The sequence below is a fragment of the Candidatus Ancaeobacter aquaticus genome (assembly GCA_030765405.1).
Classification (GTDB): Bacteria; Auribacterota; Ancaeobacteria; order Ancaeobacterales; family Ancaeobacteraceae; genus Ancaeobacter; species Ancaeobacter aquaticus.
The window spans coordinates 1-57671 of sequence record JAVCCP010000056.1 but is presented as its reverse complement, the minus strand read 5'-3'; the positions used below and the strand labels follow the sequence as shown (position 1 = coordinate 57671).

The window sequence follows — 57671 nt, the reverse complement described above, 5'->3', positions numbered from 1 at the left end:
CATATACCTCCAATACATATCACTTATGTTCGCATTATTCATGCCAAAAGACCAAATAAGGTGCAAATTATATATAAGCTTCTTATTATAAATATGTAGTGCTCTTTATATTTTTCCATACATTCTTTTTTATTTTGAACATATTTGTCAAAAATAAGAAATTTTCGTATATTTTTCTCATTTTTGAGAAAATACCAATAAAAAAAGCGCCCCAATCCATCGGGACGCTTTTCACCTTTTCCGTTTCCGTATACACACTTTGCTTACTTCTTGCTTGATATACCTAGCTCATCAATCTTCCTGTATAGCGACGCTAAACTTATCCCCAATAATTCAACAGCTAGTTTCTTGTTCCAGCTTACTTCTATCAAGATACTCTCAATATGTTTTTTTTCGGCTGTTGATAAATATTCATTCAGTGAAGGATCTGCTTCATGGTCAGCATCTGTAAACTCTTTTGCTGCACGAATAGTATCGGGAAGATCACTTAACTCAATACTTGTTGTATCACACAAAGACATTGCCCGTTCCAAAACATTTTCAAGCTCCCGTACATTCCCCGGCCAAATATAGCGCTTTAAAGCCTGCAACGTCTCGTCAGGAATAGATAGATTGGTTTTCCTGGCACTATTGATTTTATCCATGATATGTTTTACCAAAAGCTCTATATCATCTCTGCGCTCTCGTAACGGAGGAATATTAATAGGAATAACGCTCAAACGATAAAACAAATCTTCTCTAAACGTACCAGCCTTTACTTTTTCTGAAAGATCCTCATTCGTTGCGGCTATAATACGTACGTTTACTTTAACGCTTTTTGAGTCTCCTACCGGTCTTATTTCTTTGTCTTGCAGCACTCTCAGCAAACTGACCTGTATTGCTTGACTCATTCCCCCAATTTCATCTAAGAAAAGTGTTCCTTCGCTTGCTTCCTGGAAAAGACCGTGTTTTGTGCTCACCGCACCGGTATAGGCGCCCTTAACATGTCCAAACAACTCGCTTTCAAGGATGCCTTCCGGTATTGCCCCGCAATTTATTGCAACAAAAGGTTTATCACTTCTGACACTATTGTAATGTATTTCTCGCGCGACCAACTCTTTTCCCGTGCCGCTTTCACCTTCAACCAGTACCGTTGTATCAAGATCAGAGACCTTCTTTATCATATCAAAAAGATCCATAATCTCAGGACTCTTTCCAACAATATTTTTAAAACTGTAGCGTTCTCTGAGCTCTTTCTTTAAATAAATATTTTCTTCTTTAATTTTTTTAACATCAAATCCCCTTTTTACCACAAGGCGTAATTCATCAAGCTTAAATGGTTTTACTACGTAATCGTGAGCACCCTCCTTCATTGCGTCTAACGCTGTCTGTACTGAAGCAAATGCTGTTACAATAACGACAACGATTTCCGGATCAATTTTTTTTACTTCTTTTAAGACTTCAATGCCGCTCATATCGGTCATCTTAAGATCAGTGACAACCAGCTCAGGTCGTTCCTTTTTTACTTTATCAATGGCATCATGACCGCTATATGCCGTACATATTTCATATGCTTCTGTCTCAAGGGTTGCCGATATCACTTCAACCATGCTTTTATCATTATCAACTACCAGTATTTTACTTCCAGACATAACTCCTCCATAAAATCTCTCTGTGCTACTCATATTAACCGCATAATAACTATACTAAGGGGTTGTGACAAAATAATATCCACACAATTTGGAGACTCATCTTTGGCCGTCTGCTTCGTTGCTCCTCCTTAACGTACCGCAGAGGGTACGCCAGCGTCGTCACGCCTTGCATACGACTCAAATCTAAGCCCCCCAATTAGGGACATTATTATTTCACAACCCCTAAGAACCTTATTTTGCAACAGGTAAAAGTATTGTAAATATTGTCCCTTGCCCTAACAAACTCTCCACTTCGATTTTTCCGTTATGGCGTTCTATAATAGACTGACAAATCGCAAGACCTATTCCGTACCCGTTCTTCTTTGTACTGTAAAAAGGATCAAAAATCCTTCCGGCAACATCTTTTGATATTCCCGGACCATTATCTTCTACTTTTATCTGCGCAAAGACTTTACCTTCTTTTGGAATCAGTGCTGTACGGATAGTAACTACCCCGGAATCAACGAACACATCAACGGCATTATTGATCAAATTAATGAGCACCTGTTTAATCTGATCTGCATCTACAAACACGGTAATAGTATCGTCTTGTGTTTCAATCTCAACACGGATATTAGTTGGCAACTGTAAAGACATTCTTATAAGATTAATCGTATCAAATACGATACTGTTTAAATTCCAGTTTCGTTCGTTCTCAGGTTTCCCTTTAGAATAATACAGAAATTCTTCGATCAACTTATTTAAATGTCCTGATTCTTTAAGTATGACATTTGCTAAATTGACATTTTTATTATCGAACGCATCCTGTTCTTTGAGAAGCTCTATAGAACCACAAATTGAGGCTAATGGATTTCTGATCTCATGAGCCATACCGCTTGCTAGTTCACCCATAATTACCAATTTCTCACTTTGCTTTACTTTTCTTTTTAATTCTAATACTTCCGTAACATCTGAAAACAGTATCACTTTGCCCGTATGCTGTTTGTTTTCATCATAGAGATAGGATATATGTATTTTGAAAACTTTTAATTCCGTATCACCGACGGTTACCGGTACATTCATTTGGAATAATGATTCATGCTCATCTAGTGACATTTTCTCGTCACTAATTTTAAATATATCTCTCCAATCCTTACCAATTATTGATTCTATCGTTACCTGTAAAATCTCTGCCGCGGAACTATTCGCATATTGAATAGTGTCATTCTTATCAACAGTAATGACTCCTCCAAACATCGCCTCGAAAACCCGTTCGCTGAGATTTTTTACCTGATAGAGTTCTTTTGTTCTATCGCTCAACAGTTTGTTAAGGTGAATACTCAGATAACCGGCAAAACCAAGAATGACCATACGAAACGAGACAACATAGAGAACAACAAGCCCGCCTTGCGTATACGAGCTCCACGGGGAAAACTTTGTAGGAATAACATGATAATATTCCCCGGTAACCAAAAAGCTATAGCACAGTATTACAATACCGGTGATAATTCCCGCGCCCCGTTCAGACATCATAAAACTCGCACACACGATCGTCGGAATGTACAGGAAAGCAAAAAAACTGTCTACTCCACCGGTAAAATGTATAAGTGCTGTCTCAATAATCACGTCAACGACTAACTGAAGATATACCGCAAAAGAAGTCCACTTTTTCTTAACAAACAGAAAAAGATAGAAAAAAGAAAGGACATAGACTATTGCTATAACATAGTAAAAAGGTGCGGGTTGGATTTTTAAAAGAAAAACAGCAAGTAATAACGCTACCGTAATAAAAAGCAGCCGTACCGCTATAAGTATTTTTATATTCCTAAGCTTTTTATCAATAGATGTATTTATACAGCCCCCTAAAAACATCACCTTTCAGTAACACTTATCAGTGAATCATTGTGGAGATCTTAAATATTGGCAAGAACATACAGATCACAATACCACCGATAACAACGCCAAGAACAACCATGAGAAGCGGCTCAATAATCGAGGTAAGCCCCATTACCGCCGCGTCAACTTCATCATCATAGTATTCAGACATTTTTTCTAACATCTCTTCAAGGTTACCTGTCTTCTCACCGACTTCTATCATCTTAACAACCATTATGGGAAACACCGGACACGTTGAAAGGGGCACGGCTATGCTTTCTCCTTCACGCACAGCTTTTGTTGTCTTATCAACCGCAGCCTCAACAACTTTATTTCCAACAACGCCTTTAATAATATCTAATGCCTGTAAAATTGGTATGCCGCTCTCAACCAAAACCGACAGCGTCTTTGCAAAACGCGATATGACTACTTTCTTTATCAAAAGACCGAATACCGGCACCTTTAATTTAAACGTGTCAAACACCACTTGTCCCATTTCTGTCCGCAGCAATTTCCTCATTATAAAAAAAATGGCCACTACCCCGATGATAAACAGAATAGACCATTCTCTTAAGAAATTACTGAATGCGATCAGTACTTGTGTCGGAGCCGGCAGCGTCCCCCCAAAATCCGCATACATCTCCTCAAATACCGGAATAACTTTTATTATAAGAAACAATGTAATACAAAGACATGCCCCGGTAACGATCGTTGGATACATCATCGCTGATTTTATCTTACGGTTCATTTTATCAACAGATTCCATATAGCTTGCAACTCTCTTTAATATCGTCGGTAATTTCCCGCTCGATTCACCGGCATTAACCATATTAACAAAAAGTGACCCGAACACTTTCTCATGCATTCTAAACGCTTCCGACAAACTGTATCCAGACTCTACTTTACGCGTAATCGCCTGCAACATATCCTGCATACCCTGATTCTCTGATTGGTTATGCAGGATATTAAGTGATTCAAGAATGGGAAGTCCGGCATTTGCCATTGTGGAAAGCTGACGAGAAAAAGTTACAATATCTGCGCGCTTAACTTTTTTTCCTCTTTTAACAGGCCTCTTTTTGTCCCCTGACGAGATAGTAACGACAAATATATTCTTGTCCCGGAGAATATCTATCGCTGTTTTTTCTGATTGAGATTCAATGGTGCCTGTAATCTCATTTCCTATCTTATCTTTTGCTTTATAATCATATAATGGCATATATACACCTTACATTAGTCCTTTGATGTTTCTCTTAAGACTTCTTCAACCGTTGTTAACCCTTTTCGTACCGCATCAAGCCCTACCATTCGTAACGTTTTCATTCCATCTTTACACGCTTGATCTTTAATCGCTTTTGCGGATGTTTTTTCTGCAATTAACTCACGGATAGGATCGGTCACTTTAAGTGTCTCAATGAGTGACATTCTTCCGGCATATCCTGACCCCCCACAATTTCTACATCCTTTGCCTTTAAAAAATTGCTGTTTTTTCCCGCCCTCATGTGAAATCTGTGCGACATCCAACACAGCGGCTGCAATCTCTATTTCCTTTTTGCACGCGGGACATATTTTTCTCACCAACCGTTGTGCCGCTACAAGCAGTACCGACGAAGATATCAAAAATGGCTCAAGTCCCATATCGCTGAGCCGTGTGATTGTACTTGCGGCATCATTGGTGTGTAAAGTTGATAATACAAGGTGCCCGGTGAGCGCCGCTCTTATCGCAATATCAGCCGTTTCCTGGTCTCGAATTTCACCTATCATCACAATATTGGGATCCTGTCGCAATATTGATCGCAAGGCACTCGCAAAAGTAAATCCAATATCTGGTTTGACTTGCACCTGATTAACGCCGGGAAGCTGATACTCAACGGGATCTTCAACGGTAATAATATTCACTTCCGGCTTATTAATCTCATTTAAGGCAGAATACAACGTCGTTGTTTTACCGCTTCCTGTTGGACCGGTTACCAGTATCATCCCATAAGGATTTACCAGCGCTTCCTTGAAATCTTCCAGTCCTTCGTCGTGGAACCCCAGTTTATCAAGCGCCATTTTTTGCGAGCCCTTATCTAAAACTCGTATAACAATTTTCTCTCCAAAAATTGACGGAAGCGTTGATACACGAAAGTCAATATATCTTCCCTGCGCTTTGATACGAAACCGTCCATCTTGCGGCAAACGCTTCTCGGTAATATCTAAGTTTGCCATGATCTTTACCCTAGATATCATCGCGGCTTGAATTTTTTTCGGTAAAATTGCTTTTTCATACAGTATCCCGTCAATGCGTGATCGCAAACGAACAAGATCCCTAAACGGCTCCAGATGAATGTCACTTGCCTTATCCTTGAGCGCCTGTATAACCATATAGTTTACTGCCTTAATGACCGGAGCTTCCTCAACCGCTTCCATCATCTTGTCGACGTTAATATCTTCTTCTTCCTTAATATCTACTTTTGAGATCTCCGTATCGGTATCCTCTAATATAGATTCCATTTTGGGTGATACGAGATAGTAATTGGTAAGCGCTTCATTAATGTCTTTTGACCCTGCAATAACCGGATTCACTTTAAAGCCGGTCATGATTTTAATATCGTCTATAGCAAATACATTAAGCGGATCAGCCATAGCAACGGTCAAATTTTCCCCTACTTTTGAGATGGGAATAAGCTGATAGAAAAAAGCAATATCTTTGGGGATAATATCGAGTACGGCCTGATCTATTTGTACTCGTGAAAGATCAATTGGAGGAATAATAAGATGCTCCGAAAGAGAAGCAATGAGATCTTTTTCTTTTACAAAACCATTTTCAACAAGTACCTGGCGTAATTTACCACCTTGTTTCTTCTGAATCGCATACGCTTCTTCTAGCTTTTCATTAGTAATGAGATTACTGTCCAGTAGTATCTCTACGAGGCGTTCTTTCAAAGATTTCATAGACGACGTGTACCCTTATCTTTTCATATAGCGGGTAGCGGATAGTTAAAGAATAAAACAAAATCTAAACGCTTCCGCTACGCACCCCCGACTCCCACCGCGTAGGAGTCACCTTGTGCCACCTACGCGGTGTCGAATCACGATTCACCAATCATTACACGCTATAGTTTATGGCGCTCGGGGCTCGGTATTTGGTTCTAAAAAAACTATCCGCTATACGCTAAACGCCATGCGCTACACAAATGATTACTTCTTTATTCTCACTATTTTCTTAAACGCAACTTTTGTATCCGAAACACTCGTTAAAAAACATCTGACTTTACCTTCATAAATGCTCTCGAGTTCTTTTTCCTGTTCCGGTGATAATATATCGCAGATCGCTACTGTTACTATATGTCCGATTTTATCAAGAGGAATGATGTGATGTTTTTCAATAAAGGCCTGTGGAACACGAGCAATTAATTCTGAGTCAAAATGATAATTATTCAGACTGATATAAGGCATACCGTATTGTATAGCAAGAACTTGAGCGAACTTCTCTTCATCTATAAAACCGAGATCTATAAGAGATTCCCCGATCATTTTTCCGGACTCTTTTTGATGTTTCAGCCCTTTATTAAGCTGCTCTTCATCAATGAGTTTTCGATCAAGTAATATTTCACCCATTCTTTTATTATGGATTGTCATGGCAGATATTTTACACCATAACGCTTATTTTGCCCAGTAAAATTTCATTATTGAAGAATATACCGTTTGGGAAGGACGAGGTTGTGCGCTATTTTTTTTTATGTGTAGATTGAATCGTTTTTTGTACTTCGGCAATGTCGTTTGTGAACACTTCATCTAGCATAAATACATCTTTAAACTCTTCTAATGTATCCGTATCAGACTTCGATAACACCCTTACCTCAATAAGCTTAAATACAATAACACCAAAATCACCTGAAGCATTGATTCCCCAATGTTCGATAACATCTTTCGCCATAGGGCCATACTCTTTAATACCGTAGTCGCAAATGCCATCAAGAAGTTCTTTCCCCGAAACATGTCGCCTTTGGGAAAGCTCTTTCTGGCAATATTCTAATGCCGCCATCACAAAAGAAAATGCTTCCGGCGCATACGGTTTGCAAAATTCAATAAAATCTTTCCTGTCTTTAAAAATTGTATCAACTGCACTCATTTTCTATCCCATCATATAAAACAGTATTTGCCAGCCACCGGCTTATTGGTAACTGGCAAATATGTTTTTTTGTTACATCATAAACTGTTCTTCATCATTGAAAGAACATGCACGATCATAGGTTTAATACATACCGCCCATGCCGCCCATACCACCCATGCCGCCCATACCACCACCAGGCATTGCAGGAGCTGCTTGTTCCTTCTCTGGAAGATCAGTAATACATGCTTCTGTTGTTAAAAGAAGTGAAGCAATGCTTGTCGCATTCTGAAGTGCTGAACGTGTTACCTTCGTCGGGTCAATAACTCCTGCTTTCATAAGGTCTTCAAAAACACCTGTATCAGCATTGTACCCAACCGCATCTTTTTCGCCCAGTACCCTTTGAACAATGACAGAACCTTCTTCACCAGCGTTTGACGCTAACTGTCTTAAAGGTTCCTGCAACGCTCTTCTTACAATATCCACACCTATTTGCTCATCACCTTCGAGCTTTAATGAACTAATAGCTGAAATTGATCGAATAAGAGCTACACCTCCGCCAGGAACGATGCCTTCTTCAACAGCTGCCCGTGTCGCATGCAAAGCATCTTCTACACGTGCTTTCTTTTCCTTCATCTCTGTCTCCGTAGCAGCACCAACTTTAATGACCGCAACACCACCAGCTAACTTAGCAAGTCTCTCTTGAAGCTTTTCCTTGTCATAGTCTGACGTTGAGTCTTCTATCTCTTTCTTGATTTGAGCAACGCGTGCTTGAATGTCAGCTGTTTTACCAGCGCCTTCAATGATCGTTGTATTCTCCTTATCAATCGTTACCTTCTTAGCACTACCAAGATCAGCAACATCAATATTCTCAAGTTTCAATCCGAGATCTTCTGTAATTGATTTTCCGCCAGTTAAGATAGCGATATCTTCAAGCATGGCTTTTCTTCTGTCACCAAAACCAGGGGCCTTCACGGCACATATCTGCAGTGTTCCTCTGATCTTATTAACAACAAGTGTTGCAAGCGCTTCGCCTTCAACATCTTCAGCCATAACTAAAAACGGTTGCCCTAATTTTGCAACTTTTTCCAGAACCGGTAGCAAATCTTTGATATTGCTGATCTTCTTCTCATAAATGAGAATAAGACAATTCTCAAGAATAACTTCCATTGAATCCGGGCTAGTCACGAAATAAGGTGAAAGGTACCCTTTGTCAAACTGCATACCTTCAACAACATCAAGTGTTGTTTCAATAGTTTTTGCTTCTTCAACGGTAATGGTTCCATCTTTGCCAACCTTATCCATTGCATCAGCAATAATCTCGCCTATTGCAACATCACTGTTTGCAGAAATTGTAGCAACCTGACAAATCTCTAATCTATCTTTTACCTTTTTGCTCATCTTTACGAGGTTTGCGACAATAGCTTCAACAGCTTTTTCAATACCACGTTTCAGTGCCATTGGATTTGATCCTGCGGTAACATTCTTCAAACCTTCGCGATAAATTGATTCTGTGAGAACGGTGGCTGTTGTTGTACCGTCACCAGCAATATCACTTGTCTTTGAAGCAACTTCTTTTACCATCTGAGCGCCCATATTTTCGAACGGATTCTCAAGATCAATTTCTTTAGCGACTGTTACACCATCTTTTGTAATCGTTGGTGAACCGAATTTCTTATCAAGTACAACATTTCTCCCTTTCGGACCAAGCGTTACCTTAACAGCTTTTGCGAGCCGCTCAACGCCACGCAAAATCGAACGGCGAGCATCATCACTATATTTAATATCCTTTCCACTCATACCAACATCCTCCTTTTATTAGTCTTCAATAACGCCTAATACGTCTTCTTCTCTCATGATCAAATATTCTTCACCATCAATCTTTACCTCGGTACCAGCATACGAGCTGAAAAGAATTCGATCATTACCCTTGATTGAAAGAGGGATCTTTTTTCCACTTTCATCAGTTTTACCTTCACCAATACTCACTACTTTACCTTCGCGTGGTTTTTCTTTCGCTGTATCAGGAATGATAATCCCACCTTTTGTTTGAGACTCAGCTTCAAGCCTCTTCACCAATACACGATCTCCTAGCGGTCTAATTTTCATAAAACCTCCTTTCACTATACAATTCATGAAAATCCGCATTACAATAAAACAGGGTTACTTATGAATGCAATTTGTATACCAGATTGATATAACTTAAGAAAATATCACTCTATACTACTTATATAAAGAGTCTTATGCATCATTTCACCCGGATTTTATTTCTCTCCTGCCGGGCATACTACTGGGCTAACTGTGTAATAATGTCACAGTTTGAGACAGAAAAAAAAGTGCCAGACATACAATGCCTGGCACAGTAAATGGCGAGACACAGAATTGAACTGTGGACGCAGGGATTTTCAGTCCCTCGCTCTACCGACTGAGCTATCTCGCCAGAAATTCCTTAGGAGTTGAATAATATAATCGACTAATAATAAAGTCAACGAAATTCTAGCCCTTTTGGGAAGCAACATATCCCGCTCTTCCCTCAATAATCTTTTTGCATATTTTTCCTGAAGAAATATTACCCGCTTCATTCAATTTCTGCGCAGCATATTCTCCTAGTGACAACACTTGAATTTTTTCTTTTTGCAGCATTGTCATAAAAGAACTAAACCACTCACTATAGACCATACCCTCTAATTCTGCGTGAATAGTTAAAACAGATTCTCCCTGGTCATGTATAAGATTCAAATAATACCGCGATAGTTCACTGATATCTTTAACTGATTCTCCCATAATCTCATCGAGAGTGGGAAGTGTTGTTGGTATTTCAAGGGCTTTATATTTCTTATCCCCATACACAGGAAAAAAGGGATATCGCCCTCTTGTATTGCTTGTATAGGTAATACCCAGCTTATCAATTTCGCTTTGTGCTTTTTCATTCCAGCTCCATCCGGGAGCAGCAAATGTCAAAGCCGCTTGTCCGGTACAGTCTTGGAACGTTTGTGATGCCTTTTCAAGCTCTTCAGCAATCTCTTCTTCTGTCATGCAGTCTAACTTATCATGCCACTTTACATGATCATATCCATGAATACCGATCTCCTGCCCACTCTCTCTCAAGAGGCTAAAGATCTCCTTATTCTTTTCTGCAATAAGCGGGGCGGGAAGTATGGTGCCATACAATATCGTAGGAAACCCGTATACTGACGCTGCACGGGTTCGTAACATCTTCTTCAAGAAACCTTTTCTGGTAAACACACGGCGAATTGCTTTTCCGGAATTATCCGGACCAAGTGCAATATAAAAAGTAGCTTTACATGAGAGCCTTCCAAAAATATCGATCAGTACGGGAACGCCACGGGCCATGCCTTTTGCGGTGTCGACATCAACCTTTATACACAGTGTTTTCATTACTTAAGATTCTCGTAAAACCACTGAACAGTTTTGGTTAATCCATCCTCTAAACTGACTTTAGGGGTAACTCCCAGGATTTCTTTTTGTAATGTAATATTTGGAACACGTCGCGGAACATCTTCATAACTTGTCCCATATATCTTTTCTTGTGGAACAAATTCAATTTTATTGTCCACGTTACAGACTTTTTTCATAGTTTCAGCAAGATGCAAAATAGTATATTCCTTGTCGTTGCCGATATTAATAATATTTCCAACTGCTTCATCTTTTATGCCTGCATTAAATGTTGCATCAGTAGCATCTGAGACGTAGCTAAAGCACCGTGTTTGCATGCCATCACCTACAACCGTTATCGGTTCTTTTCTAATTATCTGGCCCAAAAAGATGGTTATAACTCGTCCAACATCAAGCTTGTCAAGCCGCGGGCCGTAGGCATTAAAATACCTGAGTACTACAACTGGAAGTCCCATCTTTTGAAACGCAAAACAAAAATGTTCACCACATGCTTTAGATGTTGAATAGCACCATCTGTCAATACGTGTAGACCCCAATACCCTGTCATCATCTTCCTTAAACGGAATATCAGGATTTCTGCCATATACCTCAGAAGTAGATGTAAATACCACTTTTTTGCCGTACTTGAACGCAGCTTCAAGAACACGCTGAGTCCCATTAACGTTTACATTCAACACTTTATAGGGGTCTTCAACATAATGCTCAACCCCAACAACAGCAGCCATATGATATATCAGATCAACTTTCATAATCAGTGAATCCAAGATAACCGTATTAAAAATGCTTTCATGAATATAATGAAGATTTGGGTTATCTATTGCATGGCGAATTTTAAAATCTGAACCTGTATCAATAATATATACTTCATCGCCTCTTTCTAAGAAACGATCCATTAAATGTGACCCTAAAAACCCTGTCCCGCCGGTAATAAGTACTTTCATTCCTCACTCCTTTTTTTATTGTGTCATTATAGTGTCTACTCTATCAGCTATTCTAAGCTATCTCCAGTGCCTATCTGCTCTTTACTGAAAACAGTAAATGCATCGCCCTCTTTTCCATTACCGATCTGGGCCCTTTTAATAATAAACAGGCCTTTACCAGTCCAAACGCGAACACCTTTTGCATCTATTTTTGCGATCGTGCCAGGAACTCCACTACGCGATGAATACACCGATTTACCCCACCAAACATAGATTCTTTTACCCTTATATGATGTATACGCACCTGGATACGGATGAGTAACAGCCCGAACAAGATTATATACATCTCGCGATGTTTGTGTCCACAAAATCTTACCATCATCCGGTTTTCTCCCGCCAAAGTAACTTGCGTGCGCTTTGTCTTGAGGGATACCCGCTAATTCGTTCCTGCTTACCAGCGCAAAGAACTGAGACAAAACTTGTGGTATTACTTTAAGCATCCTATTATGCAGATTTAACGCAATATCTGATGATTTTATAGGGACAGATTTCTGCACAACGATATTACCGCTATCAGGAGTCTTCAGCATGTGATGAATTGTAAGTCCTGTTTTCTTTTGACCATGAATAAGCACCCAATTTATTGGACAGCGCCCTCTATACTGCGGAAGCAGTGACCCATGAAGATTAAATGCGCCTAAGCGTGGTATGGAGATAATCTCGCTCGACAACATATTGCGATAGTAACACGAAAAAATAATATCCGGATTAGCCTTTTTTATGATATTTACAAAAGATTTTGTATTTGGATCTGAAGGTGTATAGACAGGAATATTATTCTTTTTCGCTAGATCATATACCGATTTAAACCATATTTGCTCTTTGTTACTATCTTTGTGCGTAACGACCATTGCTACATCAACGTTTTTTCTGAGCAGGAAATTGAGACATATGTATCCAATATTGCTATATCCAAAAATCACTACTTTTACTTTTTTACTCGCCACGTACTTCTCCAAAACTATCTTCAAACATGACCGCTTATCATCATCGATCAAACAGTCATATTTCCATATCACTCATGATCACTCGATGAATAAACTTTTTTAATGATAAACCGGGGGCGGTGCCTTACCTCAAGATATATTCTTCCTATATATTCACCAATAAGGCCGAGTGCCAGAAACAAAATTCCTACAAATACAAATAAAACTGCAAACAATGTAAATACACCTTCTACTTCAGGACCAACAAACAACCTTCTTATTAAAAGGAATACGCCAAACAACACACCGCATAATGATGTCAGGACACCCAATATGGTGAGGAGTTGGATAGGAAGCAAAGAAAAACCGGTCAATAAATCAAAATTCAGAGTTAATAATTTAAAAAAGTTATATTTTGATTTACCTTTTGTTCTCGCAGAATGTTCAACTACTATTTCAGTAGACTGACTCGCAATTGACGCTGCAAGGGCGGGAATAAATACTGATAGATCTTCATATTGGAGCATATCTTTAACCAGGCTTCTTTTATATGCCCTTAACATGCATCCATAATCCTTCACGCTCACACCGACAACACGTGATGCAACACGGTTGACCATAAACGATAATGTTTTTCGCACAGGAGAATCATTTCTCACGCCACGTATGCCACCGACTACTTCATATCCTTCTTCAATTTTTTGTACAAGTTTTGTTATCTCTTCCGGAGGATTTTGCAAATCAGCGTCTAGCGTAACAATAATCTCTCCCCGGGAATGTGCAAATCCCGCGTATACGGCCGCATGCTGGCCAAAATTTCTTGATAAATCTACAACAACAACTGTCGGATCCGATTTGGAGTATCCTCTGAGCATACTAATTGAAGCATCCTTACTCCCATCGTTAATAAAGATTATTTCATATATTTTCGCTGTTGATTCAAGTGTTTTTTTTAAGCGATCATAAAGCTCTTGTAAGTTACTGCTTTCATTATACACCGGAATCACTATTGAAATATATGGTATAGATGTCATGCATATCCTCGTTTATTCTTTTACATTTGAAATAAGTAGTCTTTTGCGCATATCTTTTATTATATGAAAATCAGGCAAAGAATCTTTGACCCAATCATTGTAACTCGATTTTTTTAGAACACAATAAACTTTTTCATTAGGATCAAGGCTTTTCAGGAAATCTTCGATACTTAAAAAATATTTTTCCGACGTATCATACGACTTACCAAAGTTTAATTCTCCCCAATCATCACCAACAAGAACTATTCGTTTTTTTAGGTAAAATCCAAGATCGCTGAAATGTTCATTGCGCCCAATAATAACAACACGACTGCGATTCTCAGGGTCTCTTTTGGCGATTTCTTCAACAAATACGTAACTACTCTGGGTCGTGTCTAGTTTTTCCATTGCGCTGATTATAAAAATGTAACTTACCAAAAGTGGTATGAGTATACCACAAAAAGCAATTTTTTTTGTTACAAGAGACGTCTGAACCCCCTGTTTCTTTATAACAATCACGACACCGGTAAGTACCGCCACAATTATCATAAAAAGCGATATCCCAGGGACAATATAGGGCAAGATGATAGGAGCATCAACATCTGTTTTCAAACTAGTAAATACTTCCCATAGAACATACACTATCAAACCAAGTAACGCGCATATCGCTACTATAAAAGCATTCTTCATCCCGTTAACATATTTTTCTCTCCATAAAAAATCACCCCAAATATTGCCCACCACTAAAGCAAGCGCTGGTACCATCGGAAGAATGTATGGGGGTAATTTCGATTGTGAAAGTGAGAAAAAAACCAGTATGGCGACCCACCATATATTTAAAAATATTAATGTGCTCTTTACGTTCTCATCTTTAATCTGAAATAGTTTTTTTATTGCAACAGGCACAAAAACTGTCCACGGAGCAAAGAAAATGCTCCCAATAATGAGAAAAAAGTAAAAGGGTTCTTGCCTGCCGGCCGCATCCGTTAAGTACCTTAAGAAATGTTCCTGAATAAAGAAGAAGTTGAAGAATTCCGGGTGAGCGCGTGTGACCATATAGAACCATGGAACGGTAACCGCACAAAAAACAAGCACACCACGCACAATACAGAGCTTTTTTACCACGTTCCATTTACGGGTAACAAGGATATAGCTCCCTACAATTAGAACAGGGAGAACAACCCCAATGAGTCCTTTTGTCAGTACCGCGCACCCCATCGAGGCATATGCCAAAAGGCAGTAACTTAAACGATTTTTACGGTAGCCAGCCCAGATAAGGCACATCGATACGGTAAAAAAACAGGTAAAAGGGCCATCAAGCACAACATATCTATTTACTAAGTAAAAACCTATTGTTGCAAGGAGTATGAGTGTCGATAAAAACCCCTCACGCTCACCAAAGAATTCTTTACCAAATAAATAGACCGCGCATATTGTAATGAGCCCCAAAAGCGCCATCGGAAAGCGGGCGGCAAATTCATTTACCCCAAATGCTTTGTAACTCAGAGCAGTCATCCAGTAACACAGCACGGGTTTTTCAAAATACTTCACGTAATTAAGGTGAGGAGCAATATAATCCCCTGTGGCAACCATCTCGCGCGGTATTTCAGCGTACCGTCCCTCGTCTTTATACCATAGATGGCGATCACCAATCTTAAAGAAAAGCAGTATGGAGCTTAAAACAACAACTACGATGAGAAATCTTAATTTGTAAATTATGTCGGAAATGGTACTAAATGTCATGAGAATAGTTCTCTACTAATCAGGTGGCAGTGCTACTTACGAAGAGTTTTACTTCCCTCATTGATAAAGAGATAAATCTCCGGGGTTTCTTTCAAAAGGGTAAGTCCCTCTACTTTATTTTCAAGTAACTCGCCATATTTATCTTTTTTAATTAAACAATACACTCGCCTGTTACTATTACATATATTTTTAAACTCCTCAAGAGATATAAAATAATCTTGGTTATCACCAATGGCTTTCCCAAAACGTAATTCTCCAACAATATCGCCTACCAATATAATTCTTTTCTTTAGATTAAAACCAACATCACTATATTTTTCATACCCGTCAAATACCGCAACATCAGTTGTATCATCCATGTTCTTTTTTATTTCCTCAATGAATGAATATCTACTTTGCGTTAAACTTAATTTTTCCATAGCGCCGATAACAAATATATATCCGATTAAAACAGGCACCGCTATTGCTATAAGACAGTGTATTTTGCGCTTAACTTCATTTCCCGCAGACATAAAAGATCGAAGGAACCATGCCAGATAACCGGACGCAATAATAAACATTATTCCGATAGGGATAACATAGGGAAGTATTGTCCGCGCTTCAATATCTTTTGAGTAATTCACCCCCAGAACCGTAATGGAAGAAATAGCAATGAGAACAAAACCAACCAAAGTAAAATATAACCCAAACTGTATATATTTTTTCCATTGCCCATCCCATATAAATTCTTTCCAGACATTTCCCACAACAAGTGCCAAAGGCGGTACAATAGGTATTATATACGGAGGCAACTTTGACTGAGAAAAAGAAAAAAACACTAACACAACTATCCACCATAAGTTTAAAAAGATAAAACTGTTTCTTTCCATTGTATTGCCCTTTGAAAAACATTTTCTCAGGGCACATGGAACAAATGATGTCCACGGGAAAAAAAACATAGCTCCAATTATAACAAAATAAAAAATTGATCCATGTCTACCGGCAGATTTCGTTAAAAAACGTTGAAAATGTTCGTGAATAAAAAAGAAGTCAAAGAATTCCGGATTCTTCAGCGACACGGCTAGAAACCATGGAACACTCACGATCAAAAACACCAGTATTCCCCACAAAATACGTGAACGTTTGATAAGGGAGAAATCCCGGGCAACAAGTATATAACTCCCAATAATTAACCCAGGAAGAACAAGGCCAATAAGCCCTTTTGTCAGTACAGCAAGCGCCATACATGCATATGAGAGAAGAAAAATACTTCCTTTATTGCGAATGTTCGCGATCCAAAACAAACACAGTGACGCGGTATTAAAAAATGTAAACGGACCGTCAATTATAAGATATCTACTCACCAGAAAAAAACCTGTTGTTGCGGTAAGAATAAATATACTGAGAGTACTTGTCCGGGAATCAAAAACAACACGCCCAAATAGGTACACCATAAGAATGGTTAAAAAGCCACATAATGCGACAGGAAAGCGTGCAGCAAATTCATTTTCACCAAAAAGATTGTAGCTAGCCGCAGTGAGCCAGTAGGATAAAACCGGTTTTTCAAAGTATTTTACATAATTCAGGTGCGGAGTAATATAATCGCCTGATTCGACCATTTCTCGCGGAATTTCAGCATATCTTCCCTCATCACTTGACCAAAGTGGTCTATCTCCCAGCTTAAAAAAGAGGAGAAATACAGCAAAAATCAGGATAAGGATTGCTATCCATTCTATTTTTATCCGCTCTAGACGATTAGTACAATTCATTTTATCTGTTCATGGGAGAAATCATTTACATAAAAGATTATTAAGATAACAACCTAACCTTTATATTTACATTTCTTCAGCACCCAACTCAGATGCCTCAGGACAAAACTCTAAAAAGTCTTCAATAGTTTTTCGATCATCTTGTTGAATGCGATAAAAAGACAGGCCATTATCAAATAACTCGCTATTCTTTTTAGCGCATGTTCGCACAACTTCTCCGAAAATAGTCACCGATTCATATCCGTCCATGCTCGGAACATCCATTTCAATTTCCAATATCGTATGGAGTGGAAAATGCTCTTTAGTTGTAAGCATTACCCCCCCCGAACTTAAGTTCTTGCTATCTGCATTTGCATAATTGTGCTTTTGTGTATCATCACATGCCCCGTTCGCACATTTCTTTGTTTCTTTATAAACCTTATAGCGCAAAACTGCTTCGTACGGTATTCGTACAAATCTCCTTCTATTTTGTCCTTCATATTTTGATTCGGCCATAATATACTCACCCGCCTTCCTGTTGGGGTATATAGGGAACCACCATCGATTACTTATCGTGACTAACTATTCTATTTTAGTATACACTACTTTGAGACTGAAAACAAAAAATCTTTGTCAAACGCATATTATTTTTGTTGTAATTTACGTATCCACTGCTCTACTTTTTCTTTGTCAGGTGTCTCAGGACTCAGTTCTAGATATTTCTTGTAGTGCCACGCCCCCTTGTCCTTGTCCCCCATGATGGGATAACATACTCCGAGACAATAATTAACTTCAGGATCTTCAGGACTAAGTTCATACGCGATCAGGAAGCTTTTAAATGCATCGTCATATTGTTTTAACTTAATATATACTAATCCGAGTCCACGATACGCATCAAAATAGTCTGGATTAAGTTCAAGAGCTTTGCGATATTTTTCTATAGCATCCTGGTAGTCACCACGGTCATAAAGCTCAACACCTTGATTGTAATAGTCGATATATATCGATTTATTAAATGATTCTATCCATTCTTCAACCATCTGCCTGTCTTCGGCTTCAGGATTAAGTTCAAGATATCTCTTATAGTGATACTCACCTTTTTTTGTATCTTTTTTAACAATCGGATAGATAACCCCTAAACAATAATTGATTTCAGGATCGTCAGGATCAATTTCATACGCTTCAAGGAATATATCTAAAGCATCACTATAGTTTTTCTGCTTAACGAGTGTTAAACCGACCCCGCGCATCGCATCAACATAATCCGGAGATAATTCAAGTGCTTGCAAGTAACTTTCTAACGCCTCATCATATTTCCCTTGGTTATAGAAATCAACACCCTTGTTGTAATAAGAGACATCAAGATTTCTTTCAATTGACGCTATCCATTCCTGGACTTTTTTCCTGTCAGGCGCGTCGGGACGTAACGCAAGGTATTTATTAAAATGCGTAATACCACCTTCAACATCACCTAAAAGAGGAGATACTATGCCAAGACAGTAATGCACTTCAAATGAATCAGGATTTATACGCAATGCTTCCTGAAAACAATTGAGTGCTTCACGATATTTCTTTATCTGAATATAGGAAAGACCCAGGCCGCGCCACGCATCTTCAAAACGCGGGTTTTTATCTAGCGCTTCTTTATAATATTTGATCGCCTGTTTATACTTCCCTTCTCCATATGCCGCGACACCATTACTATATGACGAAATATTCGCACGTGCGCTGAGCTCTTTCTTTTTGTTACGTAGCTTTTTTCTCCATTTTTTCACCTGTGGAATATCAGGCGCATTTGGCTTCATTTTTATGTATTGAGTATAATGAAACACCGCTTTTTCATGATCGCCAAATACGGGATACACAACACCAAGATCATAATGGCTCTCTGCGTTATGAGGATTGATTTTTAATGCTGTCTCAAATTCTTTTGCCGCGTCATGATACCGCCCTCCTCTCACATATACGAGCCCTAACGCGTTATGAGCGGGTCCGTAATGCTTATTTAAACGTAATGCTTCTTTATAATAATATTCTGCTTCATCATAGTGCCCTCTATTAAATGCATCTACACCGCTGTTATACATTTCGACCATCTCGGGATTACGGTGTATTTTACCTTTTCTTCTCAGATTATCAATCCATCCTTCAACTTTATCTCTATCGGAAGCACGCGGTTTTAACCGCAAATACGTTTCAAAATGTTCTATCGCTTTGTCATTATTACGCATCACGATAGGATACATGATCCCCATTCCATAATGAGACTGAGCATGATCTGAGTCAATAAACAATGCCTCTTCAAAGGCTTCAAAAGCTTTCTTGTACTGTTTAAGCCGCACATAGCTCATTCCTAAACCATAATATGCATCTACATAGTCAGGATCAAGGTTCGCTGCCTCACTATATAGTTCAACTGCCAAATCATAATCCTTATTATTAAAATAATCTGTTGCCTGATCATAACATTTGTCAGCAATTTCCATTGCATCTTCGGCTATTCCTGAAGAAATCAATGTGCAACTCACAATTAAAAAACTGATAATAGCAGCACGCATACTATGTGTTTTTCTCATACATTCCCCTTGGTGAAACAACCCCTTAAAATGACTCTTTCCTAAAAATGACTTTTAGTGTATAACGTATTGACGTATACACATTGTCACACGTTCAACAAACTATTACTATATTATAACTTTTTTATCCATTATGAAGAAAATATTTTTTCTAATTATTTTACTTATTATCACGGCCTTCATTGTTATAATTTATATCACTCATTTCAAATCGCCACCCTCGCTCACTATTCAAAGCGAAAAACTAAAGCATATTGCCGAACTCCAACAATCAATTGCCATAGATCCGGATAACCCTGATCTTCACAATAATCTCGGAATCGCATTTTTTCATGACGGGCGTTATCCCAAAGCACTTAAAGAATTTGAAAGAGTCATTGCCCTTGACCCTCATTATGCAGAAGCACTATATAATATTGGAGCAGTCTATGGAAACCTGGGAAAATACAATAAAGCTATTACCTATTATCGTCAGGCCACGGAAATAAATGAAAATCAAGCAGAAGCACTCAACAATTTGGGCCTTGCCCTTTTCAATAAAGGAGATTTAAAAACAGCACTACTCCATTTTAAGAAGGCTTTGCATTTAAACCCGCAGCTCACAGCGGCACGTAATAATATCGGGCTTGTGTATATCAAGCAGGAGAATTATGATGCTGCCATAAACGAACTTCGTGAAGCCATAGCCCTACGATCAAACAGTGCTGAAACCCATTACAACCTTGCCGTCGCATACAATAAAACGGGGAGATTTGAGGAAGCATTAAGCCAATACACCAAAACTCTCACATTACAGCCTGACTTCTTCCTTGCTGATTACGGATTGGCTCAAATTTACTATGATATAAAAAAAGATAATAAAAACGCCCTGATTCATTTTAAAAGGTATCTTTCAGCGCATCCTGGGGATCCGGAAATTAAGAATATAATAGCGCAGATCGATAAAACAATGTTCCCTGAAAATAACGCAAGCAACAATGCATCTATTACACCTTCTCATGAAGCACTTACCGACAGGTCACCTGTAGCCCCGACAACGGAAGATGATGAATATATTGAGCGGGAATTTGATACAAATAACGATAGAATCATTGACCTCTGGCACTTTTACAATGATGCCGGCACCCTCATTAAAAAGAAAATTGACACAAACTTTGATGGAGAACCAGACAAAGAAGAAGTATTAAAATAGTAGATTGTCAAACTCCGATACTTTAGTATAATACAAGACTATACATTTAGTATATAATCGAACGGTAAACACTATGAAAATAATTATAACTTCTCCCTATGATCTTTTTCCACCAAAAACGGCTCATGCCCGCCGGTCTCTATCAATTGCTGATTATCTTATCAGAAAAGGTTTCTTGGTGACTATGCTTGTCCCGGAAAACAAAAATATCCCGTGTGAATTTACCGAATGTAAAAAAGGATTTCATATCGTTCCATACAAAAAAAAGCATCGGTTTCATTCTTTTCTCAATATTGATTTTATGCGCACACTACACAAAGAGATACAAAAACATGAAACCAGTGTATTGGTAGAATATCCCTATCAAGGGCTTATGGTACATGTTCTATCAAAATTATTTTCGTATCCATATGTCCTGGACTGTCACGACATCGAAACAACCCGCTTAAAGGGACTGGACAAAAAACTCTTCGCCATGCTTCTTGATTTGCCTGAGAAATTTTTGATAAAGAAAGCTGATTCAGTGCTTGTTACCACACATAATGATGCACTGCTTATGCAATCAAGAAAACTGAGAACACCGACACTTATTCCAAACGGGGTAGACATAGAGCAATTTAAGCCTATAGAAAAGGACCGTTCAGTATTAGAACACCTCGGCATTAAAAATGAGACAGTGTGTATGTTTTATGGCAACTTCAATGATCCACACAATGCTCGTGCTGCCTCGCTCATAAGCACGCATATCGCACCAAAAGTATATGAAAAAGATAACTCAGTGAGATTTCTTCTTGTGGGAGACAATCCCCCACCACTTAATTATCACCCTTCGATTATTACAACGGGCTATGTTGATAATATAGAAACATATATTTCTGTTTCTGATCTTATCATTCTCCCCCTAAACTCAAGTGGCGGGACTCGCCTCAAGATACTTGAAGCCATGTCATGCGGAAAACCTGTTATAGCTACATATCTCGGGATAAAAGGACTCCCTATTGATGAGGGTCATAACATTCTCTTAGCAGTTGATACAGAATTTCACCGTAAAATAGCGGCCTGTCTTTCCGGCACTTATAACTTGAGTGACATTTCAATACAAGCACGAAAAAAAGCTTTAGAGTTCGATTGGGAGCTCATTCTCAGCCCCTTAAAAGACATACTGTACACGAGCTCTGATAACAGCGCTTATCATAAAAAAAGCAAATAAGATTGCCTTGCTTCTTGGCACCCAAATATCTTTTCCTCCCTTTGTTCCCCTTATATATTTTATTGAATATAAAGCAGGAAAATTTTTCCTTCTAAAAAATAATGGTGAATGGCATATGCCCGATATTACAAGCGTGTATTCTTTTCTAACCCATTTTGACAAGACATTCTATACTATTATGATAGGGTTTATTGCTATAGGTATTCCTCTTGCGATACTCACGTATACTGGCATTTATTATCTAACAAAAAATCATTACCTGAGAAAGCACAAAGTTTTTTGTTAAATTTTATTGACATTTCCTTTGAATAATTTTTTAATCTCTTTGTGTATTAAAAGCAATATACTGGAGGATTAATTATGTGCTGTCATTATTGTGATTATTGTGAAGATTGCGAAGATTATAGTCCAAACAATGAAAACTGCTGTGCAAGCTGTCAAGATTATGAAGATTGCCCATTTAGACAAGGTGGCGTCAGTCCGGATTACGAAGATGAATTCGATAACGATTTAGAATCTAGCCGCGGCGATTATGATAAACAAGAACAAGATAAAGAGGATTACGCGTAAGAACTTTCGTTACCTAATAACAAACTTTCACTACAACAAGGAGTGCATTCGATGCAAATACATAATATAGTTCCAAAAAAAGTGTTCCTCACAAAAGGAGTAGGCAGCCATAAAGAAGAACTTCGTTCATTTGAGCTTGCATTAAGAGATGCGGGCATCGAAAAATGCAATCTCGTAACGGTATCAAGCATACTGCCTCCTCATTGTAAGATCATACCGCGCAACAAAGGATTAAAGGAAATTGCTCCGGGAATGATAACGTTTACCGTATGCAGCAAATGTTCAAGTAATGAACCTCACCGGGTTCTATCCGCTTCAGTTGGCGTCGCCGCACCGTCGGACAAATCTATGTACGGATATCTCAGCGAACACCATGCCTGGGGCCAAACAGAGAAAATGGCGGGGGATTATGCAGAAGACCTTGCCGCCTCAATGCTTGCTTCCACACTCGGCATTGAATTCGATGAAGATAAAAACTGGGATGAAAAAGAAGAAGTGTATCGAATGAGCGATAAAATTGTTCGAACGACAAATATCACTCAAACAGCCAAAGGTAAAAAAGGATATACAACAGTTCTTGCAGCTGCAGTATTTCTTCTGTAAACCTCTTGACTCAGACACAATTAAAATCTTTTTGTGAAATGCGCGGTAGCGTCTGTTTCCTTTGATTTATTTCTTACATCCACAATATACTCAAAATACACCCTCATTATTTCAGCAACACTCCATGCTTGAGAGATACACCCTCTCGGATGGTGCGGAACCGTTCCATCAAAAATTTCAGATATTGTTCCTAACCCTGCACAATGAAGATGATCAATAAATGGCGCCATAAGCTTCTTAATGTGTTCCGTGCTAGCGGCATTTATACCATTTACCCTCATGTACGCGTCAACATATGAACCAATCGTCCATGCCCATACCGTACCCTGATGATACGCATTATCACGAACATCTACGCCTCCTCTGTATACCCCTTTATACTTCGAATCTCTCGGAGAAAGTGTCCTCAAACCATAAGGAGTCAACAGTTCATCCTCGACTACATGTAGTATTTGTTTTTCAGCCGCCTTGGAGACTACCGAATACGGTAAACTTACTGCAAAGATCTGGTTCGGCCTTATTGCAGATGAAGAATTTCCTCCATCAACATAATCAAATAAACAGCTGTCTTTTTTATTCCAAAATACTTTTTGAAAACTCTTTTTTACTTTATCGGCTTTTTGCGAATATATTTCTTCCTCTTTTTTACGATGTAATTTTTTACATATATTCGCCATGATTTTAAGTGCGTTATACCACAGCGCGTTAACCTCAACTACCTTACCTTGCCGAGATATTGCGTGGCGCCCTTGGATCTTCACGTCCATCCAGGTTATTGGGGTATCCCCTGACGAAAAAGTAATAAGCCCATCCTTATCTTCATGAATGCCATGCTGCACCCCGGAACTATAATGATGGAGTATCTTATTCATTCCGGAAACACACATTTTCTCCACAAAAATGTAATCACCGGTATACTCAAGATATTTGTGCACCGCATAAAAATACCACAACGATGTATCTGCTGAGTTGTATTGAGGTTCATTACTATCCTCAAGAAGGCAATTCGGTAACATTCCCTTATTAAGATAGTCCATCACTGTAATGAGTATCCTTTCGGCATATTCATAGCGCCCATTGACCAGAGTAAGACCTGGAATCGACACAAGCACATCTCTTCCCCATACATTAAACCAATGGTACCCACCAACAATCATTAATGAATTTTTCTTCATTCCCTCACATATAAATGAATCTGCTGCTAATAGTAATGGATCTAATTTTGTATTGTTATGATTAACACCTCTTAAGAGCATGCTCCGTCTGCTTATTTCTTTTTGCATAAGCTCCATTGTATCTATTTCGTCATACAATTCTGTTGACGCCACAAAAACACAATTATCACCATCCTCAACATTGTAGACAAAATAACCAGGATTATAGACTATCTCATGGCAATCAAATCCACGATATGCCTCTTCCTGATACTCCATATTCCTATAGAAACACTTATCATGATTAAAACTTGCCGCATTATGGTAGAGATATAATGAAGGAATATTTGAATGGGGGGTCAGCTTTATCGCGCCTTCATACACTTCACAGTCACAGCGAAGATTTTCTTCATATTCAGTTAACGCGTGGTAATCCCTGAAATTCACCAGTGGACGCACCTGCAGCGATATTTCCTGAGCGGCACTTGTCCCTAGAAAAAAGTTATAGCTCACTATTGAGGTATCCGCCCCATGAACCATCATTATTGTTTTTTCGACCATTATCCCTTTGACTTCATAAATGAACTTTGGGAACGGAATCAATCGAAACTCTTTAAGGTACAGGTTTCCTTGCGGATGAATTGTGTCAGGATATTGATTTGCCGATAATTCGTATTTTTCACCATCAATAATTAATGTTTCCTCAACTTTTGATAAAAGCAACATACGGCCGCTTGGCTGATTCGTTGCAGAAACAAGTAATCCATGATACCGTCTTGTATTAGCCCCAATAATAGTTGAGGAGGCATAGCTTCCTTTGCCATTTGTTTCAATCCACTCATACTGGGTCGCATTATGGAAATCTCTACATACATTCTTTTTAAAATGAATCACTAGCCGCCTCCTTATCTATGAACACACTCATACGTGTACTGTATCAAAGTTATATCATAATTATATTACATCTTCTTGTATTTTTCAAGAGTATAACACTTAAGTCGTTGATTGCAAGAGTGATACAGATACACATTGAAAGGATATCTCTTTTAACATAAAGAATTAATTATCTTCACTGCGAATTCTTAACCTATTCAAGCTGTATAAAATAATACATCGCTAAATTTATTATTGACATTTACTCTTATTCTGATAGTTTAGGGGCTTATCAACTAAGGAGGATACTATGAATCAGAAAAAATACGAATTAGAAAATGTGACCGAACCGAATCTTATGCGGGAATTGTTCCCCTATCACGATGTACCAAAAATGACTTTTGAGGACGCAACTGTTCCTCTAGATACACCTCAAGATATCTGGATAACTGATACAACATTACGTGACGGACAGCAGTCCCGTCCTCCCTATACAGTAGAACAGGTCGTTCAAATATACGAGTTTCTCCATAAATTAAGTGGTCCTTATGGAGTTATCAAACAAACTGAGTTCTTTCTCTACACTAAGAAAGATAAAGAAGCTATAGAAAAATGTTTGGAAAAAGGATATCGTTACCCCGAAATCACTGGTTGGATACGTGCGGTTAAATCAGATTTCCAGCTCGTAAAAGACATGGGATTAAAAGAAACCGGCATTTTAACGTCAGCATCAGATTATCACATCTTTCTCAAGCTTAAAAGCAACAGAAAGAAGGTAATGGAAGGGTATCTTGATGTTGTAAAAGCAGCATTAGATATTGGAGTTATCCCTCGTTGTCACCTTGAGGATATCACACGAGCAGACTTTTACGGTTTTGCTATACCATTTGTCCAAGAACTCATGAAACTGTCAGACGAATATAAAACACCAATAAAAGTGCGGGCATGCGATACTATGGGCTACGGTGTCCCGTACGCAAATGCGACTTTACCGAGAAGTATACCAAAAATCATTCATGGGCTCATTCATGACGGAGGCGTTCCCTCCGAACAGCTTGAATGGCATGGACATAACGATTTTCATAAGGTTCTGATAAATGCGACTACTGCATGGCTCTACGGATGCTCCGCAGTTAACGGAACACTCCTTGGTTTTGGTGAACGAACAGGAAACTCTCCTGTTGAAGGACTCATAATAGATTACATATCGATTAAAGGTAATAAAGGTATTAATACGACTGTTATTACAGAGATAGCTGATTATTTCACTAAAAAGCTTGGGGTTACTATCCCTTCGAATTTTCCTTTTGTTGGGTCTGATTTCAATATTACACGCGCGGGCATTCATGCTGACGGGATACTAAAAAATGAAGAGATCTATAATATTTTTAATACATCAAAGATACTAAAAAGAGATATTGGCATTGCCATAACAGATAAATCTGGTGCAGCAGGGATCGCGCATTGGATAAATGCACACCTTGATCTTAAAGGAATGGACTTAATCGACAAGAATAATCCAGGCATCCTTTTGATGAAAAAAGCAATTGATAAAGAATATGAATCGCAACGAACAACATCTATATCAAATAATGAGATGACTGCGTTTGGAAAGAAGTTTCTTCCTGAATATTTTGAGAAGAGAACATTATAGTTCTCTTCTCATTATGTTTTTCCCTTATTGCTCTTGAGTGCTTTTATTCTCCAAGGAATCAGAAATCACGTCCATCAGCATGCCCTTTAATGTATCTTTTGTTGACGGAGGCTGACCAGGAACTGTTTCCTTTTTCTCTTCCTTCCCGAAAACTTTATCAGAGAGCAGCTGGACCGCTTCACGCTGAAGGATGTTACCCCAATTAGGGGTAAATTTAGGCGGACCATCAAGAGCACCGGTTATCAGAAACGGCATTGATATCCTACCGTCAGAGCGTGTTAACGCCCGCTGAAGTTTTCCACTGCCAAGACGTTTCGTAAATGCTTCAGAAAAAACGACATCAAGATCATATCGAATCTGGTTGTTTAAAGTAAAATACCCCGATCCAAACAGATCAAAATATTGCGTTTTCATTTTAAGATCATTTGTTCTACAAACACCATTAGTAATTGTAAGCGTTAATGTCAGATCTTTAAAAGAAGTGTCTTTTATATCAGGGAGATTTAATCCAACAATACCGGAGATGACCGATAAATTCTCTAACAAATTAAACGATTTAAAACGCCCTTCACGAATATGCAGTTTTCCGTTACCATTAACGTTATCTTTTATCTGTGCTTCTGTTGCGCCGCTTCCCGTTAAATCCAAAACCGCATCAAGTCTACCGTAAAGAACATCCCCCAGTTTAGAATTTTTCTTCAATATATCGTGTATATCTACATCTTTAAGCTGGGCCTTCATTTTAAATTCATTAAGCGGGCTTGCCGCGTGATAGACTACCTGCCCTTCACCCGTACCATCAAAACCCACAAGATTAAAAGGGTTAATGGTCAAGATCCCGTTTTTAATCAGCATCTGGGCATTGACATCTTTAATGTCGTTTTTCTTATATATAAGCCTGTCGGCATGAAATCGAGCTTTTACATCCATCTTTTCAAACAGTTTTTGATCACTTGATAGCGCAGTTGGACGCTCTGCCATAACAACCGGTGCTTCACTTCTATTGGTGATTTCTACTTTTTTAGAGGGGCTCGCCTCTGGCGTGACTACCTTTTCGCCTCGAGGTATCACACGTGGCCTATTTTGGCTGCTTGCATTTTTCTCGGGCAAAAAGAGCATAATCTCCTCGAGATAACATTCTTTAACCTTAACATCAAATTCTGCTCGCGGAGCATCAAAACCATCAATAAAACCATTCATAAAGAGTTTTGATTTTTCGACGGTTACCTGTACTTCTTCAAAATCAATACGTTCGGCATGAATCTTCAATCTTCCATTTAAAACCGCATGAACACTCGGATTAAGCGGTGTTGCAAACCTTACCTGATCGCATTGAATAAACCCTTGGGTATCAAGCTTCTTTGTCCCCGCTACCTCACCCTTTACATCAAGTTTCACATTAATAGCACCTGTTGGTGAATACCCTTTTAGTTCCTTTAAAGATATTAGATCTTTCATCATGATCTTTCCGTTCACATTCAGATCAAGGCGCATTTTCTCCTGTACATTAAAATCATTAACCGAACCCTGTACAGAAAGCTTTGTGTCTCCATAGAGTAAATGCAACTGGTCAATAGCAATATCTTTACTTTCTTTAATACGTCCTTCCAGATTGCTTGTAAGGGCCTTTCCCTTCGTTTTTTCAAATAGGTCTTGATAGAGTACTGAAGCATTGGTCATATCTGTCTTTGATTTAATATATATATCATCATGTTTCCCTTTGAGAAGAAATGTGAGAGATACCGGACCTTTTATCTTCGGAATATCATCAGAAGAAGAAACATAACTCATAAGCGGCGTAATATCACAGTTATCAATGTTACCATTAATTGTAAAAGATAATTTGTCTAGATGTGACAATATATCAAATCCAGCGGGAATTGCTCCTACCGTTGCTGAAAACGCAATGCTCCCAGTTTTATTGAGTTCTCCAGCCATTTTAATATTGATTCGCCCACCGACTCTCACACCAGCTATTGTCGCATCGAGATTTGATAGGTCTATGGTCACTTTTTCTTTCATCATGTGATCGATAAATACGACGTGTCCATCGTTTATAATGAGGCTCCCTAGCTCAAACTGTGGGTTTTTACGCTCTTGCCTTTCAGGACCTGGCACGGGAGCAGGTATTGCTGGAGGAATACGCTTTGGTAAAGTTTTACCTTTTTCTACCTCGGGAGACAGGATTCTTTTAGCCGCCTTAACTCTTTGAGTCGGTGCAGGCATGAAATTAAAATCACCGTTTTTGTCTCGTATAACAGACACGTACGGTTTATCAAAATATATCTTGGACACCTCGATCTTTTTTGAAAGTAACGGCAAGATCTTTACTCGTATAGTAAATGCGTCACAGGAAAAGAACACCTTGCTTGAATCACTCAATCCTTCATATATCTTCACTTCATTCGTTGATACACCTACCCCACCTATAAGATTAAGCTTCAGATTCCCTAATTCAATCTTTTTCTGTAAAGCCTTCTGGGCTTTTTCAATGATGACACCTTTATAATGATTTACATCTATAAATAACGGAAGGGTAAATATCAATACAATAAATACAACACATATTACTAAGAGAGAAACAAAAAATTTCTTTTTCATACATCCTCCTACTATCGTTTGTTGTTAATAGCTTGATGAAATATTAATCTTGTTTTGCTTCAACGGCATGATCCTCGCAACATGTCCCAGATAATTCTTTGTAGTTTTGAAAACAATACGATATCTCTATCCCAATCAAGACTATCAACCAGGTAATAAAAAGCCACGCAAGAAAAAGTGGAACGGTACTGAGTGATCCGTACACAATATTGTAGTAGAGAAAATGTGTCGTATAATATCCGAACGCTACCTTCGCTATCTCCCACAATATCCCACCAATAAGTCCACCAACTATAGCTGCACTCCAGCGCACATTCGTATTCGGAATGATCTTATACGATAAAACAAACGCCAAACACGAAAAAATAAATGGAAGCGTGACATAATAGATCTTCTGTATAAACATAAAACTATGGTCAATACTCATAAGTTGTATCTTGAAGCTCGAGGTAATATAAAATGATAAACCGATCAAAAGAGGCAGGCCAAGCAAGATACCAGCATAGGCGTTATACCTCTGCATGATAGTTCTCTTTTCCTTCACTCCCCATATATGATTAAATGAATCTTCGACAATATTAAAGAGTGCGAGAGATATTATGGCCACACCTATTACTCCAATAATGCTTACCGCTTTTATGTTTGTCGCAAATTGATCAATATAACTCGAAATGAGATGGCCGATCTTCTCCCCGACATTCGGCAAAAAATGCATAAGGATCTTTGCCTGAATCTTATCTTTTATTTCATTGATCTGCGCAAAGCTCGCAAATAAGGAAAAGGTTACCGCAATTAACGGCACCAGAGAAAAAAGCATTGCAAAAGCCATTGCGGAAGCACGCTGCATACAATTGTGCCGATTAAACTCTTTGTATAATATCTTAAAAAACTTTATTATTGTCATACACATTCTCACTTTCATTTAGAAATGTACAATTTCTTTCTGTTCCGGCCACGTATATTTATTAATCCCATTATAGATGGAAGATTTCCACAGTTTTTTAACTAAAGAAGTGAAAGCATCGACATCTCCTGTGGCAAATAAATCAAATGTTGGATCATTAGAAGGAAAACATTCTAATGTATGCTCTTTTAATATTGTTGCCAGTGTTGCAATCGATGAATATGGAGGGTATGCAATTTTCATCTTTTCCCCGACTATATGGGCCACTAAATCTTTTATAAAATTAAAATGAGTACATCCCAGAACAAGTGTATCTGCCCCCTGCTCCATGAGCGGGCACACATAGTCGCTTATACATTTAATAATCTGGTTGGTGAATATATCCCCTTCGGAAATCATATTTACCAGTCTTGAACAGGGAACAGACAAAACATTGATTGAAGGATCAATCTGGCACAATGCATTTTTTAGAAACTCACTTTTTGCAGTCAACTTTGTGGATATGATACTCACTTTTTTGTTTCGTGTAAGAGATATTACATCCCGAAAAAGGTGTTCAGTAAAAATACCGACAACAGGGATAGAATACTTTTCACTGATTGTCTTTAGTGCAACGGCACTGGCAGTACTGCATGCTATAACCAGTGCTTTTACACCCTTAGCTACAAGCACTTCAGCAATATTCAGTGAATAGGTAATAACCTCATCTGTTGATTTTTCACCAAAAGGCTGATGTTGGGAATCTGCAAAGAAAACAACACTTTCTTTTGGTAATTGATTTGAAATCTCCGTAACAAGACTCAATCCTCCCACTCCCGAATCAAATACACCGATAGGTCTATTGTTCATGTCTCTCTCTTAAGTTATCAATACCAATACCACGCCCGTAATTTCTTTTCAATTTTTTAGTGTCTTGAATTGTGAATTATTTCGCCTTTCACAATCCGATACTTTTCAAGATGCCTTTCACATAAGCAATACTTCTTTTAGGGTTATCCTTTGATCTGTCTTTTATCTTGTTAAAAGCACATTTCACTTTATCAATCCCATATTCATCTATCATCTTAGTAAATCTGAAGTACTCCCCATTGAATACACTTTTTACAATTTATTTACATTTCCTATAATTTATATATTATCACAATATACATAAATATTTCAAAAAAAGAAAGGGTCTTATGTTTAAAAAACTTATTTATTTGATCAGTGCGATAATTTTTACTGGCGGTTTTATATCTTCTGATTTGTATGGATAGGAAGTGTAACTTTTTATAGACCGGGAGATTTCACTGTTAATGGCAGCGCGATTTTAACAATAAATAGTGGTGTAGCAAGGTTCTATGGCTATGCCTCTACATTTTCTTATCCCTTAAAACTTGGAGCAGAACAAACATGGAGTAGTGATCATGGTAGTGGTTATCTTGAAATAAGCGCTATAGATACGAATGGAAACAATCTTACACTTAATGGTATTGGGGATTTTATATTAATGGGAGAGGTAAGCGGTATAGGATCTATTACCAACGCAGGTTCAGGAACAACGACGTTATCAGGGGTAAATACCTATACTGGTGCGACAACAGTAAGTGATGGAACATTACAATATGGGGTTGATAATGCGCTTTCAAATACTACTGCAGTGAGTGTTTAGTCAGGGAAGGTGCTTGATATGGCAGGATATGATGACACGATAGAATCGCTTGCAGGCGCGGGAAATGTGACATTAAGCAGTGATTTGACTGCAGGGGGAGATGATTCTAGTACAGCATATAGCGGTATCATGAGCGGGACAGGGAGTTTTAGTAAAAGCGGTTCAGGAACGATGACGCTTTCAGGTGCGAATACTTATTCGGGAGAAACAACGATTAATGCAGACACACTCTCTGTGACCGGTAGCATTGCAAATAGTGCTGCTACAATCAACGATGGCGGCAAACTCATTGGTTCGGGAACTGTTTTTAATCTTACGGTGGCAGACGACGGTACTTTTTCTCCGGGATTGAGTCCTGGCACGCTTAATGCCGGCCCTACTACGTGGGAAAGCGGGTACACGATTAATGATGCTATAGGCACAAAAGGGGATGATCCTGGATGGGATTGGCTTGATATTACGGGTGGGCTTAATATAACAGCGACTTCCGAGCCTTTCGAAGAATTTATGCTTATGCTATCAACGATGGGAGTCGATGCCTCTAACTTTGATAATTCTCAAGATTATTCATGGGTTATAGCAACTGCTTCTACCGGAATTACCGGTTTTTCTGCTGATAAGTTTAATGTTGAGAAATTTGCATTTACAAATGACCTTGGCGGTGGATCTTTTGGCATTGAAGAGGTCGGTAATGATATCAACCTGACGTTCACCGCCGTCCCCGAACCGTCAACATACGCGCTTTTCGGTATCGGGCTTTTGGGATTGATTGGCGGATGGCTAAAAAAACAAAAGCATACCAAATTACAGCCTATGCGGTGATAACTAATTCCCTTTATCCTTTATTGTCATTCCCGGAGTCTTTTAGCGGGAATCCATGCCCTAAACTTATTTTATTACTATACTTAATTCCAATCCACGTTTGGAACGAATTAGAGGGAAAGACAGATCAAAAGATAATCCTAAAAGAAGCATTGCTTATGTGAAGGGTGTATTGCAGAGTATGGAGGCTAACATCTGAAAAACATTTTCAAAAGTTTTATCTTTTTTGTGAACAACAACACTTCGTTTTGTCTTTGGGTTTTTAGTTTTTTTTGTAGCGGCCATATATAGCTGGTCATGGAAGGTCAGATCCTTTCCGCGGTCGGAGTAAAAAACGCTATAGGTATTACTTCGCTTTCTGAGGGCGTAACATGTCTGGTCGATATAAGAACAGGGAAAAGGGCACTGTCCCCTTTTTGGTCTTTAAAGTACGCAATGTCACTCCTATGTACAGAAAAAGAAGGCAACCGCAAGAATTAAATAAACTATCACAAAAAGCGCTCCCTCAAACCAGTTAGAGTCTCCATCCAGCAATGAATACCCGCAAACAAGTACACATGCACCAACTGATATCAACTCCAGGCCGCCAAAAACTAGTGTAAAGGGCTTACCAATTATATAACTATAAATTACCAATAGCGGTATAACTAAAAGCGCAATTTGTATACTGGCGCCAACCGCAACCTGAAATGATAAATCCATATTGTTTTTTCTTGCCATGTTTATTGATACTGTAGTTGCCGACGCATTACCTATAGCGGCAACAAATATAACACCCATAAAGAGCTGTGAAAAAACTGACTTAGTCGAAGATAACATGCCTTCAATAGACGTGACCAGGATATCACTTTCAAAACCTATTAACGACGCGCCAACAAATAAGACAACTATTGCAAGCCCTTTTTTCCATTCAGGCTTTACCTTTGGATCAACTTCAGAAGTATATGCTGATCTGTGGGTCTTCAATGAAAAAATCAGGTAAAGGATATAGCCAATCAATAACAAGATAGATATACATAATGAGGTTATATCTATTGCAGCACTTGCGGCTGTTTCCTTAATCATAGGATCCATTTTACCGGCTGTAACAACATAAGAAGGAACAAAGAGGGCAACAAGAACAAATACAAGCACCAATATCGAGGCATTAGTTCCTACTCTTGAAAATCTCTGCGTTTTATGTTTTAACCCGCCAATAAACATAGCCAACCCCACGATCAGAAGAATATTGCCGATTATAGAACCTATCAGTGCCCCTTTCATTAGGACATGCATTCCATGATGTAAAGCTGTCAGAGAAATGATTAATTCCGGAAAATTGCCCAGGGTCGCTTGAAGTAATCCCCCAACTACCGGTCCGGAATATATAGATATTTCACCTACAGACTTTTGCAGTAAATCTATCAGCCCTATCATAGCAATACCGGTAATTATAAATACCAGTATTGAATTGGCGCCAATATGTGAGAGATAAACACTTACCGGCATTAAAAAGCTTAAAATTGCCATCTTTGGGAAGGTTTTCATGGTATGTGAGGTAATCATTGCCATATAGACTCCTTTAGCCCGTTACCGAAATTACGGATGAAAGAAAAAAACGATACCAACCAGCAGATAAACTGCGATAAACATCACTCCTTCAAACCAGTTGGATTCCCCATCTAATAAAGAATAGCCGGCGATAAGCAGGCCGCTCCATATCGCGATTATTTCAAACATGTTAAAAACAAGTGTAAGCGGCTTCCCGATTATAAAACTAAAAAGCACTATTACAGGGACAATAAAAAGGGCAACCTGAATACTTGCTCCTGTTGCCACCTGAAATGATATATCCATCCTGTTTTTTCTCGCCATAATAATCGCTACGGCGCCGTCACACGCGTTTCCAATCGCCGCAACAAAGATTATACCCATAAACAATTCCGAAAACATTATCTTCTGTACCTGTATCATATTTTTAATCGCATCGACAAAGATATCACTTTCAAAACCAATTATAATCGCTGTCGCAAAAAGCACTACTAACGCTACCGGCTTCTTCCATACAGGTTTTTCGGACGTCTCGGATTTGGGCATCATCGCGAATTTATGTGTTTTTAAAGAAAATACCAGGCTTAATAAATAGACAATCAACATCACAACTGCCGTGCAGATTGATATCTTATTTACCATAACGTCAGCAATTGCTTCACTCATATCAGGATCTAAATTATACCCGTAATGTACAAACGTCGGGATTATCAAGGCAACAAGCGCTACGGCAAGCATCAAGATCGCGGCATTCGCCCCCGTCCTTGAGAATTTTTGCGTTTTATGTTTTAACCCGCCAAAAAACATGGACAGGCCCAAAACCAGGAGAAGATTGCCTATTATCGAGCCGGTAAACGATGCCAGTACTAAAACATGCATTCCCTCCCAAACAGCAAAAATACACACAATAAACTCGGTAAAATTCCCGAATGTTGCCTGAAGCAATCCCCCGACAACAGGTCCTGAATAAATACACATCTGGTCTGTAGCCTTGGCAATAAAACCTATTAAACCCAGAATTGCCAAAGAAGTGATTATGAAAATCAGAATCGAGTTCGCTTCTATATGGGCAAGATAAAAACTTACAGGCACTAATAAGGCTAAAACAGCAGGTTTAGGAATTGTGCGTATAAAAGACATATAAATCCTATATCTTAAGGTGATGAGGCCAAGGACTTCTAACCCAAATCGCTCACCGTAGGTGTCGTAGCCGAAGGTGAAGACTCCTACGGAATGAGATTTGGGTTAGAAATTTCCCTATATCCGCCATATATGGACTACCATCCTATTTATGGTAAATTAATCGTTACACTCGTCTTTATATAAATGTCTTTAAAATCATCAAAAACTAGATAACCAAAAACAGCCGTTATTATGAGCAAACCTATAAGAATAAACATATATGAAACCCACATCAAAAAGGCTCTATAATTTTCAAAAGCACCTGTCTTAACACTCGCCGTTATAAATACGGATAACATCAGGAAAAAAGATGATATGCAGCTTATATCGTCTAAAATACTATACGTTTTTTTGACTTCCATGCTTAAATCGGGTAAATCACAAAAAAACACCAACCCGACTGTCGTAACAAAAGAGATACACAGGATAACCGCGGAAAGGATAAACAATGTATCTACGGTATTCTTTATCTCTTCCTGATCCTGATTAAATACATGCATAAAAAATATATCTCTTATAATCCTTCTTAGCCTTTTATAACGCATACTTGCAGTAATATTCATATTAAATTCTTTCTCTTAAAATATTATCAGACGGAACGTTTCCTCTTCCGGGAAACATGCCTGCCAACTTCCCTCATAAAACCCACATCATCTTTACCGACTTTAGTCAAATTCCTATCAAAGAGTTTTCTTATATGTTTTCTTTGTTTATATACAATTGTGCCAAAAACCAATGCTACTCCAATAATAGTCAATATTTTTCTAATACTAGCATCCATAAACCTTTTCTCCGAAAACGTCATTTAGCGTAACGCAGCTTATCTTTTATCTCTTCTTTTCCCAGTGATTTTATAAAACTTCTGTCCTTTTCGCTTGTTTTAGATAAGCAGTCATCATAAAACATCTTTATCCGCTTTCTTCTAACATATAAACTTACAGCGATTATAGCTGTTATTCCAATACTTATAAGTATTCCGATATATTTTTTATCCATACTAAATAATAAACTCCAGCCATTTTGTGAACAGGTCTTCTACAATATCCTTTAAAAAACTCCTGGCAATTTTTCTTCTCTCATCCCATGATATATCAGAAACAAATTTTTCATCCTCTATCATCCTGCATACCTGCTGTAAATATCTTATCGCCTCATCTTTATTATTGCTCTTCCCCAAGTCTATTCTAATCCCGGTAAGATCCTTTACCTCCTGCTGTTTCTTGCGATAAATTTTCTTTGGATTAACGTCCGTTATAATTATTATCGGGTCTTTCCCAATCTCCTCGGGGTGCTCTCTTAAAAATTCCTGAGATTCTTCCTCAGAAAATATAACTAAATTATGTCCTGCAAGATATTCCTTTAGTAATTTTAATGAATTTTTACAAACGTCGTGAGCATCTGTAGGCCAGCCGGAATCTATTATTGTTATGTAAAACTTCTTCATATTAATATAACTGTCCAAATTAGCTATTGATACGAGATCCAAACTAAACGAAATTTGGTTCGTGGTTCCTCTCCCTGTACCCTTCGGCACAGGACCTTGCAATGATGTTTATCTTTTATGCCCTTGCTTTTACGACCCTGGTACGTTTTGGTGCTACTTCTTTTTTTTCTATCTTTTCAATAATCTTCGCGCCAATATGAAAACCTATGGCAAGAAGCACACCAACAGCGACAACCTCAAGCCCGCCTGTTACCATGCCAATTGCAAAACCTCCGATACCTTTCATATACTACCCCTTTCTAAAATCCGCCATATAGTTTCGATACATAAGTTTTAGTATTAATGCCCTGTCCTTTATATTTATGTAACTTAACCCGTTTATCATCATTAGGACCTAAACCGCATTTTTTGGAAATTTTACCGCCAATATGAAAACCTATCGTTAACAATACGCCATAAGCCAAATATTCAATCATCTAATCCTCCTAACCAGGAAAAATGGATAGTTCATTTCCCGTAGCTTTCTCAAAAACCCGTTTTTTACCACCCTTAACTTTAGTCTTTGAATATTTACTCTCTTTTTCACCGCAATTCTCTAAAATATTTTTTCCTGTATGATAGCCAATCTTTAAAAGGGCACCTATAGCAATTACCTCAATAACCGTTACTACACTTCCAAACAGATAACGCATTTAAAATCACTCCTTCTTTCACTTAAATTTCCTTTTTCCTAAGATGATGTCTCAAAACCAACATTCGTTATTGAAATGATCATGTTCCCCCTCGTATGAGGACCTTCGCTTTCGATCCATGCCGCCCACAGGAGTAACATAGTCAGTTTTCAGACAGCTTCCAAGTCACAAGGTTTATCTTACACTTACTGCTAATCAGGCACGAGCTGGCTTTTTTACAGAATTTCTTCCTGTAAACATTTTTACTGTGCTTTTAATTCCCTTTTCCGTGTATTTTTTTGCCTGTTTTACGCCCTTCTTCAAATACGGATTGATCTCTTTTTTTATCCTGGGCCATTTATACCCGATTATAAACCCGCAAACTATAGCAAGTAGCGCTGCCATTTTCCCGTTTTCCATAGGTTACTCCTTTGTTTTCTTATTTTATTATTTTTTCTTTTTAACCGATTTTGCAGCAGATTGGACAAATCCCCTTATCTGCGACCAATTTTTTCCAACAGAAAAACCTACCGCAAATAATATTACTATCCCCAACGAATTCATAAATACCTCCTCCTCTGTTAACCCGATTGGTCTTATAGATTTAGCAAACCTATCTCCTCTTTTAATATGCTTATTACCTTCTTCTTTGCCGGCAACAGAAAAGGCATCATCAGTGTCGGCCATTCAGCATAAACCTCACATTTTTGTTCTTTAAAAATTACCTCCCAATATAATTTGGCTGTCTGTATATAAAGTCTTTTAATCTTCTTATCCCACTTATATTTAATTGTCCAGGTTGATTCCTTTTTTAAACGGTTAAGCCTCTTATTTATTTTGGTAACTCCTGAACCATCTAATTTCTTTTCAAGCTTCTCTTCTAAAACCTTCCCCCGTGTTATCATATTATGCTATCTCAACCTTTTCTTTCTCATGTTCCATTCTTTCCATTCTTTCCATTTCTTCCCCATAAACCTTGTAAAGCGGTCTTGTCCCGTTCAGTGTAGCAAGAAAATTCGCGCCATTGTTTAAAATAAGCGATGAAGTAAGACCAAATGCGCCGGTCAATGCCCCTATAATGCAGATAGTATTAGGAATAGCGACCATATTCCAGCTAAGGGAAATATTCCTTTCAAGCTCTTTCGCTATATCCAGCAATCTGGTCAATTTAGCAATATTTGCGTCCATAAAAACTATCTGCGCGGTATCTGTCGCTATGCTTGAAGCACCCTTCAAAGATATTGAAACATCAGCCCTCTTGAGCGCGATTGAATCATTTATACCATCACCTACAAAGGCTACCTTTTTCTTTCCTTTCTGTAAAAGTTTCACGTAATCCCCTTTTTCCCGTGGAAGCACCTCAGCAAAATACCTGTCCATGCCCAATTGCTCCGCAAGCTTCTTAGTAGGGCCTTCATGATCTCCTGATATCAACACTATCTCTTTTACCCCTCTTTTCCTTAATCCCTGAATTATATCGTGTGCCTCCGACCTGTGCATAGTGTTTAGCAGTATCACGCCTTTTAGTTTATCATTTATCGCGACCATAACCGCGGACCCGCCGTCTTTTCTCACAACTTCTACCTTTTCTTCGATTTCACGCGGAATTTTGATCGATTCCATCCCCATAAATCTAGCGCTTCCCACTTTAACCGTATCGCCTTTGATCCCTACCGTTATTCCATAACCAACATGGTATCTTGATTCATCACGGCTGGGCAGTTTCAAATTAAGCTCTTTAGCCTTTTCGATTATCGCCTTTGCTATAGGATGTGTAAACTTTTCCTCAGCGGCCGCCGCGAACATAAGTACCTTTTCTTTACTAATACCATCTGCTACGATTACATCGGAAACCTCAGGTATCTCATTGGTCAAAGTCCCTGTCTTGTCAAACAAAAATGTATCTATACGGGGAAGGTTTTCAAGTGCCCTGCCATCTTTTACCAATATACCCTCCCGCGCGCAAAGCGCTAATGTTGAAAGAAGCCCCAATGGCGCGGCCATCCTTATCCCCGTCCCGTAATCACAGTTTACAATCGCCAGTGACGCATCATAACCGCTGATTGCATACCCTAAAAAAGACATCGCAAGCGTCGGAATAACAGCTTTATCAGCCAGTTTTTCCCCTCTGGACTGAGCTTTTACCTTGTAGCCTGCCGTTTTCACCAACACACTTCTTATTTTCGCGGAGGTTGTCTGGTCACCTGTTTGCATAACTCTTATATAAACCTTACCGGCCAAAAGCACGGTAGATGCAAAGACTTTATCTCCCTTGATCTTCTCCACAGGGGCGGACTCACCTGTTAAGGTATGCTGGTCAATCATGGCAGTACCGTTTGCCACTTCTCCGTCAACAGGAACGGTTTCCCCTGTATTCACAACTATAATATCCCCCTCTTTTAATTCTGTTAACGATACCTCAATTTCCTGTCCATTTTTATAGAGCCATACAAACCTCGGCTGTTTACCAAATATCTCGACAAGTAGTTTTTTTGAATCATCTTCAGTCTTGCTTAAAATATTTCTTCCCAAACTCAGGCACCAATTCATCAGTGCCCCCGCAAAAACGCTTCCGCCGACCAAACACATCGTTACTATTATACTGTCTAGAATATCAACGCCTATCTTTTTCTTTCTTATTGCCTGTACCGCTCCTTTGTAAGTTGGATACGCGTTATAAATGACTAACCCGGCGTTAAACGGTATCGTCCACGGAAATAACCATTGTCCAACAGCGGCAAGTCCCATTGACGCGGTATTTAGAGTGAAATCAAGATCCAGTTTGTCTTTTTTCTTCTTCTTCTTTGACTTATCAAGGACACCGTCCAGAACTCTAATCAAATGGCTTTTATCTATCTTTTCATCATCATAGATTATAAGAACAGAACACGTAAACGGATTGGTTGAATACCTCTGAACACCTATAGTTCCTAAAAGTTCTTTCTCTATCTCCTGGCAAACACTCTTTTTCCTATAAAGGAAAGGATTCTTCAGCCTGATTCTTCCAAAAATCTCATGCTTTATTTCCCATGTAGTAAGCCTATTACCAAAACGAGAAACGTTTATAACATTTCCGTCCAGCCCCGCCAATTCACCAGAGTTATAAGTATTTACTTTTTTATTTTTCTTGCCGTTCCCTAACGCCAGGCTGATTTTTCTTAGTACCTGCACCTGTTTTCCATTTGGATTTTCATATCCTATAGCGGCTATCCTGTTTATCGGATCTAATCTTATTCTATTAACTTCATTAACACTGAAAACCCTATTTATAAATTCTCTACACGCGGTGGATCCAAGATTATTAAACAATAAGTCGCTTTTGAGTTTTAAACTGCCTTTTCTATTATGCAGGATTTTCATCGTTTTTGCCTTCCCCCATTATTCGCCCTTTTTTAGATTGACATTACAACATTATCACCTGAAAAATAAACTCAAGCCAGGTGGGAGCTATCAACCTCTTATAATACAATTTAAATGGTTTCATAACTGCGCCTACAGGCATAATAAACACCATATCTTTGCATTTAAGAACTTGATCTCTGGATTTCTTATCCAGTTTCTCCAAAAATTTATCCATCGCTTTTTCAAGAACACCCTTTTTAAAATCTTTTAACGATGCTTCCTTATGTAAAAATTTATTATCGGGAAATAATTTTGATATTCTTGAAAAAAGCCTTTTAGACGTAAGTATTCGTGTATCATATATTACAATTATTGACTTCGTGATTTTGTTATACGTTAATTCATCAACACCATTCACATTTAAAATCTTATCAAGAACCTGATCTGACACCGTGTTTTTCTCAAAAAACTTAAACCCTCTTTCGATGTAAAATATACAAACACCTTTATTTTTCATCATCCGGGTTCCAGTCATATTCCACACTACTCCTTCGACTCACTTCGTTTGCTCAGAATGACACTTCGTGTCAGAAACTAACGCGGCGCCCATCCGGGGCTCCTCGCAATGACGAAACTTCAATTTTTTCACATCTTCTCAGTCACCAACACCAATAAAAAAGTATTGGAGTTAAAAATGTGCTTTTATTATGCTTTTATTGTGCTTTTCGCGGATTTTTTTCCATTGCCCGCAGATTTAGCCGGCTTTTTTTTGACCTTTCTTACTTTTGCCGCTGCCACAGTATCCTCAACGTTTTCTTTTTGCTCGGCCATAAATTTCGCGATACCGGAATATACATCCGCGGATTTTTCAGTCATGTTTTCAATAATAGGTGATACCACCTGTTTTATCTTTGGCCAGTTCATCCCGACAAGAACACCTGCCGCAAACACCAAGACCATTACCGTTTGCTTGTTTCCACCACCTGGTTGTGCCATATCTTACCCCTTTCTAAAATCTCTTTTGTAAGTTCTCTGTATGCAATTGCCCCGTGACAAGTGCTATTATAATAAATAATCGGAATACCTTCATTCGCGGCTTCAACGAGTTTTATGTTTACACGAATAAATGTTTTCAAAACTTTATCTGATATCCTTTGATTGTTTTTCAATTTTCCCCATACCTGTTGGAATACGCTTGTCCTTGTATCCACCAGAGTGAGAAATACACCCGCAAGCTGTAATTCCTCGTTCATCTCTTCTTTAATAATAGTCACAACATCCAGGAGTTTTTCCAACCCGTCTAAAGAAAAATGATGCGCCTGTACAGGGATTATAAGTTCTTTGGCTGTTATCAACCCATTGACTGTCAGAAGCGATAACGACGGCGGACAATCAATTAAAATAAAATCATACTCATTAATAATTTTTTCAACAGCCTTTTTTAATACAAACTCCCTTCCATATAAAGGGACCATTTCGATCTCCGCGCTTGAAAGATTGATATGTCCGCGTACAATATCCAGATTTTTATAATTAGTTTGTACAATAGCCCTTTTTATTCCTTTTTTCGCGTTTAATAGAACATCATAAATGGAAATATCTACGTTATTTGGGTCTATACCTATACCTGTTGTAAGATTTGCCTGCGGGTCTAAATCTATAAACAACACCTTTTTGCCAATATCGGCAAGACATGCACCGACATTTAAGGTAGTTGTGGTTTTTCCGACCCCGCCTTTTTGATTGGAAATAGCAATAATTCGAGCTTCCATAATAATTCCTTCTCCTATGCTACCGCAAAATACAATTTTTCTTTTTTTCTGACTTTTCCTTGTTCAACTAATCTTTTTATAGGAATAGCTAATTTAACGAAATGGGTACCGAGACCCATGCCAAGATCTACCAAAGTCTTACCGCCCGGACTTTCTTTTAAAACCTTAATTATTGCATTCTCCGTTTCAGGTGAAACATTTGTGGGTATTCCGACAGGTGCAGGTTTAGCGGATACCTTTTTAGCTTTTACGTTAATGACACTTTTTCTTGTTTTTGGTTTCTTTTTTGCGGCAACTTTTTCAAGTTTTATATTTTTAGATTTCTCTTTCTTTATCTTTTTCGTAGCTGCAAGATATCCTTCCTTAATATTACCACCAACAGGGGCCAACCATTCCTTTAGGCGCTTCCTCATCTTAGGAAGACTGAGGACTACCCCTACTCCTACAACCAACGCTATTATTGCTGCTAAACGACCATTTTCCATAAATCCACCTCCGAATTACCTGTTATCTTTACAATAAATTTACCATTTAATTTGCCCAACACAATGATGTGACTTGGCTTGCTCCGGCTCATTGATTTATAAGTATTAAAATACTTTTACAGCGAAAAGAATAGCAAATAATCCAATATTTGTAAAGATAATTTAATTATTCTTTCTTAACTTATTAGCGCCAAAATAGCCGCCCACACCGCCGCCGAGCGCACCACCTACTATTGCTCCTATTGTCCCGCCGGCAATAACACCAAGTACCGATCCTATAGCGGCGCATATTGCAGCCCCGGTTCCTACAGTCGCCTTCAATTTTTCTAAATCTTCTTCAATCGCACTGTTCTTTTCTGCAATCTTTTTCATATTTATATACCTCCGAGATCAATAACTGTTACCAATTGCCATATTATTTTTTCACAAAAGGTTTATTTGATTCCACGGCTATCACCTGTTGCTTCCGGGGTTGCCGCCTCATCCCTTACTCTCAAACTCAATATTATCTTCAATTGGTCAACTTTGGTTATGTTCTTCATGAACAGGGATCGGAACAGGACTTGGAATAATAACTTCCGGAATTCTTATCCCTTCCCTTTCAGGCTCCTTCTCATGTAAAAACTTATCATTATATACTTTCCCTAAAATAATATTTGCAACACACTCGTCTGTTGAATTTGCACCTGTCCTGAAAGAATCAGGCAACCCTATCTGAAGCCCCAAATATAATGCCAGAAAAACAGGAGCTATTTCAGGCGCTATGCCCAATAAAACAACTACAGGTCCTCCAAACATCAGAAGTTCACCGGGTATCCCGGGCACGCCAAAACCGATCAAAAACACAACACCTACGCACATCAATAAATCAACCAATGATATTGTAATCCCAAGCATCTTAGCTACTAAACCCGCAAGAACAAAAACGCAAATCATTGTCCCGTTAATATTTACAAAAGAGCCGACACCAACAACAAAATTAGTCACCTCACGTCTAACGTGATTATAATGTTTCTGAATGAGATAGATATTTAACGGCGTTGCCAAAGCCTCAGATGATGTTGCCCATAGAATCGGATAAACCTTGACCCAATAATCTTTAAAATATTTTAGTATTGAAAAATCTTTCTGTTTGTATTTCGCGTAAAATAACAATCCAAAATGCCAGATAAAACATGCCAAACCGGTTAAAAAGGCACCGGCCAAATATGCAAACACCATCCCCATCGGCGTATTTGAATTTATTTTAAAGCCGAAAACATTTATAGTGCTTAATGTAATACTAAGCCCTTCTTTGCCTATCTGCTCACCAACATTAACAGGGAGATGAGCTACATATGAACCAATAACTAACATAAACAAGGGCACCAAAGGCACAAATACCTGGCCAACCTTTTCAATTAGATCATTACCTTTAACCATTACGTTTCTTACCTTTGTAACTTTAGTTGAGACAAGAACAGTTAGTATTGAAGCATACAGCGCGTAAAAATACGGACTGTGAGTAAACATCCACATCATCGACTTAAACGTTGTGATTACAGAGTCAATAAAACCAAGCGAATGATTAGCGTAAAGGGGAAGCCCAAATACAAGCGCGGTAAAAATACACGCGAAAACGCAGGCCAATAACCTTAGCTTTACAAACCATAAAAGACTATGTCTGACAAAACCTTTACCATTTGCCTCCCGTTCATTAAGGATCTTTGCAAACGCGGGGGTTACAATTAAAAATATCACGAAAGGCGCGATGTAGACATAACCATCAATAAAATTTGCCATTAAATCATCAACAAAATAGGCAAATTTTTCCGACGCTCTCGATCCCCACATACCTAAAATGAAAAATATAATCGATAATAAAGGGATTAATTTTTCTGTTAATGACATGGACTTCTTAAAAACATTTTTAATTCTTTGGGATTTCATCAATATTCCTTTTACATCGCATGTACCAGAGATAGAGATAGAGATCGAAACAGACATACAATACGTCAAAGCTTTTTTGTCGGAGAAAATCCAACTTTGGCAAAAGCCCTACTACATATCACTCTAATTTATCTCAATACACACTCTTGTTTATTTATTTCCCCATTACTTTTTGCTCTTTTTACTCTTTTTACCTCTATCTACCGTTGCTGCCACAACACCATCCTTAATTCCATTACCGGCAGGATTATCCGAAATCAAATTAAACGCACTGAGCAATACAAATGTAATACCATATGACGTACCGTAAAAAACACCGTATATACCTTTTGACGTACCTTCTACCGTGGCCTTTACAACACCCGTAACTGTTTTTCGGTTGCTTTTCGCGGCATCCTTAACAGCATCCGCGGCAGCATCCATTGTTTCCATTATCCCTCTGTGAACCGGTTTTTTCACAACAACTGCTTTTGCCTTCGCCATACATCCTCCTTATGTTTAAACTTTTTTTATATTCACAACTTACTATTTTCAATATTTATTAAAAAATTCGACAATTTCTCGCCAAATGCATCAACTATTTTACTTAGTGTAAATACGGAACATTGACACTTTCCTTTTTCAACCTGTGAGATCAAGCTTGGAGAGACCATTACCTTTTTCGCTAATTCACCTATTGTCATATGTTTTGCAATACGAAGATATCTGATCCTATTTCCTATATTCAGAGCTATTAATCCGGCTTTCATTAAACTTACCTGAGACTTACCCGTTGATACTTCTCTTTTTTTGTCATACTACTTTTAATTACTCATATTTTATTTTACCGCAACATCAAAACATCATCGTTTAAATATACATTTCAAGGTGGAGATACACTTTGCCAAATTAATGTTAGTATGTCAAGAAAAAGTTTATCTATATTGAATAATAATTAGATATACTTAATTCTGGTAAGTTATCCACAGGTTATCAAAAACAATCAGCTGGGGGAACAGATTAGAATCTATCATGCTGAATTTAATTGAGATATACTGAATAGGAGAAGGGGGATTATACGTTTTCTACCAACTTATCCACAGTTACATTTAATGCCCTGGCAATTTTATACAGCGTGAGAATTGAAGCAGCACTCTTGGCATTTTCAATCTGGGAGATGAGACTTGGCGCGCAACCTGTCTTATTAGCTAACTCTTTGACACTAATCCTTTTTTCAGTCCGAAACGATTTAATATTTTTACCAATTTCTCTATTTATCATTGTCTGCAGGTCCCTTATCAGACCCAACTTTTCAAGTGCTTTGTTTACGACAGCCTTTAAATCATCTATTTTAAAAGGTTTTTCTGTATAATCCAAGGCATTCATCTTTAGTGTGCTTATCGCACTTTCCATAGACGGGCAACCCGTAAGTATTACAACACCAATGTGAGGATTTATTTCCTTTATTTTCTTCAAGACTTCAACACCATCCATGCCCGGCATTTTAAGATCAAGTAAAATAAGGTTTGGTTTAAATGAATTAACGTCTTTAATGCCAGCCTGTCCATCAAGCGCATATTCTACATGAAATCCTTCATCGGTAAAAATATCACTCAAAATTTTACACATTTTATCGTCATCATCTATTACAAGTAATTTCAATCTTTTCATGATTAATCACCTTTTTTCTTCGTCTTTTCACAATTGGTAATTTCACTGTAAAAACAGCCTTTTTACCCCGAGCGGGTTTTACGACAATACTACCTTCATGAGACTTGACTATTCCATATGTAACAGAAAGGCCCAGGCCCGTTCCTCCAATCTTGTCTTTCTCAACTAAACCTTCTTTTGTCGAGAAGAAAGGATCATAAATTTTATTTATAATTTCTTTTTTAATCGGCTCTCCCGTATTTATAACATCAATACAAATCATAGATTCCTCTTTATAAATTCTAATTTCTAACACACCACCGCTTTTTTCCATGGCTTCTTTCGCATTCAATATAATATTTAAAAATACCTGCTGAATCTGACCCTCATCAATAAAGGTTTTAGGAATTTTGGTATATTTTTTTACAACCTCAATATTCGATCTTTGAAGGTCCATACTTACAATAGATAAAATCGAATCCATTACCTTTGTCATATCTTGAAAAGTTTTTTTCAGCTTAATACTGGCAGAAAAATTCAATAAATTCCTAACAACTGCCGCACCCTTATCTGAAGATTCAATAATATTAGATAAGACCTTTTCTATGTTTTCATAGTCTTTTTTATTCCTAGCATGTTCCGCTAAAGTGCGTATTATGGCCAAAACATTATTAAATTCGTGCGCAATACCAGCAGATAATAATCCTACAGAAGCCATTTTGTCGGAATGTATGAGTTTGGTAGTCATTTCTTTCTTTTCGGTGATATCATTTATAAGAATTAATACTTCTTCTTCTTCTTCTTCTTCACGTGATATGCCAACTATCCTTAAATTAAGAATTTTTCTTCCTATTTTAGGAAATATATAATCTAACTCCATCTCATTAGAAGGTTGACTTGCATTAAAAACCTTTAATGCTATATTTAATAAATTTTCTTTTGTTATAACTTCAGGACCAAGTATGTCATTTAGATTCTTTCCGACAATCACATTATTGTCTCCGCCAAATATTCTATAAAATTCTTTATTTACCAAAGATATACTTAAATCCTTACGACAGATAGCTATTGCTGTCAGCACACTTGCAACAATATTTTCACTGTATTCCTTTAAATGTCTTATGCTTTCTTTCGCCTTCTTGCGCTCAGTGATATCAACCCAATTTGATAAGTAATATTCAAATCTCCCGGCACTTTTGACAGGAGTTGATGTTATCTCTACCCAGAATCTTTTTCCGTTCTTTTTTTGGAAAAGTTCTTCAAGTTTTAATGCTCCTTTTCCCAAAACTCTCTTAAAGTCCTTTCCTGTTTTACGCAATGTCTCTTTTGTCCACCAAGGATATGGAGTCTTTTTGCCGATCAGTTCTTCAAAAGAAAAACCGGTTATGCTTTCCAAGGCAGAATTCACATATCTTATCGATGTATCCGGATTGATAACTACAAGGGGATTAGGAGAATTATCCAGAAGGCTGGAACTAAATTTCTCACTTTGCCTTAGCTCTTCCTCCCTGCGCTTGCGTTCAGTGATATCTCTAAATATCCCTCGTGTTGAAATAAATTTACCATCCTCAAAATGGGCATTTACATTTCCTTCTACAAAGATTTCTTTCCCTGTTTTAGATACAAAAACAGTTTCAATGTTATCAAAGGTTTCACCATTACAAATTCTTTTTAAAAGTCCTATGCAATGGGGCACTTGATCTTTACGTATAACAGCCATTAAAGATATTTTCTTTACCTCATTTTCGTTATATTCTAATGTTTTTAACCATTTTTGATTCACATATACAAATTTACCCTTAACATCTACGCATTGTATTAGATCGTTGGCATTTTCAAGAATATCTCGATATATTTCTTCTGATTTTCTCACTTCACACCTAACCTTACTGCGTTTGCAAGATCCTGCTCTTTTATTGTTCGCTTTTTTAGAAAATTCCTTAACAGAAAACAAAGAATACCTCTTTATTTAGTATAAATATATCAATAATATTTTGTATATACAATAAAATTGTTTAATACTGAATACTAAAGAGGACATTATCGCATTGGTATTACAGGGGGAAGTGAAAAATATGCTAAAGTAGCAAAAAGTGAGAACGTGACGAAGTCACTTTTTTTCGATTGTGAGGACAATTTCATTGTGTTCTTCATTGCGAGATAGGATTATTCCAGGCATATCAGTTAAATACTTTTCAATATCATTTATTGTTACACCCGCTTTTTTGTGCTTTTTACCTTCTGTTGCATGTATACGATCAATGATACGCAATCCGTTTTCATCCATATCAGCAAGTATCATCTTCCCGTTTACTTTTAATAATGATACGAGTTCATCTATCACCATGTATGGCTTACCGAAATGATGAACGGCATTAACACAGAAAATCGTATTAAACGAATTTTTCTTAAATCCGCTATAATGCGCTTTTCGGATAAGAAAACGGATATTATTTAGGACGGTAAAATAGTCAGCATTCAGTTTCGCGGTAAGCTGTTGTTCCTTTGAAATGTCTATTGTCGTAAGATTCACACCAGTTCGAGCAAGAGCAACCGCAAAATATCCTCTTCCTGTACCAACATCAAGTATCGGCTCAGAGAAATTACCGGCACAGTGAATAATAAACTCATTTACTTTTTCAACGGCTAGACCCTGTTCTTTATAGCACTTCATACGTTTTTCATATACCGCATGGTTCTCTTCAACTCTTTGTTTCCGCTCACGTTCATACGCACGACAAAACGGACAGATCTTTTTAAGTTTTTTAAAAAACGTACTTCTAAAAAGATGTGGGCATGCCCGTTCAAATATACACCACGGACACCAAGAACATATTTTCGCTAAAAACGACTTCATACAATTTCCTTATGTTTTATATGTAATATAAACGATAGCAAACTTGATACAATAAGCGCAACACCAAAAGTGGTAACGATTGAAGCACCCGTAGGCAGATCCCACTGACAAGACACGTACAGCCCTAGGACACTTACGACAAGCCCTATACCCCATCCTAAAATTAATCTATGGATAATTCTTTTAACCAAGAGCATCGCACACACTGCGGGAACAACGAGATAGCTAAAAACGAGAAGCACACCCGCTACCTTTACCGAACTAGTCACCACAAACCCGAGTGTCATATAAAATAAGAAATCTAAATATGGTATTGACAATCCCTGCCTACGAGCCTCATCAACATTCATAGAAACTAGAAAGAATTTCTTTCTCATTATGAAATGAAAAACGCCTATCGCTAAATAAAGTCCTAGTATATGCATTACCTGTGGCCACGTAGTGTAAAGCACACTGCCAATAAGCATGGTACGCATCACTTCATGTCCATGAGGCGCTTTTTCTAGAATAAGTATTGCGGCAGCGCTAAAAACAACGTACACAATACCGATTATTGCTTCCTGCGGAACATCTTTTTCGCGTACACGTGAAAAAGAAAAAATACCCGCCCCAACAAATGTAAAAAGAAGAGATATAATATACGATCCGCTTGTTGCCGCTTCAAAACCTACGAGTAGCGCTACTGCTGTGCCAAACGCAGCAATTTGCGCAAGCGCTAGATCAACAAATATCACGCCGCGCGACACGATATGAAGCCCTAAATAACAATGTATACCGGTAAGCACCAAACACATCGCAAGTGGCGCAAGCATCAACTTTAATATATCCATAAAATTCCCTACAGTAATTTAAAATTCCAAATTCCAAATCTCAATTTCCAATATATACCATTCATTAAATACGCTATCCTATATTCTGGTTATTGATTTTTATTTGGTCACTGGTATTTGATGTTTGTTTAGTTAGTCTTTTCTCCCTTTAATGCAGAAGCGATATCATTAACAATCGTATCAATCAAAGAAAAATAATCTTTTGCTTCTTTTGTTCCACCGACAGAGTTTGGCACAATAATCACTTTCGCACCGGTTTCATTCGCAACAAAATCAGCTGGTTTTTCATCATAAAATACTTCCATTAAAATTGCTTTAACTTTATCGCGCTTCATGATACCAATAACCTCAGCAAGATGCCCCGGTGAGGGACAAATACCCGGTTTCGGTTCGAGCTCGCACACATCAACAAGACCAAACCTGCGAAAAAAATACGGCCAGCTACGGTGATATATGGCAATTTTCTCTCCTTGATACGGTGCAAGCTCAGCAGTCCATTCTATCATTTTTACATCGATCTTTTTGTCAAAATCAGTAAGGTTATTATAAAAATACTCTTTATATTTTGGTAAAAGCTCACTTAAACGCACAGCGATATTTGCCGCAATAATCTTTGCATTTAGAGGATCAAGCCAGTAATGAGGGTTCCCCATCGGGTGCACATCACCCATTGATCGGTCAACGCGCTGTGTTGTGGGTGCTTCAAGAAGCATAACACCGAGAGATGTATCGAGATGCCCTAATGTGCCGATACGTATCTTTCTATTTCGAGAACCGTCAATAATAAGATCTTCATATCCTATCTCAAGTTCAAGTCCTACTCGAATAAAAAGATCGGCTTTTTTGGCTTTAAGCATGTATGAAGGTTTAGCCCGAAGCGAATGGGGATCCTGATATCCTTTACATAATGCACTTACTTTAACTTTATCTCCTCCAATAGAGCGCGCTATTGACGCAAGATCCTGCGTTGTCGTAAGAACATTTAGTTTGCCTTTTGCGTACACAGTACTCGTACAGCACATACACAGTAATAATATAATAATACTTCGCATCATGCACCCCTTATCCATAGTTCGCACCCAAAATATTTGTTTATTTGTATTTTTGCCTTTTTAATATTCATGCTTTCTGTGCGGCCCAAGCCCAAAATTCAGCTGTAACCAGATCTCATTTTCTTCCTTATCAAAGTTACGTTCAGTGTGCTTGTACTGCACCCGCCAAAAACAATACTCACTTTGCGCAAACGTAAGGCCGCCCGATACTGCATGTTCATGCCGGCTTGAAACATTTGGAAACTCACTAAAATCATACCGGGTAAACGCTGACCACCGTTTCATGAATTGGTACACCAAAGATGAATACATACCCCACGAATCATGACGGTTTCGCGCGTCTTCGTAAACCAATGTTTTTTGACACGCAAACACTTCATTTTGAAACACAAGCGATGTGTATAAACCTTTTTTTAGCGGCCGCCATTTATAGGTAATATCTGCGCCTTCCATTACAGTTTTATTATGTCCGTGCCCATCATCACTCGGTGAGACAGCAAACGATCCGCCAAACTCAACGGTTGATTCATCGTTAATCTCTATATTGTCTTCTATGTGGGTCATATACACAAGATCACGGCCGTCAGGACCGGCAAAACTGAGATCATTGGTATTATTAAACATTTCATACATTAGCTCAATATAGTGATCCCATGGATTGGGCACTAACCAGCTTACTCCCACACCAGGCGCCATCATACCTTCGAACCCAAAATAATTCTGTATAACATTTGGATAATCCACCCAGGGCATTGAATGAATATGGTATTTATTTGCCTTGCCGAAGTCCGGCCGAAACTGTCCTGCTTTCGCCTGAAGATCAAACGGTAAAGTAAGAAATGTCAGATACCCTTCCTCAAGATGAAAATGCCAGTGGTTTCCTTCCTGGTGAAGCGCGGCAAACACATCAGCTCGAGCATACGTATCTACATATGCCTGAAACGCAAGTTCAAGTTCACGAAACTGAAACTGGTCGTATACCGGATCCTGTTTCTGATCAGTCCAGTGATAAATAAAATCACCAATAACACTAATATCAGGATTAAAGTTCTGAAAATATCTGCTCATACCGCTGTATCCAGCCTGAACAGGAAAAACTGCACGGATAGGTTGCGTCGGCGGTGTCATGCCGGGCGGCGTCACTAACGGCTCTTTTGGAGCAAGAATAGATTTTTTCTTTGCCACATGTTCTAGCATTTCTATACGCGCATTCAAACTATCTATTGTTTTTTCATACTTCCCCTGCATCTTTCTAAATTCTTCACGCGTTTGAGCAAACTCTTTCCTCAATATATCAATATCATTGCTTTCATACGCCTGAATAGAACTAGAGTGAAGAGAAAAAAATATTATTCCTGTTACTATATATATGATCTTTTTCATATACTCCGTTCCTTATAAGTTATGCCGCAAAGAGTTACATTGCTATATCATATGGACTGTAAAAGAATATTACGCTTCAATGGGAGGGGCTCGAGAAAAGCATGTAGTATTAAAGGATTTCAAAACACATGCCGTGTTAAAAATCATAAGAATAGTGATAAGTAAAAGAGTAAGATAAATGGTTACAGCATGAGTTGTATCTGAAGTTGCCTTATCACAATTAAACACACATAGCGAACATTGTGTATGTTCACAATCTTCCTCAGACTCATTGTGTACATGCAGAATTGAAGCACATAAAACAAAAATAAGACAGAAAATCAATCCTATAGATACAAAAAATGTTGCCGTGCGATTTTGAAACATTATATCCCTCTTTTGCGATACGATGATAGAAAACTTATAGCAAGCAGTCAACGGGAAAAACGGTAAACTCACCTGATCCTCAAATAATGATATAAAGGGATAGGAACTTAATTATATTAAATACGTATCTTGCCCCCTTATCTTAAAGAATGAATGTAGCGAAGCTACCTCGCTTCTTCGGGAACAATCAGTACATATGGTTTATTCGTGATAGGATTTTTATTTACGACAACAACGGTTTTATACACTTCTTCAATAGTCTGGTAATCAAGCACTTCATCAGGATTTCCCGTGATATGAACAGCCCCCTCATTCATAAGAACGAGCCGCTGGCAATATTCTCCCGCAAGATTAAGATCATGTAAGACCATAATAACCGTAATCCCCATTTCTCTATTGAGCCGTCTCACAAGATCAAGAAGCGTTACCTGATGGGTAATATCCAAAAATGTTGTAGGTTCGTCAAGGATCAAGAGCCGTGGTTCTTGTGCAAGAGCGCGAGCAATATAGACGAGTTGTTTTTCTCCCCCGCTCATCTGGTCAAGATATCTATCTTTAAACTTGAGTGTATCGGTAATCTTCATCGCATGCTCTGCGATCTCAATATCTTTTTTAGACTCATAAAATTGAAAGGAATTATTATACGGATATCGACCCAAAAGCACCAATTCCTCGACTGTCATTGCCGGTATTAACTGATTTTGTGATACAACTGCAACCTGTCGTGCACGCTCCTTATGACCCAGCACCGTTACATCGCGATCAAATAAGGTTATCGATCCTTTACCCAATGGCAATTCGTTTGAAATTGCGCGAAGGAGTGTTGTTTTTCCCGATCCGTTTGGCCCGATAATCCCCAGTATCTCACCTTTACAAACATTAAAGGTAATATCTTTTAGCCTAAATGCATCATATCCGCATTCAATATTCTTTACTGATAGAACTGTACTCATAACTGCACCCGCCTTTTTAACATTGCATATATAAAGAGCGTACCGCCACAAATACCGGTTATCACTCCGACAGGTAATTCAATAGGTGAAACAATTATTCGCGCAAAGGTATCACAAAAAACCAAAAATCCCGCGCCACATAAGAATGAACAAATAAGCAATATTCTGTGATCTCTTCCTATTACCAAACGCACAAAATGCGGCACAACAAGCCCTACAAAACCAATAATACCGGTAACAGAAACACTCGCGCCAATAAGAATAGCGGCAATAAAGAATAGAATTTTTTTTGTCCGTTCAGTATGCACTCCAAGGTGACGCGCCTCTTCCTCTCCAAGGGCCATAGCATTAAGGTCAATACAAAATATGTATGAAGCAGCTAGTCCTAGAAGCGCTATAACACCCATCATAAGAACAAGATTCCACTGTGCATCCCCTAAAAAACCCATCATCCAGTAAACAATACGCTGCAGATCTTCTGCTTTTGAAAGTGCCATTATAAGCATAATGAGTGATGAACAGATAAAACTTATCATAACCCCGGTTAAAAGCAATCCCTGTATACGAAGCATGTTTTTCTTCATGCTTAATATATACATTATCGCTACAACCGCTATCGACCCTACGAAACCGCATAAAGGATAAGCAATAATACCTATCGTGTGATAGAAATTTGCCATAACATTAATGCTAACACCGAGTGCTGCACCGCCTGCTATTCCTAATGTATAGGGTTCTACTAACGGATTACGAAACATGCCCTGTAAAATAACGCCCGACAACGCAAGCGCGCCGCCAACAGCACATCCTAGAACTATTCTAGGAAGACGAATATCAAAAAGAATAATTGAAATAGACGGGTCTTGAGCTCCCGTAAACATCCCGAATATTTTCTTGAGTGGGATATGTACCGCTCCAATCGAAAGAGAAAAGAACGATACAAGAAGCACCATCACGCTTAAACCTAGTATCCATAGTGTCCACTGCGCTTTATCTCTTTTCATATACCCTTACTCTTTATCCGGATGGATCAATGAGACCATCTCTTCTAATGTTTTAGCAAAACTGATCGGCGTAGGACTTCCAATTTTGTATGAATCAATAATAACTATTCTCTTATTCTTTACTGCGTTAATAGTATGATATTTTTGCCAATTAGCTTTTTCTTCCTCACCCACTACACCCATAGTAATAATAATGATGATATCAGGATTCCTTTTTATAACTTCTTCACGATTATAAAAACCAACTATGGCATCATGCGCAATATTATCACCACCCGCATATTCAATATAGGTATTTACAAAAGAATCTTTTGGGGCAGTAAAAAGTGGTCGCGCACCAACCTGCACAAACACTTTCGGCTTTGGTAACTTCGTTACTTTACTCTTTATCGCATCAACTTTCTCTCTAACCACATTTATAATCTCTTGTGATTTCTTTTCCTTACCGGTTATTCGTCCTATCTCAAGAAAATGATCACACATCTCATTAAAATTTTTCGCTAAGGTAAATCGCTTCACAGGTATACCGACATCTTCTAACCTTTTTGTGATATGCGGATCCGTTAACCTCGTCGCCAATACAAGGTCAGGATTGAGACTGACAACTTTCTCAAGGTTCACTTCAAGTATGGTTCCCACTTTTTCTTTTTTCTTCGCCGCTTCAGGCTTAATACAGTACGTTGTGCACCCTACCAAGGAATCTTCTGCACCCAAAAGATATATCTCTTCAGTAATAAACGGCCCTAACGAAACAATCCTTTGAGGAATTTTGTTTTCCGCTGCATACCCATGACAGTTAAGTGCACATATCGTTAGTATTAGTAATAGCGAAGCTATTTTAGGCATATTTATTACCTACCCATCCACACACGCGACAATGTGACGCTTGAGTTTCAACTCCAGCACCGCAACCATTGCACGGGACTTCATTTTCTTTTGGTTGCGGCACTTCACCAACAACCTCTTTATATATCTCGTAATAATATAGATGTTCTTTATTATAAAATTTCACATTGTATTCTTTTTGTTTTTTCTCAAAATCATCGTTTGTAATAAAAGATGTTATGATATCGCATAATTTTGTCATCCCTGAACCGTATTCACATGGCCGTTTGCTCTGCCAGATACATTCTCGTGGATACATATCTTCAAACGCTTTACGCAATATCCATTTACCGTGCTCCACACCATCTTCTTCTCGTATCTTCAGTGACGTTGGGATCGTAAGCGCATATTCTTTTACTTCTTCAGCAATAAATGATTGCGATAATGTAATCCCGAAATGGTCACATAGCATGTTCGAGCTGAAAGACATCTTTGTAGCCATATATGCGATATATTCATCAAGCGGTGATATATTTTTCATATATGAATATCCCGCAAAAAGCTCATCTGCGCCATCACCGGTCATGGTACTTCGTACCTTCAAATTTTGCATCTCTAATAATCCGAAATAGACTGCAAGGTCATTAGGCAGTGCAGGATCAAAGCTTTGTAAGATTTTTATCACAAGAGGTATCGCTGATAACGCTTCATCGACAGTCACAGTCTTAAGATGGAGGTTTCTATCGTCACACTGGGCAATCTTTTGGGCGTACGCATAATCTTCGCTATAGGACTCGAACCCAACGGTTACCAATCGCGCAGTTTTATTAATACCAGCGAGAATAGCGGTATCTAACCCTCCTGAAAAGAGAATACTTTCAGCAGGATGGTTATTAACAGACTTTTCTAATAGTACTCTTACTTTCTTAATCATCATACTATCTAAATTAGTTAACATCATACGCATATTATAGTGTTTTCTTGTCAAAACTGCAGTTGTTTTTTATCTTTCAGTTGCTGACTTATTATGTTCCACCGCGTAGGAATCACTTCGTGCCACCTACGCGGAGTAACTCCAATCCCCTTGTTCCACCAGGGGGTTCACGGCTCTTGTTTTCAACCTAGAAATCTCTTAGAGATTTCTTTGCTCTCATTAATTACGCTCATCCCCCCTAGATTTTCTCTGGTTTCACCCAGAGAAATCATAATACAGGGGTTCACGG

General features: G+C 38.3%; 57 protein-coding genes and 1 tRNA gene. 7 read left to right on the top strand and 51 right to left on the bottom strand.

Going from position 1 to position 57671, the window contains the following annotated elements; genetic code table 11:
- Nucleotides 1-263 precede the first annotated feature (263 nt).
- From P9M13_07675 to P9M13_07595, 17 genes are all read right to left on the bottom strand, one after another.
- Nucleotides 264-1631, bottom strand: coding sequence for a sigma-54 dependent transcriptional regulator (locus P9M13_07675; protein ID MDP8263165.1), 1368 nt, complete (start codon nt 1629-1631; stop codon nt 264-266).
- A 231-nt stretch (nt 1632-1862) separates the two neighbouring features.
- Nucleotides 1863-3482, bottom strand: a complete 1620-nt coding sequence (locus P9M13_07670) for an ATP-binding protein (GenBank protein ID MDP8263164.1) — start codon at nt 3480-3482, stop codon at nt 1863-1865.
- Between the two features lie 19 nt (nt 3483-3501).
- The gene (locus tag P9M13_07665) at nt 3502-4701 is read right to left on the bottom strand and encodes a type II secretion system F family protein (protein ID MDP8263163.1); all 1200 of its coding nucleotides are present in this window, start codon (nt 4699-4701) and stop codon (nt 3502-3504) included.
- A gap of 14 nt (nt 4702-4715) precedes the next feature.
- Nucleotides 4716-6419 carry an ATPase, T2SS/T4P/T4SS family gene (locus P9M13_07660; protein ID MDP8263162.1) on the bottom strand — a complete coding sequence of 568 codons (1704 nt, stop codon included), beginning with the start codon at nt 6417-6419 and terminating at the stop codon, nt 4716-4718.
- A gap of 246 nt (nt 6420-6665) precedes the next feature.
- Nucleotides 6666-7106, bottom strand: a complete 441-nt coding sequence (locus P9M13_07655) for a hypothetical protein (protein MDP8263161.1) — start codon at nt 7104-7106, stop codon at nt 6666-6668.
- 88 nt (nt 7107-7194) lie between these two features.
- Nucleotides 7195-7599, bottom strand: a complete 405-nt coding sequence (locus P9M13_07650; GenBank protein MDP8263160.1) for a hypothetical protein — start codon at nt 7597-7599, stop codon at nt 7195-7197.
- A gap of 123 nt (nt 7600-7722) precedes the next feature.
- Complete coding sequence (groL, locus tag P9M13_07645; GenBank protein ID MDP8263159.1) at nt 7723-9378, bottom strand: chaperonin GroEL; 1656 nt, start codon at nt 9376-9378, stop codon at nt 7723-7725.
- 18 nt (nt 9379-9396) lie between these two features.
- A complete protein-coding gene (gene groES, locus P9M13_07640; GenBank protein MDP8263158.1) occupies nt 9397-9687 on the bottom strand; it encodes a co-chaperone GroES in 291 nt (96 codons plus the stop codon).
- Nucleotides 9688-9945: 258 nt separating this feature from the next.
- A tRNA-Phe gene (locus P9M13_07635) sits at nt 9946-10018 on the bottom strand.
- Nucleotides 10019-10074: 56 nt separating this feature from the next.
- A complete protein-coding gene (locus P9M13_07630) occupies nt 10075-10977 on the bottom strand; it encodes a polysaccharide deacetylase family protein (GenBank protein MDP8263157.1) in 903 nt (300 codons plus the stop codon).
- Complete coding sequence (locus P9M13_07625) at nt 10977-11936, bottom strand: NAD-dependent epimerase/dehydratase family protein (protein ID MDP8263156.1); 960 nt, start codon at nt 11934-11936, stop codon at nt 10977-10979. Before P9M13_07625 ends, P9M13_07630 begins: the two co-directional genes overlap by 1 nt.
- Before the next feature lie 47 nt (nt 11937-11983).
- Nucleotides 11984-12922 (bottom strand): formyltransferase, encoded by a 939-nt coding sequence (locus P9M13_07620; protein ID MDP8263155.1) that lies wholly within the window; start codon nt 12920-12922, stop codon nt 11984-11986.
- A gap of 68 nt (nt 12923-12990) precedes the next feature.
- Nucleotides 12991-13935 (bottom strand): glycosyltransferase, encoded by a 945-nt coding sequence (locus tag P9M13_07615; protein MDP8263154.1) that lies wholly within the window; start codon nt 13933-13935, stop codon nt 12991-12993.
- 12 nt (nt 13936-13947) lie between these two features.
- Complete coding sequence (locus P9M13_07610; protein MDP8263153.1) at nt 13948-15657, bottom strand: glycosyltransferase family 39 protein; 1710 nt, start codon at nt 15655-15657, stop codon at nt 13948-13950.
- Between the two features lie 32 nt (nt 15658-15689).
- Complete coding sequence (locus tag P9M13_07605) at nt 15690-17405, bottom strand: glycosyltransferase family 39 protein (protein MDP8263152.1); 1716 nt, start codon at nt 17403-17405, stop codon at nt 15690-15692.
- A 66-nt stretch (nt 17406-17471) separates the two neighbouring features.
- A complete protein-coding gene (locus P9M13_07600) occupies nt 17472-17900 on the bottom strand; it encodes a PilZ domain-containing protein (GenBank protein ID MDP8263151.1) in 429 nt (142 codons plus the stop codon).
- 128 nt (nt 17901-18028) lie between these two features.
- On the bottom strand, nt 18029-19960 hold the full coding sequence (locus P9M13_07595; protein MDP8263150.1) for a tetratricopeptide repeat protein: 1932 nt from the start codon (nt 19958-19960) through the stop codon (nt 18029-18031).
- 133 nt (nt 19961-20093) lie between these two features.
- Between P9M13_07595 and P9M13_07590 the strand changes: the two genes are divergently transcribed.
- The 4 genes from P9M13_07590 to P9M13_07575 all read left to right on the top strand — a co-directional run bounded on the left by P9M13_07590 (nt 20094) and on the right by P9M13_07575 (nt 23535).
- On the top strand, nt 20094-21152 hold the full coding sequence (locus P9M13_07590; GenBank protein ID MDP8263149.1) for a tetratricopeptide repeat protein: 1059 nt from the start codon (nt 20094-20096) through the stop codon (nt 21150-21152).
- Nucleotides 21153-21225: 73 nt separating this feature from the next.
- Nucleotides 21226-22362 (top strand): glycosyltransferase family 4 protein, encoded by a 1137-nt coding sequence (locus tag P9M13_07585; protein ID MDP8263148.1) that lies wholly within the window; start codon nt 21226-21228, stop codon nt 22360-22362.
- Nucleotides 22363-22722: 360 nt separating this feature from the next.
- On the top strand, nt 22723-22932 hold the full coding sequence (locus tag P9M13_07580; GenBank protein ID MDP8263147.1) for a hypothetical protein: 210 nt from the start codon (nt 22723-22725) through the stop codon (nt 22930-22932).
- 51 nt (nt 22933-22983) lie between these two features.
- Complete coding sequence (locus tag P9M13_07575) at nt 22984-23535, top strand: arginine decarboxylase, pyruvoyl-dependent (protein MDP8263146.1); 552 nt, start codon at nt 22984-22986, stop codon at nt 23533-23535.
- A 20-nt stretch (nt 23536-23555) separates the two neighbouring features.
- Here the strand turns inward: P9M13_07575 and P9M13_07570 are convergent, their stop codons facing one another.
- Nucleotides 23556-25583, bottom strand: coding sequence for an amylo-alpha-1,6-glucosidase (locus P9M13_07570; protein MDP8263145.1), 2028 nt, complete (start codon nt 25581-25583; stop codon nt 23556-23558).
- Nucleotides 25584-25872: 289 nt separating this feature from the next.
- Between P9M13_07570 and P9M13_07565 the strand changes: the two genes are divergently transcribed.
- Complete coding sequence (locus P9M13_07565; GenBank protein ID MDP8263144.1) at nt 25873-27216, top strand: hypothetical protein; 1344 nt, start codon at nt 25873-25875, stop codon at nt 27214-27216.
- A gap of 24 nt (nt 27217-27240) precedes the next feature.
- Here the strand turns inward: P9M13_07565 and P9M13_07560 are convergent, their stop codons facing one another.
- From P9M13_07560 to murI, 3 genes are read right to left on the bottom strand one after another with little or no spacing between them, the layout of a single operon-like run.
- Nucleotides 27241-29817 carry an AsmA family protein gene (locus P9M13_07560; GenBank protein ID MDP8263143.1) on the bottom strand — a complete coding sequence of 859 codons (2577 nt, stop codon included), beginning with the start codon at nt 29815-29817 and terminating at the stop codon, nt 27241-27243.
- A 43-nt stretch (nt 29818-29860) separates the two neighbouring features.
- Nucleotides 29861-30721: a YhjD/YihY/BrkB family envelope integrity protein gene (locus P9M13_07555; protein MDP8263142.1), complete on the bottom strand. Its 861-nt coding sequence runs from the start codon at nt 30719-30721 to the stop codon at nt 29861-29863.
- A gap of 18 nt (nt 30722-30739) precedes the next feature.
- On the bottom strand, nt 30740-31570 hold the full coding sequence (gene murI / locus P9M13_07550; GenBank protein MDP8263141.1) for a glutamate racemase: 831 nt from the start codon (nt 31568-31570) through the stop codon (nt 30740-30742).
- A 640-nt stretch (nt 31571-32210) separates the two neighbouring features.
- Between murI and P9M13_07545 the strand changes: the two genes are divergently transcribed.
- Nucleotides 32211-32372 carry an autotransporter-associated beta strand repeat-containing protein gene (locus tag P9M13_07545; protein ID MDP8263140.1) on the top strand — a complete coding sequence of 54 codons (162 nt, stop codon included), beginning with the start codon at nt 32211-32213 and terminating at the stop codon, nt 32370-32372.
- Nucleotides 32373-32390: 18 nt separating this feature from the next.
- Nucleotides 32391-33194 carry an autotransporter-associated beta strand repeat-containing protein gene (locus tag P9M13_07540; protein ID MDP8263139.1) on the top strand — a complete coding sequence of 268 codons (804 nt, stop codon included), beginning with the start codon at nt 32391-32393 and terminating at the stop codon, nt 33192-33194.
- Nucleotides 33195-33638: 444 nt separating this feature from the next.
- Here the strand turns inward: P9M13_07540 and cax (P9M13_07535) are convergent, their stop codons facing one another.
- The 30 genes from cax (P9M13_07535) to P9M13_07390 all read right to left on the bottom strand — a co-directional run bounded on the left by cax (P9M13_07535) (nt 33639) and on the right by P9M13_07390 (nt 57385).
- Nucleotides 33639-34745 carry a calcium/proton exchanger gene (gene cax / locus P9M13_07535; GenBank protein MDP8263138.1) on the bottom strand — a complete coding sequence of 369 codons (1107 nt, stop codon included), beginning with the start codon at nt 34743-34745 and terminating at the stop codon, nt 33639-33641.
- 27 nt (nt 34746-34772) lie between these two features.
- Complete coding sequence (gene cax / locus P9M13_07530) at nt 34773-35864, bottom strand: calcium/proton exchanger (protein ID MDP8263137.1); 1092 nt, start codon at nt 35862-35864, stop codon at nt 34773-34775.
- A 149-nt stretch (nt 35865-36013) separates the two neighbouring features.
- On the bottom strand, nt 36014-36469 hold the full coding sequence (locus tag P9M13_07525; protein ID MDP8263136.1) for a hypothetical protein: 456 nt from the start codon (nt 36467-36469) through the stop codon (nt 36014-36016).
- Nucleotides 36470-36495: 26 nt separating this feature from the next.
- On the bottom strand, nt 36496-36687 hold the full coding sequence (locus P9M13_07520) for a hypothetical protein (protein ID MDP8263135.1): 192 nt from the start codon (nt 36685-36687) through the stop codon (nt 36496-36498).
- A gap of 20 nt (nt 36688-36707) precedes the next feature.
- The gene (locus P9M13_07515; protein ID MDP8263134.1) at nt 36708-36902 is read right to left on the bottom strand and encodes a hypothetical protein; all 195 of its coding nucleotides are present in this window, start codon (nt 36900-36902) and stop codon (nt 36708-36710) included.
- A gap of 1 nt (nt 36903) precedes the next feature.
- On the bottom strand, nt 36904-37350 hold the full coding sequence (locus tag P9M13_07510; protein MDP8263133.1) for a hypothetical protein: 447 nt from the start codon (nt 37348-37350) through the stop codon (nt 36904-36906).
- 115 nt (nt 37351-37465) lie between these two features.
- A complete protein-coding gene (locus P9M13_07505; protein MDP8263132.1) occupies nt 37466-37636 on the bottom strand; it encodes a hypothetical protein in 171 nt (56 codons plus the stop codon).
- Nucleotides 37637-37649: 13 nt separating this feature from the next.
- On the bottom strand, nt 37650-37826 hold the full coding sequence (locus tag P9M13_07500) for a hypothetical protein (GenBank protein MDP8263131.1): 177 nt from the start codon (nt 37824-37826) through the stop codon (nt 37650-37652).
- A 9-nt stretch (nt 37827-37835) separates the two neighbouring features.
- Entirely contained in the window at nt 37836-38042 is a 207-nt protein-coding gene (locus P9M13_07495) for a hypothetical protein (GenBank protein ID MDP8263130.1), read from the bottom strand.
- A gap of 195 nt (nt 38043-38237) precedes the next feature.
- Nucleotides 38238-38441 carry a hypothetical protein gene (locus tag P9M13_07490; GenBank protein MDP8263129.1) on the bottom strand — a complete coding sequence of 68 codons (204 nt, stop codon included), beginning with the start codon at nt 38439-38441 and terminating at the stop codon, nt 38238-38240.
- Between the two features lie 176 nt (nt 38442-38617).
- Entirely contained in the window at nt 38618-38926 is a 309-nt protein-coding gene (locus tag P9M13_07485; GenBank protein MDP8263128.1) for a hypothetical protein, read from the bottom strand.
- A gap of 1 nt (nt 38927) precedes the next feature.
- Complete coding sequence (locus P9M13_07480; GenBank protein ID MDP8263127.1) at nt 38928-41381, bottom strand: heavy metal translocating P-type ATPase; 2454 nt, start codon at nt 41379-41381, stop codon at nt 38928-38930.
- Between the two features lie 43 nt (nt 41382-41424).
- Entirely contained in the window at nt 41425-41898 is a 474-nt protein-coding gene (locus tag P9M13_07475; GenBank protein ID MDP8263126.1) for a hypothetical protein, read from the bottom strand.
- Nucleotides 41899-42068: 170 nt separating this feature from the next.
- Nucleotides 42069-42359 (bottom strand): hypothetical protein, encoded by a 291-nt coding sequence (locus P9M13_07470; protein ID MDP8263125.1) that lies wholly within the window; start codon nt 42357-42359, stop codon nt 42069-42071.
- Nucleotides 42323-43135, bottom strand: coding sequence for an AAA family ATPase (locus tag P9M13_07465; GenBank protein MDP8263124.1), 813 nt, complete (start codon nt 43133-43135; stop codon nt 42323-42325). The genes P9M13_07470 and P9M13_07465 overlap by 37 nt, the downstream gene beginning before the upstream one ends.
- Before the next feature lie 14 nt (nt 43136-43149).
- Nucleotides 43150-43620 carry a hypothetical protein gene (locus tag P9M13_07460; protein ID MDP8263123.1) on the bottom strand — a complete coding sequence of 157 codons (471 nt, stop codon included), beginning with the start codon at nt 43618-43620 and terminating at the stop codon, nt 43150-43152.
- Between the two features lie 162 nt (nt 43621-43782).
- Complete coding sequence (locus P9M13_07455) at nt 43783-43992, bottom strand: glycine zipper domain-containing protein (protein MDP8263122.1); 210 nt, start codon at nt 43990-43992, stop codon at nt 43783-43785.
- A gap of 147 nt (nt 43993-44139) precedes the next feature.
- Nucleotides 44140-45549 (bottom strand): cation:dicarboxylase symporter family transporter, encoded by a 1410-nt coding sequence (locus tag P9M13_07450; protein MDP8263121.1) that lies wholly within the window; start codon nt 45547-45549, stop codon nt 44140-44142.
- 165 nt (nt 45550-45714) lie between these two features.
- Nucleotides 45715-46032: a hypothetical protein gene (locus tag P9M13_07445; protein ID MDP8263120.1), complete on the bottom strand. Its 318-nt coding sequence runs from the start codon at nt 46030-46032 to the stop codon at nt 45715-45717.
- Between the two features lie 32 nt (nt 46033-46064).
- The gene (locus tag P9M13_07440; GenBank protein MDP8263119.1) at nt 46065-46298 is read right to left on the bottom strand and encodes a helix-turn-helix transcriptional regulator; all 234 of its coding nucleotides are present in this window, start codon (nt 46296-46298) and stop codon (nt 46065-46067) included.
- Between the two features lie 304 nt (nt 46299-46602).
- Nucleotides 46603-47199: a response regulator gene (locus P9M13_07435; protein MDP8263118.1), complete on the bottom strand. Its 597-nt coding sequence runs from the start codon at nt 47197-47199 to the stop codon at nt 46603-46605.
- Nucleotides 47168-49051 carry a PAS domain S-box protein gene (locus tag P9M13_07430; protein ID MDP8263117.1) on the bottom strand — a complete coding sequence of 628 codons (1884 nt, stop codon included), beginning with the start codon at nt 49049-49051 and terminating at the stop codon, nt 47168-47170. Before P9M13_07430 ends, P9M13_07435 begins: the two co-directional genes overlap by 32 nt.
- A gap of 237 nt (nt 49052-49288) precedes the next feature.
- The gene (locus tag P9M13_07425; GenBank protein MDP8263116.1) at nt 49289-50035 is read right to left on the bottom strand and encodes a class I SAM-dependent methyltransferase; all 747 of its coding nucleotides are present in this window, start codon (nt 50033-50035) and stop codon (nt 49289-49291) included.
- The gene (locus P9M13_07420; GenBank protein MDP8263115.1) at nt 50032-50865 is read right to left on the bottom strand and encodes an iron chelate uptake ABC transporter family permease subunit; all 834 of its coding nucleotides are present in this window, start codon (nt 50863-50865) and stop codon (nt 50032-50034) included. Before P9M13_07420 ends, P9M13_07425 begins: the two co-directional genes overlap by 4 nt.
- 128 nt (nt 50866-50993) lie before the next feature.
- Nucleotides 50994-51935: a metal ABC transporter substrate-binding protein gene (locus tag P9M13_07415; protein ID MDP8263114.1), complete on the bottom strand. Its 942-nt coding sequence runs from the start codon at nt 51933-51935 to the stop codon at nt 50994-50996.
- Nucleotides 51936-51977: 42 nt separating this feature from the next.
- Nucleotides 51978-53300 (bottom strand): hypothetical protein, encoded by a 1323-nt coding sequence (locus P9M13_07410; GenBank protein MDP8263113.1) that lies wholly within the window; start codon nt 53298-53300, stop codon nt 51978-51980.
- A gap of 530 nt (nt 53301-53830) precedes the next feature.
- Nucleotides 53831-54619 carry an ABC transporter ATP-binding protein gene (locus P9M13_07405; GenBank protein MDP8263112.1) on the bottom strand — a complete coding sequence of 263 codons (789 nt, stop codon included), beginning with the start codon at nt 54617-54619 and terminating at the stop codon, nt 53831-53833.
- Nucleotides 54616-55623: an iron ABC transporter permease gene (locus tag P9M13_07400; protein ID MDP8263111.1), complete on the bottom strand. Its 1008-nt coding sequence runs from the start codon at nt 55621-55623 to the stop codon at nt 54616-54618. Before P9M13_07400 ends, P9M13_07405 begins: the two co-directional genes overlap by 4 nt.
- A gap of 6 nt (nt 55624-55629) precedes the next feature.
- Nucleotides 55630-56469 (bottom strand): helical backbone metal receptor, encoded by an 840-nt coding sequence (locus P9M13_07395; protein ID MDP8263110.1) that lies wholly within the window; start codon nt 56467-56469, stop codon nt 55630-55632.
- Nucleotides 56462-57385, bottom strand: a complete 924-nt coding sequence (locus tag P9M13_07390) for an asparagine synthase C-terminal domain-containing protein (protein ID MDP8263109.1) — start codon at nt 57383-57385, stop codon at nt 56462-56464. Before P9M13_07390 ends, P9M13_07395 begins: the two co-directional genes overlap by 8 nt.
- Nucleotides 57386-57671: the final 286 nt, after the last annotated feature.

What these genes read in the sequence shown, in the direction of transcription:
- P9M13_07625 (MDP8263156.1), bottom strand. Translation starts at nt 11,936, where the DNA reads ATGAAAGTACTTATTACCGGCGGGACAGGGTTTTTAGGGTCACATTTA.
- P9M13_07675 (MDP8263165.1), bottom strand. Translation starts at nt 1,631, where the DNA reads ATGTCTGGAAGTAAAATACTGGTAGTTGATAATGATAAAAGCATGGTT.
- P9M13_07670 (MDP8263164.1), bottom strand. Translation starts at nt 3,482, where the DNA reads ATGTTTTTAGGGGGCTGTATAAATACATCTATTGATAAAAAGCTTAGG.
- murI (MDP8263141.1), bottom strand. Translation starts at nt 31,570, where the DNA reads ATGAACAATAGACCTATCGGTGTATTTGATTCGGGAGTGGGAGGATTG.
- P9M13_07400 (MDP8263111.1), bottom strand. Translation starts at nt 55,623, where the DNA reads ATGAAAAGAGATAAAGCGCAGTGGACACTATGGATACTAGGTTTAAGC.
- groL (MDP8263159.1), bottom strand. Translation starts at nt 9,378, where the DNA reads ATGAGTGGAAAGGATATTAAATATAGTGATGATGCTCGCCGTTCGATT.
- P9M13_07575 (MDP8263146.1), top strand. Translation starts at nt 22,984, where the DNA reads ATGCAAATACATAATATAGTTCCAAAAAAAGTGTTCCTCACAAAAGGA.
- P9M13_07555 (MDP8263142.1), bottom strand. Translation starts at nt 30,721, where the DNA reads ATGACAATAATAAAGTTTTTTAAGATATTATACAAAGAGTTTAATCGG.
- P9M13_07410 (MDP8263113.1), bottom strand. Translation starts at nt 53,300, where the DNA reads ATGAAAAAGATCATATATATAGTAACAGGAATAATATTTTTTTCTCTT.
- P9M13_07495 (MDP8263130.1), bottom strand. Translation starts at nt 38,042, where the DNA reads ATGCGTTATCTGTTTGGAAGTGTAGTAACGGTTATTGAGGTAATTGCT.
- P9M13_07615 (MDP8263154.1), bottom strand. Translation starts at nt 13,935, where the DNA reads ATGACATCTATACCATATATTTCAATAGTGATTCCGGTGTATAATGAA.
- P9M13_07540 (MDP8263139.1), top strand. Translation starts at nt 32,391, where the DNA reads ATGGCAGGATATGATGACACGATAGAATCGCTTGCAGGCGCGGGAAAT.
- P9M13_07595 (MDP8263150.1), bottom strand. Translation starts at nt 19,960, where the DNA reads ATGAGAAAAACACATAGTATGCGTGCTGCTATTATCAGTTTTTTAATT.
- P9M13_07565 (MDP8263144.1), top strand. Translation starts at nt 25,873, where the DNA reads ATGAATCAGAAAAAATACGAATTAGAAAATGTGACCGAACCGAATCTT.
- P9M13_07560 (MDP8263143.1), bottom strand. Translation starts at nt 29,817, where the DNA reads ATGAAAAAGAAATTTTTTGTTTCTCTCTTAGTAATATGTGTTGTATTT.
- P9M13_07500 (MDP8263131.1), bottom strand. Translation starts at nt 37,826, where the DNA reads ATGATTGAATATTTGGCTTATGGCGTATTGTTAACGATAGGTTTTCAT.
- P9M13_07475 (MDP8263126.1), bottom strand. Translation starts at nt 41,898, where the DNA reads ATGACTGGAACCCGGATGATGAAAAATAAAGGTGTTTGTATATTTTAC.
- P9M13_07490 (MDP8263129.1), bottom strand. Translation starts at nt 38,441, where the DNA reads ATGGAAAACGGGAAAATGGCAGCGCTACTTGCTATAGTTTGCGGGTTT.
- groES (MDP8263158.1), bottom strand. Translation starts at nt 9,687, where the DNA reads ATGAAAATTAGACCGCTAGGAGATCGTGTATTGGTGAAGAGGCTTGAA.
- P9M13_07545 (MDP8263140.1), top strand. Translation starts at nt 32,211, where the DNA reads ATGGGAGAGGTAAGCGGTATAGGATCTATTACCAACGCAGGTTCAGGA.
- P9M13_07395 (MDP8263110.1), bottom strand. Translation starts at nt 56,469, where the DNA reads ATGCCTAAAATAGCTTCGCTATTACTAATACTAACGATATGTGCACTT.
- P9M13_07660 (MDP8263162.1), bottom strand. Translation starts at nt 6,419, where the DNA reads ATGAAATCTTTGAAAGAACGCCTCGTAGAGATACTACTGGACAGTAAT.
- P9M13_07440 (MDP8263119.1), bottom strand. Translation starts at nt 46,298, where the DNA reads ATGAAAGCCGGATTAATAGCTCTGAATATAGGAAATAGGATCAGATAT.
- P9M13_07585 (MDP8263148.1), top strand. Translation starts at nt 21,226, where the DNA reads ATGAAAATAATTATAACTTCTCCCTATGATCTTTTTCCACCAAAAACG.
- cax (MDP8263138.1), bottom strand. Translation starts at nt 34,745, where the DNA reads ATGGCAATGATTACCTCACATACCATGAAAACCTTCCCAAAGATGGCA.
- P9M13_07665 (MDP8263163.1), bottom strand. Translation starts at nt 4,701, where the DNA reads ATGCCATTATATGATTATAAAGCAAAAGATAAGATAGGAAATGAGATT.
- P9M13_07510 (MDP8263133.1), bottom strand. Translation starts at nt 37,350, where the DNA reads ATGAAGAAGTTTTACATAACAATAATAGATTCCGGCTGGCCTACAGAT.
- P9M13_07390 (MDP8263109.1), bottom strand. Translation starts at nt 57,385, where the DNA reads ATGATGATTAAGAAAGTAAGAGTACTATTAGAAAAGTCTGTTAATAAC.
- P9M13_07470 (MDP8263125.1), bottom strand. Translation starts at nt 42,359, where the DNA reads ATGGCACAACCAGGTGGTGGAAACAAGCAAACGGTAATGGTCTTGGTG.
- P9M13_07515 (MDP8263134.1), bottom strand. Translation starts at nt 36,902, where the DNA reads ATGGATAAAAAATATATCGGAATACTTATAAGTATTGGAATAACAGCT.
- P9M13_07520 (MDP8263135.1), bottom strand. Translation starts at nt 36,687, where the DNA reads ATGGATGCTAGTATTAGAAAAATATTGACTATTATTGGAGTAGCATTG.
- P9M13_07580 (MDP8263147.1), top strand. Translation starts at nt 22,723, where the DNA reads ATGTGCTGTCATTATTGTGATTATTGTGAAGATTGCGAAGATTATAGT.
- P9M13_07465 (MDP8263124.1), bottom strand. Translation starts at nt 43,135, where the DNA reads ATGGAAGCTCGAATTATTGCTATTTCCAATCAAAAAGGCGGGGTCGGA.
- P9M13_07450 (MDP8263121.1), bottom strand. Translation starts at nt 45,549, where the DNA reads ATGAAATCCCAAAGAATTAAAAATGTTTTTAAGAAGTCCATGTCATTA.
- P9M13_07600 (MDP8263151.1), bottom strand. Translation starts at nt 17,900, where the DNA reads ATGGCCGAATCAAAATATGAAGGACAAAATAGAAGGAGATTTGTACGA.
- P9M13_07655 (MDP8263161.1), bottom strand. Translation starts at nt 7,106, where the DNA reads ATGACAATCCATAATAAAAGAATGGGTGAAATATTACTTGATCGAAAA.
- P9M13_07480 (MDP8263127.1), bottom strand. Translation starts at nt 41,381, where the DNA reads ATGAAAATCCTGCATAATAGAAAAGGCAGTTTAAAACTCAAAAGCGAC.
- P9M13_07435 (MDP8263118.1), bottom strand. Translation starts at nt 47,199, where the DNA reads ATGAAAAGATTGAAATTACTTGTAATAGATGATGACGATAAAATGTGT.
- P9M13_07590 (MDP8263149.1), top strand. Translation starts at nt 20,094, where the DNA reads ATGAAGAAAATATTTTTTCTAATTATTTTACTTATTATCACGGCCTTC.
- P9M13_07650 (MDP8263160.1), bottom strand. Translation starts at nt 7,599, where the DNA reads ATGAGTGCAGTTGATACAATTTTTAAAGACAGGAAAGATTTTATTGAA.
- P9M13_07485 (MDP8263128.1), bottom strand. Translation starts at nt 38,926, where the DNA reads ATGATAACACGGGGGAAGGTTTTAGAAGAGAAGCTTGAAAAGAAATTA.
- P9M13_07405 (MDP8263112.1), bottom strand. Translation starts at nt 54,619, where the DNA reads ATGAGTACAGTTCTATCAGTAAAGAATATTGAATGCGGATATGATGCA.
- P9M13_07455 (MDP8263122.1), bottom strand. Translation starts at nt 43,992, where the DNA reads ATGAAAAAGATTGCAGAAAAGAACAGTGCGATTGAAGAAGATTTAGAA.
- P9M13_07610 (MDP8263153.1), bottom strand. Translation starts at nt 15,657, where the DNA reads ATGACATTTAGTACCATTTCCGACATAATTTACAAATTAAGATTTCTC.
- P9M13_07630 (MDP8263157.1), bottom strand. Translation starts at nt 10,977, where the DNA reads ATGAAAACACTGTGTATAAAGGTTGATGTCGACACCGCAAAAGGCATG.
- P9M13_07445 (MDP8263120.1), bottom strand. Translation starts at nt 46,032, where the DNA reads ATGGCGAAGGCAAAAGCAGTTGTTGTGAAAAAACCGGTTCACAGAGGG.
- P9M13_07420 (MDP8263115.1), bottom strand. Translation starts at nt 50,865, where the DNA reads ATGGATATATTAAAGTTGATGCTTGCGCCACTTGCGATGTGTTTGGTG.
- P9M13_07605 (MDP8263152.1), bottom strand. Translation starts at nt 17,405, where the DNA reads ATGAATTGTACTAATCGTCTAGAGCGGATAAAAATAGAATGGATAGCA.
- P9M13_07505 (MDP8263132.1), bottom strand. Translation starts at nt 37,636, where the DNA reads ATGAAAGGTATCGGAGGTTTTGCAATTGGCATGGTAACAGGCGGGCTT.
- P9M13_07415 (MDP8263114.1), bottom strand. Translation starts at nt 51,935, where the DNA reads ATGGATAAGGGGTGCATGATGCGAAGTATTATTATATTATTACTGTGT.
- P9M13_07525 (MDP8263136.1), bottom strand. Translation starts at nt 36,469, where the DNA reads ATGAATATTACTGCAAGTATGCGTTATAAAAGGCTAAGAAGGATTATA.
- P9M13_07460 (MDP8263123.1), bottom strand. Translation starts at nt 43,620, where the DNA reads ATGGAAAATGGTCGTTTAGCAGCAATAATAGCGTTGGTTGTAGGAGTA.
- cax (MDP8263137.1), bottom strand. Translation starts at nt 35,864, where the DNA reads ATGTCTTTTATACGCACAATTCCTAAACCTGCTGTTTTAGCCTTATTA.
- P9M13_07425 (MDP8263116.1), bottom strand. Translation starts at nt 50,035, where the DNA reads ATGAAGTCGTTTTTAGCGAAAATATGTTCTTGGTGTCCGTGGTGTATA.